Raw genomic sequence first — 57671 nt, 5'->3', positions numbered from 1 at the left:
TTAGAGTCTTTATCATCAAGCAAAGATTCTATTTTAATCTTTGCATGGGCAAGCTCAGCTTCTTCACTTGCATCAATAGCATTAAAGATCAAATTTTGCAAAACTAAAGAAAGTAAAGCCTTATCAGCATTAATTTGCAAAGAAAAAAAATCAAACTCAAAGTCTATTTCACTTGAAAAATTATACGAATTCACAGCTTGCTCACATTCATCTTTAAGCTCTAAAAGATCAAATTTTTCTTTATTTATATGCACGCCCTTTGTAAAAAGCAAGGTCGAATTAACTATGCGTTCGACTCTTGCTATAGCTTTTTGCATTTCAAGAACGATATGCTTATTTTTAAGTTCTGTTCTTGAAAAAAGTGTTGAGGCAAGCAAAGATACTGAACCTATAGGATTTCTTATTTCATGTGCTAGGTGTGCAGCAACGCTTCCCATGCTTGCAAGCCTTTCATTTCTTTTTTCATCGCTTATATCAGTGGCTGAAATGATGATTTTATCATCTTTAAAGGTATTTTTGATAATATAAAATTTTCCCTCAAATTCAAGTTCATAATGAGGCTTCGTTGTATCGATTTTGCTGAGTAAAGCCTCATTTTCTAAGGCTTGGTGATTTTGTAAGAAAATTTGTTTATCCTTGTGTAAAACCCAAAGTGCCGTTGGCAAAACCTCGATAATCTCGCTTATAGTTTTTCTTAGTGAAGCATAGCTTTCATTAAGCTGTTTGTATTCATTTTCGATAACATAGGTTTGTTCTATCAAGGACTTAAGCCCAAGCTCAAGCTCTTCTTTTTCTTTGGAATCTAGTCTTTGCAACATCTTTTTATCCATTTTTATACCCCTATAAGTTCTTTAAAATCCTCTAAATCAAACAAAAGCAAATTGCGTTCTTGATTTTTTAAAATTTCTTGAGAAAAGCCAAATTTTGAAAAAATCACATAAAAATCAGGCTTTATAAAAAGTGATTTCGCCTTATTTTGCAAGAGATTAAAGACATTTTTACAAATTTTTCTATTAAGCTTTACCTCGCCAACAAAGCATAAATTTACATCTTCATAGTATAAATCAAGCTCTATGTCCTTATTCCAAAAGCTACTCACACCTTTTATATCGAGCTTAAATTCTAAAAATTCCCTACAAAGTTCTTCAAAGCAAAAGCTTTGATAGTTATCAAAATCCTTTTTTATAAGCTCTATCACTTCATCATAGCATTGATTTTTGATAAGATTTTCATTTGGCTTTAAAAAACGAAAGAAAAAACGGCTAAATTGAGTGTTAAAAAGGAGCTTATCTTGAATGGTATAATGCCTTAAATCCTTTTTTACCTTTTGATTTTTAAGCAAAAGAGGCTTTTCTTCCTTGCTTTTTTCTAGGCTTAAGATACCTTTTTGAAGTAAATTTTTAATGATAGCATTTGCTTTAAAGTGTGAAATTTTGCGGTTTATAGAATAGCGTTTTCTCGTATTTTTAGCTAAAAGATATAAGGCAAAGCTTGTATCTTTATCAAAATCAAATCCCTTATTTAACTCCTCATAAGAAGGCAACAAAAGCTCTTTAATGCTTAAAAACAAATCCCCCTTAAGCTCTAAATCAAGTCCATCAAAAACACTATAAAAATCAACAAGCTCTTCAAGGCTAAGGTGGCTGTATTTTTTTGCAAATTTAGCAAAGCTCAAATGTGATATTTTTCCTTTTCTTAAAAATAAAATTGTATAATTTTATCTAAATTTGGATTAAGGTTTGTTTTTGGATATACAAAATTTAAAAAAAGACATTATTTTAAAAAAAGGGCTTTATTATTTTGACTTTGCAGCAAGTGCTTTGGCACTTAAAAGCGTCGAAAAAGAAATAAAAAAAGTGCTTTTAACCTATGCAAATACACATTCAGATAGTTCAAGCTCTTCTTTTAAAACCCAACAACACTACGAAAATGCTAGATTATCTATAAAAAAAAGTTTGGGCTTGAATGAGGATTTTGCTTTGATTGCTTGTGGAACAGGATCAAGTGGGGCGATCAAGAAATTTCAAGAACTTTTAGGTATCTTTGCTCCTCCAAGACTTAGGGAAAAGTATTGTTCAAATTTAGACATGAAAAATTTACCTCTTGTTATCATAGGTCCTTATGAACATCATTCTAATGAGCTTTCCTTTAGAGAGGGGCTTTGTGAGTGCGTGCGTATCCCTTTAGATGAGCAAGGAGAGCTTGATTTTAAGTATTTAGAAAGTATCCTAAAAGCAAATTCCAAAAGACAAATCATCGCTTCTATATCCCTTGCTTCAAATGTTACAGGTATTTTAACGGACTTTGAAAGGCTTTCAAAACTTGTGCGAAAATATAAGGGCATAGTCGCCTTTGACGCCTCAAGCTTTGCTCCTTATAAAAATGTGCCTTGCAAGTTTTATGATGCATTGTTTATCAGCTCTCATAAATTTATAGGTGGGGTTGGAGGAAGTGGGCTTTTAGCTGTAAAAAAAGAACTTTGCGGATCAAAGCCAAGTTTTGCAGCTGGTGGAACTGTGGGTTATGTGAGCAGAAGTAGCGTGCATTATCTCTTAAATGAAGAAAATCTTGAAGAAGCTGGCACGCCGGGCATTTTACAGCTCATTCGTGCGAGTCTAGCCTTTAAGATACGAGATGAAATAGGGCTTAAATTTATAGAAGAAAAAGAAGAAGAACTTAAGGAGTATTTTTTCAAGCAAAGTGCAAAGATCAAAGACTTAAATTTATATGCTTCAAATTTAACAAAGCGTTTGCCTATCTTTTCCTTTAACATACAAGGAATTTCCCCCTTTGATCTTGCCTTTGTGTTGAGTGATAAATTTGGCATTCAAAGTAGAGCAGGTTGTGCTTGTGCTGGACCTTATGGGCATGATCTTTTAGGGCTTAAAGATGATGAAAACTTAAGCTTTAAACCCGGCTGGTTAAGACTTAGCTTTCATTATACTCACGAAAAAGCAGACATAGACTTTGTGATAAAATCAATCAACGAAAGCATTAAAAAACTTAAAGCCTAGTCGTCAAATTCTCTTTTAAACACCATACCATTAAAATCAATGGAAAGTTCCATGTTGTTAGAAAGCTTGATTTTGTAGTAATTAATCTTTCTTTTTACCTCAGTAAGAAAGGCTTGGGGGTATTCTGTTTTAACTATGTTGGCTATATTTGCAGGAAGAATTGAAAAACTTAAGGGAGTGTATGAGGCTTCTATATCTTTCCAAGTACCATCTAAATAGCATTCTATTTCAGTTCCATCACTAAGATAAATGTCATAAGTGTTTTTATCTCTTTGGACAAGTCCTATTTGTCTATCTGGAAAATGCTGGACTAAAAAATCCTTTATATTTTGTGGTAAAGCATCAGGAGATACGATAAAATCAGAAAATGCAAGCTCTAAAAGTAAAAAAATACAAATAAAAATTTTTTTCAAAAGCTTTTCCTTTGTTTTTATGATCTAATTTTACTTTTTTTATGTGAATTGAAAATGAAATTTAGCTTTTATTGATTATAATATTAAAAATATAACAAAAGGCAATCCTTGATCAGTGCTACTCTCATTGCTATAAATTTAACCATTTTTATACTTCTTCGTGATGAAGCAAAGGTTGTTTTTGGTTTAAATGTTTTATTTTTTGAGGGCTACTATTGGCAAGTTTTAAGCTCTATGTTTTTGCATAGTGGCTGGACACATGTGATCTTAAACATGCTTGTTTTATTTCAGTTTGGAACGATCTTAGAAAAATACTTAGGCTCTTTTCGTTTTTGCATACTTTATTTATGTGGTGGGCTTGCTTGCTCGCTTTTGAGTGCTTTTTATATTTATTTTGAGGCTCTTTATTTTGGTAGAATTTATAATACCGTTGGTGCAAGTGGAGCAATCTGCGTTTTGATGGGCTTTTACGCCTTTGTAGATAAAAGCTCTACAAAGGGGCTTATTGTCGCACTTTTGCTCATCAGTTTTGTGCCTATATTTATGGGAGTAAATATCGCTTGGTATTCTCATATTTTTGGTTTTATTTGTGGATATATGTGTGCGAAATTTAAACTCCTTAAAGGAAAAATAAGATGAAAAAAATTTATATTGTAAGGCATGCTAAGGCTCAAAAGAATGGCTTTGAAAGTGATTTTGATAGGGATTTAAACTCCAAAGGCAAAGAAGATATACAAACAATGTTTTCAAGACTTCAAAAATACGATCTAAAACCTGATTTTTTCCTTGCAAGTCCTGCATTAAGAACAGCAAAAACAGCTAAGAAATTTGCCCTTTTGTATGGCTTTGATGAGGATAAAATTTCTTTTGATCAAAGACTTTATGAGATAAGTGCTTTAGAGCTTTTTGAAATTTTAAAAAGCTTAGATGATACGATTAATGAGCTTTTCATTGTAGGGCATAATCCTTGTATGCTAGAGCTTTGTGAGCTTTTAAGTGAAATTTGTCTTCAGAGCTTTCCAACTTGTTCTGTTCTTGGACTTGAGCTTAATATCACAAGCTTTAAAGAACTACAAACCCATAATGCAAAACTACTTTTCTTTGAAAATTTAAAAGAAAAAAGATCATAATTTTAAAATTTACACTAAATAAAAAAATTTATACTAAATTAATCTTGAATTGAGTATAATTGCGAGAATTTGTCATAAAATTATGTCAAATTAAATCAAGTGGTTTTTTAAGAACCGAAAAAAGAAAGGTAAAAGAATGAAAAAAGTAGTTTTTTCAGTTTTTGCGGTTTTTGCTGCACTTATCATCAGTGCTTGTTCTGGTGGAGATAGCACAGCAAAACAAGAAGCAAATGCAAGTAGTGAGCAAACAACTCAGAGTTTGCCACAAGAAGATAGCAACGCAACTAGCTCTGCACTTGACAAGATCAAGGAAAATGGAGTGATTAGGATAGGCGTTTTCAGCGACAAGCCTCCTTTTGGTTTTGTTGATACAAATGGTGTTAATCAAGGCTATGATGTGTATTTTGCAAAACGCCTTGCACAAGAACTTTTAGGCGATGAAAATAAAATTCAATTCGTCCTTGTTGAAGCAGCAAATAGGGTTGAGTTTTTAAAATCAGATAAGGTTGATGTGATCCTAGCAAATTTCACTCAAACACCTGAAAGAGCTGAGCAAGTGGATTTTACTCTGCCTTATATGAAAGTAGCTTTGGGTGTTGCAGTAAAAAGTGATTTAGAAGTAAATGGAGTTGATGATCTTAAGGATAAGACTTTGATCTTAAACAAAGGAACAACTGCTGATGCATATTTTACAGCAAATTACCCTGAGATCAAAACTTTAAAATTTGATCAAAACACAGAAGCTTTTGCTGCCTTGCTTGATGGAAGAGGGGAAGCCTTAGCTCATGATAATACCTTGCTTTTTGCTTGGACTAAAGAAAATCCAAATTTTAAAGTTGCCATTAAGGAACTTGGAAATCAAGATGTTATCGCTGCTGCTGTAGCTAAGGGTAATGATGAACTTAAAAATTTCATCAACGATCTTATCACAAAGCTTGGCGATGAGCAATTTTTCCACAAAGCTTATGATGAAACATTAAAAACTTATTTCACTGAAGATATCAACGCTGATGATGTTGTGATTGAGGGTGGAAAACTCTAAATTTCAAGGACATTTAAGTCCTTGAACCTATAAAAAGATCTTTTATGAAAACAAAAGCAATTAAAAATACCATATTTGCCTCTTTGGGAGGGATTTTAGAATTTTATGATTTTGTGCTTTTTGTTTTTTTTACCTCTGTATTTGCTCAAGTTTTTTTTCCTCCTGATGATGCCTTTTGGGCGAATGTTGGAGTTTGGACAAGTTTTGGTGCAGGTTATTTAGCTCGTCCTTTTGGAGCTATGGTTTTTGCACATTTTGGCGATGTTAAGGGCAGGAAAAATGTTTTTTACATTTCTATGCTGATGATGATCTTGCCAAGCTTTGCCTTAGCTTTTTTACCTAGTTATGAAAGTATAGGACTTTTTGCTACTATTTCACTTTTTTTGATACGCATTGTGCAAGGCTTAGCCGTAGGTGCTGAAATAAGTGGTGCATGGGTTTTTGTAAGTGAATTTGTAAGCGAAAAATACAAAAGTCTAGCATTAGGATTTATCTCAGCAACTCTAACCTTTGGCTTACTTTTAGCAGGACTTGTGTCTTTGTGGATCAATGTAAATTTTAGCACAGAGGAGATAAAAGACTATGCTTTTAGATTGCCTTTTATTTTAGGAGGAGTTTTTGGGATTTTGGCTTGTTTTTTACGAACAAAGCTTAATGAAACACCGGAATTTGAAAGACTAAAGAAAAATCAAGAATTACTTAAATTTCCTCTTATCGAGGCTTTAAAAACACATAAGCTTCCCATGCTTGTTTGTGTTTTAATGAGCTTTATCTTATCAAGTGGCTTAGCTACACTTACTATCATACCAAAGCATTTTGATATGTTTATGGGAGATGAGGTGCAAAAGCTTTTGTATTCAAATTTTGCTATTGTGGCTGTGATTTTAGGAAGTTTTATACAAGGAGCTTTGGCAAGTTTTTTTGGGAATTTTAAAATTTGCATTATTTTTAGCATACTTTTTGCTTGCTTTGGCTTTGCTTTGAGTTTATATGATGAAAATTTTTTACTATACTATCTTTTGGCATGCTTTATGCAAGGAATCATAAGCTTTGCTCCTATTTTCATGACGGCTGTTTTTAAAAGTTCTTTGAGATTTAGCGGACTTTCTTTTGCTTATAATGTTTCTTATGCTCTTATCGTTTATATCACGCCTTTTGTTATCGATCAAATTTATGATCATTATCTTGGGTATTATTTTATACTTGTGGCTTTGGCGAGTTTATTTTGCGTATTTTTGGTAAAAAAAATTCAAGAAAGGGTTTAGTTTTCTTGAATTTATGATTTTATTGATGTGCTTTGATAACTTCTTCAACGATTTGTGTCATTTTTTCAACTGAGCTAAGCTCGCATCTTTCATCAGTAGAATGAGGATTGTAGATATTTGGACCTATAGAAGCACAAAGTAGTTTTTGTTTCTTTTCTATGATACCACACTCAAGCCCCGCATGAACGGCTAGGATTTTAGGCTCTTTAATGTGCTTTGCTAAAATTTCAAATACCTTATCACTAAATTCATTTCTTTGTCCCTCCCAAGGCGGATAAAAATTATAAGAACTTACCTCAAAGCCAAAATTTTCAAAAAACACCTTTGTTTCAAATTCTAAACTTTCAAGCTCTTCTAGGACATTTGATCTTGCAAAAAGTTCAAAGATGATCTTTTCATCTTGCATTTTTACTATAGAAAGATTTATACTACTTTGCACTATGCTAAGATCCTTGCTATAAGCTCTAACTCCTTGTGCAAAGGCATTTATGGCAGCTAAAACTTTGTCGCTTTGCTGGCAAATTTTTACCTTTTTTTCTCCAAGAAAAGTGCATTTGATATGTTTATTTTCTTTTGGGGGATTTTCAAAACAAACAAGAACTTTTGCAAATTTGGCTATGGAGTTTATCCTTTCTCCTGCGTTAAATTCTATGATCTTGCCCTTGTTTTTGCTGATAAATTTAGCCATTTCTTTGATAGAGCTTTTAACATTGTTGATAATGTCTATACCAGAATGCCCACCTTTAAAACCCTGTGCTTCAAGCTCATAAACTTGTGCTTCAAGCTCCTTAGTTTCGTATCTAAGCTCAGCCTTTAAATCAACCCCACCAGCACAGCCGATAATCACCTCATTTTCATCTTCATGATCTAAATTTAAAAGCCTAGAAGCCTTAAGCTTTAGCTCTAAGCCATTTGCCCCAAGTAAGCCCACTTCTTCATCATTGGTAAACAAGCATTCAAGATGATCAAATTGCTTCATCATTTGCATCATCAAGGCTACACCCATGCCATTATCAGCACCTATACTTGAGTTTTTACCTTTTAAAAAGCCATCTTCTTCAAAAAGTTCTATCTTAGGAGCATCGCCCATACAAACCATGTCATAATGACTTTGTAGGCAAATTTTTGGATTTCCTTTTGAGCATAGGATATTTCCTGCTTTATCGGTTTGAACTTCGTAATTTTGTGCTTTTGCATAATCTATCAAAAAATCCTTCATTAAAGCCGTATCAAAACTACAATGAGGGATTTGGCTTAGTTTTTTAAAGTGTTTGATAACTTCCATGATTTTTCCTTTCATAAAAGCAAAATTATCGCATAATAAATTTAAAATTTTGCTTTTGAGTTTTAAATTTATGATTAAATTAAACAAAACTTAAAAAGCTTTTTGGTAAAATCCTTGCAAATTTTAAATCAAGAAAGTAAAATAGTGGCTAAAAATACCATAACAGAAGCTTCTATCTACGAAGCTCAGGGGCTTAAAAGTGAGGCTTTGGAAATTTATAAAAATATCTTAAAAGATGATCCTAATAACCAAAATGCCATTGATGCGGTAAGAAGACTTAGTGGTTTGCGTTCCAAACATAAGGATCTTAACACTCAAATGCTCGATTTTTTTATCAATATGAAAAGTTTTGAAGAGATAAACGAATTTAAAAGGTGGTTGATAAAGATATGAATTTAGAAGACTTAGCAAAAAAAGCAATCGATGAAGTGCATACCCAAATAGAACAAAACAAACAAGAACCCCAAAAAAAAGACGATAAAGAAGAACTTGAAGAAAAAATCGCCTCAGCTAAAACTCACGATGAGCAACTTATCGATTCAAACGAGGCTGAAGTGATTGATTTTATGCCTTATGAGGAAAAAATAGAACAAGAGGCTCAAGATGAGGCTGTTCCTGAAAAAGAATTTTTACTTACAAGCACAAACGAAGCTAAGATCGTAAAAGAAGAGCCTAATGAAATCGAAGAAGCTAAGATGAGTTTTAATGATGAACTTTTCTTAAAAAACATTAGAGAAAGAATTTTGGTTCTTTTTGAGGGTTTAAATAGCGTGGATAAAGAGGATTTGCCTGCAAGACTTGAGCTGAGTATAAATTTTTTAGAGTTTTTACTTGCAAATATCGAAGATAAGCTTAAAGATTGATCCAAGGCTTTTGTTTATAGCTGAGTATTTAAAGCCTTTTACAAAGAGGGTTTATCTTGTTGGCGGCAGCGTAAGGGATAGTCTTTTAAATTTAGAACTTAGCGATTTTGATATAGAAATTTATGATTTAGATCCAAGGCTTTTTGATAAGCTTATGCAAAAGCTTGGAGCAAATGGGGTTGGAAAAAGCTTTTTTGTTTATAAATACAAAAACTATGATTTAGCCCTAGCACGATATGAAAACAAAATTTCTCATGGTCATAAGGGCTTTGAGGTTCAAATTTGTAATGACGAAAAGTCAGGAGCAAAAAGAAGAGATTTTACTATCAATGCTTTGATGATGAACATTTATGATGGTCGTGTTTTGGACTTTTATGAGGGCTTAAAGGATTTAGAGCATAAAATCTTGCGTCATATTGATGAAAAGAGCTTTAAAGAAGATAGCCTTAGAGTTTTAAGGGCTGTGCATTTTGTGGCAAGATTTGATTTAGCAGTTTCTTTAGAAACGCTAGAGCTTATGAAAACCATGGATATTAGTGATTTAAGTCTTGATAGGATCAATGCTGAGCTTTATAAATTTTTCAAAGCTTCAAATTTAAAGCTTGGCTTTGAGTTGCTTCAAGAACTTGGCTTAGAGGAAAAAATTTTTCATTTTTATAATGAAGATAAAAAAAGAAACGAAAAATTTAAAGTCCTACTTGATCGATCAAGGGTATTTATCAAAGATGAGGGCTTGTTTTTGTATCTTTACTTAAATTTTTTTAATCTTGATAAAAAGATATTTTTTCAAAAAACCAAGCTTAAAAAAGAGCTTTTCATCAAGGCAAATGAAGCCTTTTTTGAAGATGAGATGAGTGATTTTGACTTATTAAAAATCGCTCTTGATAAGCCTTTGAAAGAATGGCTTGGGCTTTTTGATGAAAAAAGAGTTCAAAGGGCTAAAAATTTAGGCTTTTATGATAAGAAATTTATTGTTCAAATTTCTACACAAAAGCTGATAGAGCAGGGCTTTAGTGGTAAGATTTTAGGAGAAAAAATACAAGCTTTGAAAGAAGAAGCGATCAAAACATATCTTAAAAATTTAGAGGAAAAAAGATGAAAACGCACATCTTAAAAATTGCTTGCAATGATGAAAAAGGTTTGATCTATAAAATTTCAAACATTATCTTTAAACAAGGCATTAATATCATCAAAAATGATGAATTTGTGGGCGAGGATAAATTCTTTTTTCGTGCAAGTTTGCAAGGAGACTTTAATGAAAGGGAGTTTTTATCTTCTTTAAAAGATGAGTTATCAAAGGATTCTTTTATAGAGCTTTGTGAAAAACGCAAAAAAAATATCGTGATTTTTGCCACTAAAGAAACGCATTGTTTGGGGGATTTGTTGATTAGGCATTATAGCAATGCACTTGAGGCTGATATCAAAGCCGTAGTGTCAAATCATGATGAACTTGAAGATTTGGTGCGTAAATTTAAGATCAATTATCATGCTATAAAATGTGATGAACTAAGCAAAGAAGAGCATGAAAAAAAGGTTCTTGAGTGCTTAGAGCAATACGAGCTTGATTATTTGGTTTTGGCTAAATATATGAGAATTTTGACCCCAAATTTTGTTCAAGCTTTTGAGGGAAAGATTATTAATATTCATCATTCATTTTTGCCTGCATTCATAGGAGCAAACCCTTACAAACAAGCTTATGAAAGAGGGGTAAAGATCATCGGCGCAACGGCTCATTTTGTTAATAACAATCTTGATGAAGGACCTATCATCACTCAAGATACTATCAGCGTAAGTCATGAGTATTCTTGGCAGGATATGAAAGCAGCGGGACAAAATGTAGAAAAAAATGTTTTATCAAAGGCTTTGGACTTAGTTTTTGATGATAGAATTTTTATCTATAAAAACAAAACCATAGTTTTTTAAGGCTTTGTGATGAAAATTTTACAAGCTTTAAAGGCTTATTCTGCCGTTTTTGTCATCACTTGTGCTTGTTTTATCTTTAACAGCACGGAATTTATGCCCATTGGCATTTTAAGTCTCATCGCACAGGATTTTGGTGTAAGTGAAGCAGCTGTAGGGCTTGTGATAACTTTTTATGCTTGGGTTGTAGCCTTAGCCTCGCTTCCTTTAATGCTTCTAAGCTCAAAAATAGAGCTAAAAAAACTTATGTTAAGCATACTAGCCTTATTTATCCTTGCTCACATTATAAGCTCTTTGGCAAATTCCTTTGGTTTGCTCATTTTTTCAAGGCTTTTGGTGGCAACGGCTCATGCGATTTTTTGGTCTATTGTTTCTGTTATGGCGGTAAGATCAGCTCCAAAAGGAGGCGAAGCCATAGCTCTTTCTTTAGTGCTTACCGGAACTGCTGTGGCGATGATTTTGGGGCTTCCTTTGGGGCGAGTGATTGGGATATATTTGGGTTGGAGAATGACCTTTTTAAGCATTGGAATTTTAGGGCTTATCACTTGGATTTTGCTTTATAAAATCTCTCCTAAACTGCCAAGCCAGTCAAATCTTTCCTTGCAAACCCTGCCTTCCTTGCTTGAAAATAAAATTTTTATCAATCTTTGCTTGCTCACGCTTTTTTTAATCAGCGCTCATTTTACAGCCTACAGCTATATAGAGCCTTTTTTAGCACAAAGCTTTAGTGAGGCAAGTATCACTTGGATTTTGGTGCTTTTTGGAGCGATGGGCTTTTGGCTGGTTTTTTATTTTCTAAATTTTTTGCTCAAAATGTTAGGCTTTTTGTGAGTTTTGCTGTTTTTGGCTTGAGTTTGTGCTTGGTTTTACTTTTCCCATTTTCAAGCGTAAATTCTTTTTTGATCATTATTTTGTGTGCTTTTTGGGGGCTTAGTATTGCTCTTTTTGGACTTGTTTGTCAAAGTCTCATCATCAAAGCAGTTCCAAATGCCACGACAATAGCCATGAGCATTTACTCAGGCACTTATAATGTAGGCATTGGAACGGGTGCTTTTGTGGGTGGCTTTGTTTATGCTGATTTAGGGATTTCTTATATAGGCTTTATAGGGGCGTTTATCGCCGTTTTTGCTTGTTTGCTTTATATAAAAGTTGGGACTAAAACTCTTTTTTAAGCTCCTTAATCCTCCTTAAAAGCCATAAATATTTTAAAGGCTTTTTATGCGCTTGCATAAAGGCTTCGCCTAAGCGATAAGTAAGATGTCTTTTCAGTGCAAGTGCATTTTCATAATCTGCGTAATCTTGCAATCTTGTTAAATAAAGCTCAGGATTGATACGACACATGGCTTTATAGAATTTTTCATAATTTTTATGATCTTTAATAATCTTTCTTGCTTTAAAATAAAATTTAAGATAGCTTATAAATCCTTGCCTTATGCTCATCATTTCTTCGCCGATTTTGTATTCAAGGGAGTTTTTAAAGATAAAAACAGCTCCTGTTTTTTCTCTTTTTAAATTTGGATTGTTTTCAAAACTCTTTTCTATCCTTTCATTGAGCCTTAAATAAAGCGTATTAAATTCTTTTTCTTGCATAAAAAATGCAAGCTCTTTAAGTTCATCTTTAAAAAACGGAGTTTGAAAGGCATTTTTCCACCAAAGAGTGCGAAAATTTGTGATTTTGATTTCTTTGCTTTCAAATACGCTATTCCAAGGCTTAGAGCAACCCAAAAAATGCACAATCTTAGCATTTTGTTTTAATGCTTCAAATTCTTTCCTACTCATATTCATAAAAGCTTGTTCATTTTCATCGACAAAATTGCCGTATTTTTCATTTTCAGCGTGGGGATAGAGGTTGAAATTTAAGGGCAAAAAAAGAGCCTTTTCTTTGCAGCATATATTTAAAGCTGCTTGATCGGGTAGTTCTGGTTTATAAGTTTTGATATACTCAAGAGCCTTTTCTTGGATATGAAATTTTTGATATAATTTAGCATTAAAAAGCACAAAGCCCGTGTTAAACCATTTACTTTTTTGGGTGTAATTACTCGCCACAGCTACAATATAATCTTGCAAATTTAAGGTAAAAAGCTCTCTTAAATCAGTATTTACATACATATCAAGATCAAGTGCTAAGGCTTTTTGTGCTTCATTTGGTAAAAAATCTACAAAATCAAGTATAAAATTTGCTATAAAATTTCCCTTATAAGCAAAGCTATCTTGGTATTTTTTATCATTAAGAAAATGAATTTCAAGCCTGCAAGGATATATATTGTTTAAATTTTCACAAAGTTTTTCAAGTTTTTCCTTGCTTTGAGAGCTTATCTTATCGCTTAAAATATGAAAGATATAAGCTTCATCACAAGATGAGTGAATGTAAGAAATATCTTTTTGAAAGGGTAAAAGCTCTTTGCTTATATTTTGACTATCAAAAAAGTCCTTAAATTTAAGCGTCGTCTTTGTTTTTGTGATGATATTATATATCATCACGGCTGCAAATTTAACATAGGCTTCATTTGCACAAAAGAAGATATGAAACATACTTTCATAAACTCCTTAGCTATTTTTTGGATATTCTATAAAGCATATTGCCTATGATTTGTATGATTTGGACAAGAACAAGCAAAACAATCACAGTTTCTATCATGATATCTGTTTTAAAGCGTTCATACCCATATCTAATAGCCACATCGCCAAGCCCACCACCTCCAACTGTGCCAGCCATAGCAGAAAAGCCGATCACAACGATAAGAGTTAGGGTAAGTCCATTTATAAGGCTTGGTAAGCACTCTACAAACATCACACGAAAGATGATTTGAAGCTTACTAGCCCCATAAGATCTGGCTGCTTCTATTATGCTTTTATCAACTTCTTTTAAGGACGCTTCTATCATCTTGGCTAAAAAAGGAGCTATGCCAAGGGTTAGTGGGACTATGGTCGCTGTCGTTCCTATGCTTGTGCCTGTTATTAGGCGAGTTAGTGGCATTAGGGCTATTATAAGTATGATGAAAGGAAAAGAACGCACTATATTTACAAAAAAATCAAGCACAGCGTATGCTGTTTTATTTTCACAAAGTCCTTCTTTATCCCACACACAAAGTAAAACTCCGGGAACTATAGCCAAAACAAAGCCAAGCAAAGTTGAAACAAGGCTCATATATAAGGTCTCTATCAAGGCAGGTAGTAAAATATTATCAAAATTATTAATTAAATCGCTCATGCTAACTCCCATAAAACGCCACTTTTATCGATATACTCAAGCACCTTATCTTTGTGGTTCTCGTTTATGTTAATAACTAAATTTCCTAAGGCTATGTCATTTAGCTTTTCTATCTTGCCCCAGACTATGTTAAAATCTATATTTAATTCTCTTGCCATAGAAGTAATCACACTATTTTGCGCTACTTCTTTTGGAAAATAAAGCTTGATATTAAGCCCATTTTGAGGCAAAAAGTCATTTTCTCCTAAAAACTCTTGCATTTTAGCATTTGGCTTTAAGAAAAGCTCTTGAATTTCCCCGCTTCCTATGATCTTGCCAGCCTCAAGCAAGATAGCTTTTTTGGCTATTTCTTTAACCACTTCCATTTGATGAGTTACTAGAACTACTGTGATATTAAGCTCTTTATTGATTTGCTTGATAAGTTCAAGTATATTTTTAGTGGTGTTTGGATCAAGTGCTGAAGTAGCCTCATCGCTAAGTAAAATTTGAGGATTGAGAGTTAAAGCCCTTGCAATAGCCACTCTTTGCTTTTGTCCCCCACTTAGCTCGCTTGGATAAGATCTTGCCTTTGTGCTAAGACCCACAAGCTCTAAAAGCTCGTTAACTTTTTTTGAAATTTCACTCTTACTAAAAGAGTGCATTTGTAGGGGCATAGCTACATTTTCAAAGACGGTTTTTCTTGACATCAAAGCAAAATGCTGAAAGATCATGCCTATTTGCTTTCTTAAAGCCCTTAAATCCTTATCTTTTTTAGCAAGTTCTTTAATTTCCTTATCAAAGACTTTTAAAGAGCCTGATTGATAATCCTCAAGAGCGTTTATACAACGAAGTAGGGTGGATTTTCCAGCCCCACTATGTCCAACGATGGCAAAAATTTCGCCCTTTTTTACCTCAAGGCTGACCTCGTCTATGACAAGATCCTTGCCGTAGTATTTTTTAAGCTTATCTATCTTAATCATCTTAGCCTCTGTAATTCTTCTTCTATTTTTTCAAGCTGGATCTTTAAATTTGCTAAATTTTGCTCATTTTGAGCTAAAACTTCTTTTGGAGCATTTTTGATAAAATTTTCATTTTTTAGCATATTTTCAAGCTTATCTTTTTCTTTTCCTAGCTTTATCTTTCTTGCCTCAAGCCTTTTTATGATAGCACTAAGATCAACGCCCTCAAGTGGTATAAAGACCTTTAAATTTTCACTCACATCAGAGCTAGCCTTGTCTATATTTATTTGAGTGAATTCAAGTTCTTCGCATTTTGCAAGAGCCTTTATAAAATGCTTGTATTCTTTGATAAGCTCTTCATCGCCTCTTTCATTAAATTTAACAAAGGCCTTAGCAATCTTACTTGTGCCAAGATCTAGCAAGGCCTTAGCCCTTCTAATACTTACTATGCTTTCTATGATGAGACTAAAACGCTTTTCAGCTTTTTCATCTCTTTGGCTAAATTTAGGATACTTGCTTATCATTAAAGAATCGCTATTTTCAAGGCTGGTTGAGCTTAATTTATGATATAAATACTCGCTAATAAAGGGCATAAAAGGATTTAAAAGTCTTAAAGCCTCTTTAAAAATGCTTCCAAGCTCTTTTATACAAGCTTTTTCAGCTTTACAAAGTTCGATGCCTAAGTCACAAAACTCGTCCCAAAAAAAGCGGTAAATCGTATTTGAAGCATCGTTAAAGCGGTAGTTTTTTAAATGCTCTCTTACGTTAAAAACGCAAAGATTGAAACGAGAAAAAAGATACTTGCCAAGCTCGCTTTTAAGCTCTATTTGATCTAAATCCTCAAATTTAGGCTCATTTAAAAGTAAAAATTCGCAAGCATTATAAAGCTTATTAGTGAAATTTCTAACTTGTATAAGCTTATCACGGCTTAGCTTAATATCTCTTCCTTGAACGGCTAAAAGAGCAAGACTAAAACGCAAGATATCAGCACTAAATTCTTCTATGCTCTCATTTGGATCGATGACATTTCCAAGACTCTTGCTCATTTTTTGACCAAGCTCATCTTTTACCAAAGCGTGTAAATAAACCTCTTTAAAGGGAAGTTCATTCAAGGCTTTCGTGCTTTGAAAGAGCATTCTAGCCACCCAAAAAAAGAGTATATCAAAGCCTGTTATGAGTAAAGAATTTGGATAAAAATGCTTCAAATCATCTTTTTGCCAAAGCTTACCCTCGCCAAATTTTTCATTACCCCAGCCAAGAGTACTCATAGCCCAAAGCCCTGAGCTAAACCAAGTATCAAGCACATCTTCTTCTTGCCTTAAGTTCGAAGATCCACATTTTTCGCATTTTAAAGGGGGATTTTGGCTGGCAATTTCATTTCCACATTCACAATAATAAACAGGGATTTGATGACCCCACCAAAGCTGTCTTGAAATGCACCAGTCCTTTAAATCCCTCATCCAAGCATTGAAAGAATTGATCCAGTGAGGTGGAAAAAAGCTCATTTGTCCTAAATTTACCCTCTCAATGCTTTCTTTTGCTATCTCACTTTTGACAAAAAACTGCTTTGAGATATAAGGCTCGACTACATTTTTACAGCGATAGCAAAGCCCTATTTGGTTATTATAATCTTCTATTTTTTCAACAAAGCCCATTTTTTCAAGCTCTTTTACTATCAAGTCCCTTGCTTCTAGCCTTTCAAGTCCTTGAAAGTTCAAACAATGCTCATTTAAAATGCCCTTTTCATCAAAGATCTTTACAAAATCAAGCCTATGTCTTAGCCCAACCTCATAATCATTCATATCATGAGCTGGGGTTACTTTAACAAGACCTGTTCCAAATTCCATATCAACAGCCTCATCAGCAATGATTTCAAGCTCTTTATTCACCAAGGGTAAAAGAAGCTTTTCTCCAAGCAGGTCTTTGTATCTTTCATCTTTTGGATTGATCATCACAGCACTATCTCCAAAAAAGGTTTCAGGACGGGTGGTAGCTACTACTATATAATCTTTTCCTTCTTTTAAATTTCCAAGTTCTCCACCCTTAAAGCCGCTTTTTTTCAAAAAATATCTTAGATGATAAAGCTTGCCCTTATTTTCTTGATGCTCAACTTCTATATCACTTAAGGCTCCATCTTTAGTGCACCAATTAATCATCCTATCGCCTCTATAAATAAGCCCCTCATTATAAAGGCTCACAAAGGCTTTTTTAACCGCATTTGCAAGACCCTCATCCATAGTAAAGCGAAGCCTAGACCAAGCGGGGCTTATGCCTAAGGTTCTCATTTGATTTAAGATCTTGCCTCCGCTTTGTTCTTTCCATTTCCAAACTCTTTTGATAAATTCCTCACGCCCAAGCTCTTCTTTTTTGATACCCTCTTTTAAAAGCTCTTTTTCAACCACATTTTGAGTGGCTATTCCAGCGTGATCAAGCCCTGGTTGATAAAGGCATTTAAAGCCGTCCATTCTTTTATAGCGGGTGTAAATATCTTGCAAGCTAAAGGTTAGGGCATGTCCTATGTGAAGTACTCCTGTTACATTAGGAGGTGGCATCATTATGCAAAAGAATTTATTTTCTTCTTGGATCTTTTTATTACCATCTACTTCAAAATAGCCTCTTTGCTCGCATATCTCATAATATTTTTTTTCTATACTTTTATCATACATAAAACTAACCTTAAATTTAGTTTATAGTTGTTATTTCCAACCTTCAATATAATTTTTGAGCTTTCTACCTACTTTTGGGTGCTTAAGCTTTTTGATTGCTGAACTTTCAATTTGCCTTACTCTTTCTCTTGTTACATTAAGTTCCTTGCCGATTTCTTCTAAGGTTCTATCGCTTTCATCGTCCATAAGACCAAAACGCATTCTTATCACAGCTTTTTCTCTGTCGTTAAGTTGATCTAAAACTTCATCAATTTGTTCTTTAAGATCGTTTTTTAGGATATGATCCATAGGAGAAAGAGAAGCTCTATCTTCGACAAAGTCACCAAATTTGCCATCATCTTCATTGCCAATAGGTGCTTCAAGAGAAATAGGCTCTTTTGTGATTTTGATGACTTGTTTAACCTTATCTACACTTAAACCAACCTCTTTGGCAATGATTTGCACATCGGGTTCTTTGCCATTTTTTTGGGAGTATTCACGAATAATTTTATTGATTTGATTGATCGTTTCTATCATGTGAATAGGTATGCGAATAGTCCTTGCTTGATCAGCAATTGCCCTTGAAATAGCCTGTCTTATCCACCAAGTGGCATAGGTTGAAAATTTATAACCTCTTTTATACTCAAATTTATCAACAGCTTTCATAAGCCCTATATTGCCCTCTTGGATAAGATCTAAAAAAGGCAAACCGCGGTTAGTGTAGCGTTTAGCAATGCTTACAACAAGTCTTAAATTTGACTTTGCCATTCTGTTTTTAGCTTCATCGGAGATTTTTTTACCTCTTTTGATTTGTTCTAAAATCTCTTTTAATCTCTCCTTATCAAGATCAAAGCTTTTCTTACTTGCTTCTTTGGTTTGAAAAAGCTTTTTTATCTCCATATAAGTGCTGACCATAGTTGTTTCTAAAGCCATTTCGGTTATTTCTTCTTTACTAAGCTGAGTGATTTTTTCAAGTATGCTTGCATGACGACTTTTAAGTTCATCAGAAAACATAGGTAAGCGGTATTCAAGTCTTTTAAGCTCTTTATCAAATTCATCATCACTTTTTAAGGCTGTTTCCATTGATTTAACAATTTCGCTGATAAGTTTTGAAGTAGGACCAAGATCCATAAGTTTTTCTTTGAGTATATTTTTCTTAAAAGCTATACCAAGCTTATTTAAAAGTTCATTGCCTTCTATTTCTTTAAAATTTTGTGTGGTTTTAAGCCATTCTTTTTTTGCCTTTTCAAGAGCCTTAAATTTTTCCACCACCTTAAGAGTTCTTTCATCTTCTTTTTTATTGTTAACCTTTTTAGCTTTTTTTTCTAGTTTTATATTATTTTTATTTTCTGAATTTTCCTCATCTTCTCCATCAAATTCTAAATCCTCATCTTCTCCATCAAATTCTAAATCCTCATCAGTGCTATCATCATTTTTATCTTCATCTTCAAAGCTTTTAAAAAGCTCTTTTACTCGTCTTTCTCGGTTAATCAAAGGTTCGCGATAATCTAATATAAAATCAATCAAATACGGCACAGAGCAAAAAGCATCGATGATAATATCTTCTCCAAGTTCGATTTTTTTGGAAATTTCTATTTCTTCATCTTTATTTAAAAGTAAAATTTGTCCCATTTCTCTAAGATACATACGAACAGGAGAATCGCTTCTACTCCACTCGAGCAAGTCATTATCTCCAGCCAAGTCAAATTCATTTTCTAAACTTAGATCCTGAAGTTTTTTCTTTTCTTCTTGGAGTTTTTTAGCATCTTCTATATTTTGCATTTTAGCTATCTCGGCTGAAGAAAAAATCTTGACCTTATATTTTTTACATAAAGAATCGATTTTTTTTGCGGTATTTATACCCGGTGTTTTTGGTAAAAATTTAACTAATTTTTCATAAGTAATATAATCTTTCGCATTACTTTGAAAATACTCTTCAAGTTCTTTTTCTGTTTTTTTGCTTGTGAATTCAGGCATGGCATTCCTTTTAAGAGTTTTTCTGTTTGAAAAGTAGCAGGTCTAAGATTTTATCTTTTTTTATATTAAAAATTTATTAAATTAATGAAAATTAGTCTATAATTTTATAGGTAAAAAAAGTTGGAACGCTTTATGCTTAATCTTGCTGAAATATTGAAATTATAGGTGAAAAACATGCAAAATGGATATTATCAAGCCACTGGTGGCATGGTTACGCAATTTAATCGCTTAGATGTGATCACGAATAACCTAGCTAATGTCAATACAAGTGGCTATAAAAAAGATGATGTTGTCATTGCTGATTTTAAAAGGATTTTTAGAGAAGTTCAAGATGAACTACCTATACAAAATCATACAAGAGATGCTTCAAGATTTGTTAATACAACGATTGACCGTGTGCCTCAAATCAGTCAAACTTACACTGATTTTAGTACAGGTTCTTTAAAGCATACAAATAATTCTTTAGATATGGCAATGGTTAGAGAAGATACCTTTTATCTTGTTAAGACAAATAACGGCGAGGTAAGACTGAGTAAAGATGGAAATTTTCAACTTGATAGCGATGGCTTTTTGGTTAATAAACAAGGTTATAGGGTCTTAAGTAGTAATTATTTTAACAATCCTGATACAGACGGCATAAGGATTAATCCAAATTCAGTCTTTGTTAATGCAGATAAAAATGGAAATATTAGCGTTGATAATGTTCCAAATGCAAGACTTTTTATTGCTCAGGTTGATGATTTAAGAGCCTTAGAAAAAGATGGGGATAATGTTTATAGGATAGATGATTTAACAAGAATTCGCGATCTTGAAAACTCAAATTCAGTTAGACAGGGTTATTCTCAAGGTTCAAATGTTAATTTGGTTCTTGAAATGACAGGACTTATAGAAGCAAATCGCATGGTTGAAATGTATCAAAAGGTGATGAGTTCTCATATGGACGATCTTAATCAAGAAGCTATTTCTAAGCTTGCAAGTACAAATTAAATAAAGGATAAAAAATGATTCGATCACTTCACACTGCAGCGACAGGTATGATCGCTCAGCAAACTCAAATCGATGTAACCTCAAACAATATCGCTAATGTGAATACAGCAGGTTTTAAAAAATCAAGGGCTGAATTTGCTGATTTGTTTTATCAAACCATGAAATATGCAGGAACTTCAACTTCAGCCACAACACTTTCTCCATCAGGTATAGAAGTAGGGCTTGGGGTTAGAGCTACAGCTACGACAAAGATTTTTTCTACCGGTTCTTTTAAAAGCACGAGTACAGACGGCTTTGATATGGCTATTGAGGGTAATGGCTTTTTTCAAATTCAACTTCCTGATGGCACTACAGGCTATACGAGAAATGGACAATTTACCCTTGATGCAGATGGCAATGTTGTAACAAGCGAGGGTTATTTACTTATACCTCAAATCACTGTTCCAGAAGGTTCTCAATATCCTAGTGTTGCTAAAGACGGCACTGTTTCTGTTATGCTAGCAGGCGAAACAGAACAAACACAGATCGGTCAAATCGAGCTTGCAAATTTCATTAATCCAGCAGGGCTTCATTCAATGGGGGAAAATCTCTATCTTGAAACAGGTTCAAGTGGTGCTCCTGTTGTGGGTATCCCTAATGAAAATGGCATGGGAGCTATTAGACATGGTTTTGTCGAGATGTCAAATGTCCAACTTGTTGAAGAAATGACTGATCTTATAACAGGACAAAGAGCGTATGAAGCTGGTTCAAAGGCGATTACAACAAGTGATGAAATGCTTTCAATAGTTAATCAACTCAAGCGATAAACAACCTGAAGCCAAATAGGCTTTAGGTTCTTAAAAAATTTATCTCTTTTTTATAAAAATACCCTATAATTACAAAAAATTTTATCCAAGACATAATGATGAACGAACTCATTTTACTGGGCTTTTTATGCCTTTTTGCTTTGATAGTTTGTATTTTGTGGTTTAAAAATAAGCAACTCATTCAAATTTTAACGCAAAATAAAGAACTACTTTTTAAACTCAACCTAGAACTTGATACAACAAAAACTTTTTTAGAACAAGAAAAAGAACGATTAAATACCTTAAAAAAAGATCATGAAAGCATGATTAAAAATTTAGAAGAAAAACACCAAAAAGAAAAGAAAGAATTAAAATTAGAAAATCAAAATACTTTAGAAAAAGTAGAGCAGAATTATCAAGAAAATTTGCAATTTCAAGAAAAAAAATATCAAGAACTCTTAGAAAAAACAGAAGAAAAAATGAAGTTAAATTTAAAAGAGCAAAATGAGAAAATTTTAAATCAAAATAAACTTATGCTCAATGAAGATAGCAAGAAAATTTTAGATGAAATTTTTAAGCCTATCAAGGAAAAGGTCGAGGAGTACTCTAAAAATTTATTGCAAAATGAAAGTGTTTTAAAAACAAATATAGAAAATGTTTTTAAATATAGTCAAAATATGAGTGAAAATGCTGAAAAATTAAGCAAAATTTTAAAAGGAGAAAAAAAGCTTCGTGGAAATTTTGCAGAACTTCAACTTAAAAGCGTCTTAGAGCATAGTGGCTTGATAGAAAATGAACAATACCAAATGCAAGCACATTTTAAGGACGAAGATAAAAGTTTTTACCCTGATGCTGTTGTGTATTTGGATAAAGATAAGTGCATTGTTATTGATTCTAAATTTTCCTTACCTAATGACTTTGAAATTCATGAAAATAGCATAGATGAAAGAATTTGTCTTCAGCTTGCTAACAATCTTAAAGCTAGGATAGATGAGCTTTCTAGGAAGCCTTATCAGAAATTTTCTTCTTTTACTTATGAATACACCTTGCTTTTTATACCTTATAGCAATATCTTAGACCTTGCCTTAAGCGCTGATAATACGCTTTATCAATACGCCTATTCTAAAAATATTTATCTTACAACCCCTCACACGCTTTTTATGGCTTTAAAAACGATAAATATCACTTGGACTCATATACAAAGCGATGATAGAGTGCAAAAAGCTTTCGAGGAATTGGGTAAATTTTTTGATAAATTTGTGGGTTTTTGTGATGATTTTGAATCCTTTAAAAAAAGCTTAAACTCTTTAAATTCTAGCTTTGAAAAAATGCAAACAAAGCTTATTAAAGGAAGTGGAAATTTAGCTTCTAGATTTCAAAACCTCAAAGAACTTGGAGCAAAAACTTCCAAAAGTATTCAACTTCATTTCGAGCAAAATGATTTGGCAAAACTTGAGGAGATAAAGGAAAATATTTCTTCCTTAGAGCTTAAAAGTCCAAAAGATTAATATTTTAAACTTTTTTATTAAGATTAAAAGCCTTATTTTGCTTATATTTAAACAAAATTTCAGCTAATTTTCATTAAAATGCAAGGTTTATTTTACATTAATGAAAGGAATTACTGTGCCAACCATAAATCAATTGGTTAGAAAAGAGCGCAAAAAAGTTTTAGAAAAGTCTAAATCTCCAGCGCTTAAAAATTGTCCTCAAAGAAGGGGAGTTTGCACCAGAGTTTATACAACAACTCCTAAAAAACCAAACTCAGCCTTAAGAAAAGTTGCCAAAGTAAGACTTACTAGTGGCTTTGAAGTCATCAGCTATATAGGCGGTGAGGGCCATAATCTCCAAGAACACAGCATTGTTTTAGTGCGTGGAGGTAGGGTTAAAGACTTACCGGGTGTGAAGTATCACATAGTGCGTGGTGCTTTAGATACAGCAGGTGTTGCAAAAAGAACAGTTTCTCGTTCTAAATACGGTGCTAAAAAACCTAAAGCAGGTACTGCGAAGTAAATTCGCAAAACAGACAAATCCTAGATTTGATTTTGTTTGAGTAAAATTTAAAATTTGAAGGAAAAATAATGAGAAGAAGAAAAGCTCCGGTAAGAGAAGTCTTGCCTGATCCGATTTATGGTAACAAAGTAATCACAAAATTCATTAATTCTTTGATGTATGATGGCAAAAAAAGCACAGCTACAAGCATTATGTATGGTGCTTTAGAAGCTATTGACAAAAAAAATGGCGAAAAAAAAGGCATTGATATCTTTAATGATGCGATTGAAAATATCAAACCTTTGCTTGAGGTAAAGTCTCGCCGTGTAGGTGGGGCTACTTATCAAGTGCCTGTTGAGGTTCGTCCTGCTAGACAGCAAGCTTTGGCTATTCGCTGGATCATTTCTTTTGCAAGAAAAAGAAGCGAAAGAACTATGATAGATAAGCTCGCAGGCGAATTGCTTGACGCTGCAAATTCAAAAGGTGCTTCCTTTAAGAAAAAAGAAGATACTTATAAAATGGCTGAAGCAAATAAAGCATTTGCTCATTATCGCTGGTAAGAAGGAGCTAAGATGTCAAGAAGTACTCCTTTAAAAAGGGTTAGAAATATCGGTATCGCAGCTCACATCGACGCTGGTAAAACAACTACGAGTGAGAGAATTTTATTTTTCACCGGAATGAGCCATAAGATAGGCGAGGTGCATGATGGTGCTGCTACTATGGACTGGATGGAGCAGGAAAAAGAAAGAGGTATTACCATAACTTCAGCTGCTACAACTTGTTTTTGGAAAGATCATCAAATCAATCTTATAGACACCCCAGGGCATGTGGATTTTACAATCGAAGTAGAAAGATCTATGCGTGTTTTAGATGGTGCTGTGGCTGTTTTTTGCTCTGTTGGTGGGGTTCAACCACAAAGTGAGACCGTTTGGAGACAAGCAAATAAATACGGCGTTCCAAGGATAGTTTTTGTTAATAAAATGGATAGAATCGGTGCAAATTTCTTTAGTGTCGAGGATCAAATTCGCAACCGCCTTAAAGCAAATCCTGTGCCTTTACAAATTCCTATTGGTGCTGAGGATAATTTCAAAGGTGTGATCGATCTTATCACTATGAAAGCTTTGGTGTGGGAAGATGAGAGCAAGCCGACTGATTATGTTGAAAAAGAACTTCCAGCCGAGCTTAAAGAAAAGGCTGAAGAATACCGCACAAAGCTTATCGAAGCCGTTTCTGAAACTAGCGATGAGCTTATGGAAAAATATTTAGGCGGAGAAGAGCTTAGCATAGAAGAAATTAGAGCAGGCATTAAAGCAGGTTGCTTAAGCCTTAGTATGATCCCTATGCTTTGTGGAACAGCTTTTAAAAACAAAGGTGTTCAGCCTTTGCTTGATGCAGTTATTGCGTATTTACCAGCTCCTGATGAGGTAGCTGACATTAAAGGCGAGTATGAAGATGGCAAGGAAGCTTCTGTAAAATCGACTGATGAAGGCGAATTTGCCGGACTTGCATTTAAAATCATGACCGATCCATTCGTAGGACAACTTACCTTCGTTCGTGTTTATAGAGGAAGCTTAGAAAGTGGTTCTTATGCTTATAATTCAACGAAAGATAAAAAAGAAAGAATAGGTCGTCTTTTAAAAATGCACTCAAACAAAAGGGAAGAGATTAAAGTCCTTTATGCTGGAGAAATCGGTGCTGTAGTGGGTCTTAAGGACACTTTAACAGGGGATACCTTAGCAAGTGAAAAAGATAGGGTGATTTTGGAAAGAATGGATTTTCCTGATCCTGTTATTAGCGTTGCGGTTGAGCCTAAAACTAAGGCTGATCAAGAGAAAATGTCCATTGCGCTAAATAAACTAGCCCAAGAAGATCCAAGCTTTAGAGTAAGCACAGATGAGGAAAGCGGACAAACTATCATCTCAGGTATGGGCGAACTTCACTTAGAAATCATCGTAGATAGAATGCTTCGTGAATTTAAGGTTGAAGCTGAAGTAGGGCAACCTCAAGTTGCTTACCGCGAAACCATAAGAAAAAGCGTTGAGCAAGAATACAAATACGCTAAGCAATCAGGCGGACGCGGTCAATACGGACATGTGTTCTTGAGACTTGAGCCTTTGGAGCCTGGTTCTGGTTATGAGTTTGTAAATGACATTAAAGGTGGGGTTGTGCCAAAAGAGTATGTCCCAGCTGTAGATAAAGGCATACAAGAAGCCTTGCAAAATGGTGTTTTGGCTGGTTATCCTGTAGAAGATGTAAAGGTTACTCTTTATGATGGAAGCTATCATGAGGTTGATTCTTCTGAAATGGCCTTTAAACTTGCTGCTTCTATGGGCTTTAAAGAAGGTGCTAGAAAGGCTGGGGCTGTAATACTTGAGCCTATGATGAAGGTTGAGGTTGAAACTCCTGAGGATTATATGGGCGATGTGATAGGTGATCTTAATAAAAGACGCGGACAGGTTAATTCAATGGACGAAAGAGGCGGAAATAAAATCATCACAGCATTTTGTCCTTTGGCTGAGATGTTTGGTTATTCAACAGATCTTAGAAGCCAAACTCAGGGGCGTGCGACTTATTCTATGGAATTTGATCATTATGATGAAGTTCCTAAAAATGTGAGTGAAGAAATCATCAAAAAACGCAACGGCTAATTAAGCCAAATTTACGGCGAGGAAATTTCCTCGCCAAATTGCTGTCCTCGTAGCTCAGCAGGATAGAGCGCAAAATTCCTAATTTTGAGGCCGTGAGTTCGAATCTCGCCGTGGACACCATTTATTATTTTATTTTTTTATCTTTCGTGTAAATTTCATAAAATTTAAGTTTCTTTGAAAACTGAAAATAAATCTTAAAAAAATCCCTTTTCAATTTAAAATAAATTTAATATTAAAAGCTATAATCTCCACGATGAAAAAGCTTATATTATTTATACTTTTGATATTTTTGTTTGCTTGTTCTAAAAAACAGGAGCAAATACAACAACGCACTTGGAAAAATTATGATAAAAATATCAGCAAAATGACAAAGTCCTTTAAAGATGAGGCTGATTTTCAAGATATGCTTAATGCTTCTTTGGCTGGACTTTTAGAAAGAGGTAATAGCGAGGATAAAACTATAAGTTATGTGGATTATGCTTCTCAAAATTTAAAGATAGAAAATATCAATCTCCTTTTTGAAGATGAAAAAAGTTCCTTAATGTTTCAAAAAGAGATTTTTATCAATAATAATTTTGTAAATTACTCAGGTGGGCTTGTAAATCGTCTTGAGCTTGGAAAAGGTTTTATTTTTGGCGTAAATGGATTTTTAGATAAATATGAAGAAAGAGAGATTTCAAGCTATGGCGGAGAGCTTGGTTTTGGCGAGTTTTTTAAAGCCTATACAAATACTTATTATATAGAAGAGGAAAACAAAGGAAACACTCAAGTAGGAATGTCCTTTGTCTTGCCAAAATACAAAGCTTTGGGGCTTGATCTTAGTGTGGATAAAGAAAAGACAAATTATACGCTTCATTATGCACCCTATAAGGTCTTTAACATAGCTTTAAGTAAGAAAAAATTTAATGATCCGCTTGCCAAAGACTTAGACTATATCTTTTTAGGCTTTGAGTTTAACTACTATAAGAGTATTTTTAAGCAACTTCATAAAAGTGATTATTTTGAAGAGGTTAATCGCTACGATTTTCTTAAACGAAAGTATTATTGAGCTTTAAGTAGGGCGTTGATTTGTGTGATAAAATCAAGAGGATCGACTTGAGTTCCATTTACAAAAAAACCAAAATGCAAATGTGCTCCAGTAACTCTGCCACTTGCTCCACTTAATCCTATAACTTGTCCTTTTTTTACCTTATCTCCGGGTTTGACCTCAAGCTTACTAAGATGATAATACTGAGTAAAAATTTTATATCCATGATCGATAATGATACTTTTGCCAGCATAGTATCTATCCTTTGCTAAAGAAACTATACCATCATTTGCAGCAAGTATAGGTGTGCCTGTGCTTGCCCTAAAATCAGTCCCACCATGATAGCTTGAAAGTGTGCCATTAAAAAGCCTTGCGTTGCCAAAAGCACTTGTGATGACTGAATTTAAGGGTTGGATAAATTCTTCAAAAAATAGTTTTTCTTTCGTATATCTTGCATATACGGCATTAGCTTCATCAAGTTCGGTTTTGATCCTTTGTAAAACTTCTTTTGGAGGAGAAATTTTGTTTTTAGCTACTTGTAAATTTTCTTTAGGATAATCTCCTTCCAAGCCCTTAATGTCATAGTTTAAAATTTTATCCGTATAAATGATCTTAAGTTTGGCTTTTTTTAAAGGTTTTTTATAAGGCGAAGTAAGGATAAATAAAACTTCGTTTGGTTTTGTTGGGTGGGGAAAGAAATTTTGTTTTTTGTCATTAAGCCTGATTTCTTTAAGATTTATACTATCAAAGCTTAAAACTAAGGCTTTACCCTTGATAATGCTTAGTTCTTCAGCATAAAGCAAATAAAAAGAAAAAATAAAAAAGATAATAAATTTTTTCATAGGCTTAACTCTTTAATATCAGCGACTTTTAAGAAGGCTTGATAAATTTGAAAGATCAAGGCTTGACGATTTTTCTTTAGTTTTTCATCTTTGTCATTGATCATAACCTTATCAAAAAATGAGTCAATTTGAGGCTTTAAGGCAAATAAGCCTTGTAAAAGATCAAAGGCTTTAGCATTTAGATCGCATTGCATAAAAGCTTTAAAAAGGGCTTTTTCTTCATCTTGAACAAAAAGTTTTTCATCGACCTTATCATGAGTGATTGAAGCGATATTTGCAAGTCTTTTAAAGGTGGCAAAATCTTGCATAAAATCAGCCTTTTTGCTAAGCTTTATCAAGGCTTTTATACTATCATCTAAGAATATAAGATCATAATTTTTAGAAAAAAGTGCTGATTTGACAAAAGAAGCATTGACTTCATAAAGAGGATACAATCTTTCCAAAATAAAATCAAGCAATATTTGAGTATCAAATTTTTTATAAAGCTTCGAACTTTCATCTAAAAGTGCTTTAAGATCAAAATGAATACCTAAATTTAGTATGATCTTAATCACACCATTTGCAGCACGCCTTAAAGCATAGGGATCTTTTGTTCCACTAGGGATTTTTCCTATGCTAAAAAGTCCTAGCAAGGTATCTAGTTTTGTAGCTAGGGCTACTATACTTGAAAACTGAGAACTTGGAAGTGCGCTTTTGTCTGAATTTGGCAAATACTGCTCTTTGATAGCAAGGCAAATTTCATCTTTAAAACCCTCTGCCTTAGCATAGTAAGCTCCCATGATCCCTTGTAAATTTGTAAATTCATACACCATTTGCGTGCATAAATCAGCCTTGGCATACTCAAGAGCTGTCAAAATATCATCTATGCAGTTGATTTGATAAATTTTACAAAGTAGGGTAGCGATTTGCTTTTCTCTATCAACCTTATCTCTCATCGTGCCTAAGCCATCTAGATACTGCATTTTAGAAATTTTACTAGGATTTAGCTTTTCCTTAAGATCGTTTTGGTAAAAAAACATTGCATCACTAAGTCTAGCCCTTAATACTCTTTCATTTCCAGCGATGATTTGTGTGTTATCTTTACATATAGCATTGCTTACAACCACGAAATGATTGCTAAGTTTTTGTTCATTAAATACAGCAAAATAGCGTTGATTTTCACGCATAGAAGTAATGATTACTTCGCTTGGAATTTCCAAAAATTCTTTTTCAAAACTTCCCAAAAGAGCATTTGGATACTCAGTAATAGCCACAACTTCATCTAAAAGCTCTTCATCATCTCCTATAATAAGAGAATTTTTTGAGCAAAGTTGTTTAAAATCATCAAGGATCTTAGCTCTTCTTTTTTGAGGATCAAGGATAACAAAGTTTTTTTCTAAGAGTTCAAAATACTCTGAAGCTATCTTAAATTCCAAAGCTTCATAGCTTACGCTTCTATGAACAAAGGTTTTTTTAGCGCTTTTCACTCCATAAGCACTAAATTCAACCAAGTCTTCGCCTAAAATACAAACTATACTTCTTATAGCACGGATAAACTCAAATTCTCCATTTCCCCAACGCATAGTTTTTCCAAAATTTAAGCTTTGCAGCCATTCTTCTATCATCTTAGGTAAAACTTCACTACTTTTTAAGCCTTGAATTTTACTTTGATGATATAAAACCTCCTTGCCCTTGATTTCTTTAAATTGAAGTTCATTTTCTGTGATACCAGCTTTTTGTAAAAAACTTTTTGCAGCAGGGCTTAATTTTCCGTCCTTAAAGGCTATTTCTTTAGGAGCGCCGATATGTTCAACCATGCTATCTTCTTGCTTTTCTTTGAAATTTTCATGAAAAAGCACAAGTCTTCTTGGAGTGTAAAAAAATTCAAATTCGCTTTGCAAGTGATATTTTTCTAAAAGCTCTTTCCATTTAGGTTTGATATGTTTTAGTTCTTTAAGCAAGGGTAGGGCAGGTAGCTCTTCTACGCCAATTTCTATAAGTAGGGTATTTTGCATAGTCTCTTCTTTGTAAATTTAGTTTCTAGGCTTGTATTTTAGCTATTTTTCTTTAAAAAAATCCTAAATTTAAGCATCTAAAACCAAATCAAGCTTTTTAATCAACTCTTTATAGTCTCTAAATTCATCTTCTAAAGCTTCTTTTTGTCCCCATTTTGCGTGAAAATAAGGCACTTTAGCATTAAAAGCTGCTAATCTATCTTTTTGGCTATCTCCTACAAAAATAGTTTTTTTAAACCTAGCTTCATCTTTGATCAAAGTGATCATCATGGGATTTGGCTTTGGTTCTATGCCTAAGCTCACACCTAAAATTTTATCAAAAAAATGCACAATGTCATGTTTTTTGAGAATTTCAAGTAAAGAACTTTGTGGGGCATTTGTGGCTATAGCAAGATAGCAATTTTTTCTTTTAAGATAAGCAAGGGTTTCTTTTATGCCCTCATACAAAATAACGCTTTGTTGATAGTGTTTAATGAAGTATTTTTCAAAACCATCTTTAAAGCTACTTTGTTCAAAATCATCTATATCATAAAGGATCTTAGCCCAGTCTTTACCCGGAGTATTGATGGTTTGCATGATAAAATCATGTTCTAAGCTTTTTAAATTTAAATCTTTTCTTATTTCATTTACCGCTTCGCATATGGCATTAGCACTATTAATAAGCGTTCCGTCCATATCAAAAATCACATTGATCATTCATAGTCCTTGTGTAAATTTTTATGTTTTTCTTTTTTATAACTTTGGCTTTTTTTGAGCTTGTCTAGGGCATTGACCTTATTTAAAAGCTCTTCTTTGCTAAAAGAAAAGCTAAGGCAGTCATTAACGAAATTTAAAAGTTCCTTTGTGTAGCTTGAATTAAGCTCAGTAGCAGGTATTTTATCAAAATTTTGTGCATTTTTTAAGAGTCTTTGCTTGAAAAGCTCTTCATCAAAATCCTCTCTTTTTAAAGCATTTCTAGCTGTGCTTGTAAATTTTTCTAGGCTTCTTAGATAGCGAATGCGGTTAAATTTCTCGTCGTTTTTCAAATCAAACCTTGCGTTCTATATTGTCTTGAAGTCTAAAATTTAGGGATTCTTGTATCAAGTCTCTTGCCACAGCTCTTTCTGCTTTGATGATTTTGATATTATCATCAGCATCTAAAAATAAAATTTTGCTCAAGTCCCCAGTGCTTACAACGACTGTTTTTATAGGCTTCTTGCAATTAGCTAAAACTTGATAAAGCATTTCAAGCTTGGCTTCATTGCTTACTGTGATGATGGCTACTGAGCATTCTTCTATATTGGCTATTTTTAGCGTTTCTTCTTGGGCTGCATTTGCAAAAACGACATTTTCGCCCCTACTGATACCAAGTTCAACAAGCCTTAAATCACTTTCTAAAACCATATAAGGAATACCGCTTTTTTTGATTTTTTGCACAACTTCTTGTCCTAAACGACCATATCCAAAGATGACGAAATGATTTTTTAAATTTTGGTTTTTGCTTGGAGTATTTAGATTTTCATTTTTATCGTATTCTTCAACGGCATTGGCTATTTTTTTGATATTATTTAAGATAAAAGGCGTTAAAACCATAGTGATGATAGCCGTGATGATAAGAATTTGAGCCGTTTTCGAATCGATCAAATTTCTTGCTTGCAAAAGAGAAAAGATAGCAAGGGCAAATTCTCCGATCTGACAGATACTAAAGGCTGTTTTCAAAGCCACTCTTTTTTTAGTGTATAAGATGAGTAAGCCATAAATCACGGCGATTTTGATTACTAAAATGCAAAAAACTAGGAAAATGACAATAGACCAGTTTTCAAAGACAATTTTAAAATCAATTTGCATACCCACACTGATAAAAAATACACCCAAAAGCAAGTCTCTAAAAGGTGTGAGATCAGCTTCTATTTTGTATTTATATCTTGTTTCGCTAATCAAAGCTCCAGCTAAAAATGCCCCCAAAGAATACGAAAAGCCTAATTTATGAGCTAAAAAGCTAGAGCCAATGACGATGAAAAGTATGGTTGTGATAAAAATTTCTTGAGAAGAAGCTTTGATCACAAAGCGAAAAAGCCTATCAAGCAAGTATTTTCCTATCAAAAATAATAGCACAAGCAAGATCACAACACTTACTAAGGTGGCGACAATTAAATTTGTGATGTCATTGTTTGGAGAGGAAAAAATATCCACCATTAAAAGTAGCGGAATGACGGCTATATCTTGAAAGAGCAAGATCCCTAAAGCCTTGCGTCCGTAGTTTTCGTTAATTTCCCCATTATCATTTAAAATTTTAAGAACAACAGCGGTTGAAGAAAGTGCAAGCGCAAAGCCAACGATGATAGCTGATTTTTGTTCTAAATCAAGCAAACCCACCACGATCAAAGCACAGGCTATACCACAAGTAAGCATTTGCAAAGAGCCATTTAAAAACACTTCTTCTTTCATCGCAATGAGATGCTTAAAAGAAAACTCAAGCCCTATGGTAAACATCAAGAACACAATGCCAAATTCGGCTATATGGCTAAGTTCTTCACTCCCGCTAATGCCATAAAAAGAAGAAATCACAATGCCTGTGATAATATAGCCTATAATACTTGGAATTTCAACTTTTTTTAAAATCACATTTAAAACTATAGCACTTGCCATAGCGATAAGAAAAGCTTGTAAATAAAAGTCCAATTTTAAACCCTAATCTTTATCTTCATAAAATATCAAATCAAAACTTTTTTTATGTTTGACAACAGCTTTTGAATTATTATTTGTAGCTTTATTAAGCTCTAAACGCAGATCTTCAACTAATTTTTCAAACTCAAGAATTTGATTTTTAAGTTTTAAAATCACATCAACGCCGGCTAAATTTACACCCATATCACGAGTAAGCCTCAAGATAAGCTTGATTTGATCAATATCTTTTTGAGAATAAAGTCTTATCTTGCCATCGGTTCTGCTTGGTTCTACAAGTCCTTCTCTTTCGTATTGTCGTAAGGTTTGAGGGTGAATGTTTAAAACCTTAGCAACGATAGAAATGAGATAAACCGGTTCATCATAATTGTGTTGCATAATCTTCCTTTCAATCTTTTGGCAATTTTTCTTCCAAAGCCTTAAGCAAATCTTTGTCCATGGTCTGAGTATTTGGTAAAATCACATTTAAAATCAAATACATATCGCCATAATATCCGCTTTTTCTATTTTGAACCCCATAGCCTTTGAGGCGAATTTTTTGTCCATTTTTTGAATTTGGTGCAAGTTTTATGCTCACTTCTTTTCTTGGGGTTTTTATGCTAAGTTTATCTGTACCAAAAAGAGCTGTTCTTAAAGAAATATCAACCTTTTTGATCAAATCATCATCATCTCTTTCGTATTCATTACTTTCTTCAAGCTCTACTTGCAAGATCAAATCGCCCCTTTGTGTGCCTAGTTGCTTGCCTTTGTTGCGAACCCTTAGCTTTTCTCCACTTTTTAGCCCATAAGGGATTTTTATCTTGATAGTTTCTCCTTGATAGGTAAAACTATGTTCGCCTCCTAAAATTCCAAGTTCAAAAGGAATTTTTATTCTAGCATTAACATCTAAATCCTCACCTCCAAAACCCTGAGAAAATCCTCCAAAATTTCCAAAACCTGAGGACTTAAATCCCTTGGAGCTAAAACCTCCAAAGCCTCCAGCTCCTCCAAAAATGCTATTTAAAATATCATTAATATCAGCTCCATTTGTGCTTCTTGAAAAATCCCCAAAACTTTGCCCACCAAACATAGAATCGCCATATTGATCATATTGTGCTTTTTTCTTTGGATCGCTTAAAATTTCATAAGCAGCGTTGATTTCTTTAAATTTTTCTTCTGCACCTTTTTCTTTGTTGATATCAGGGTGATATTTGCGTGCAAGACGGCGATAAGCCTTTTTGATCTCATCAGCACTTGCGTTTTTGTTTATATCTAAAGTTTCATACAAGCTATTATTACTCATTAAATTGCCTTAAATTATTATTTTTGAAGAGTAATTATAGCATAAACTTTAGTCTAAGTCAATCAAGTTTTATAAGTTTTTTAATTTAACTTGCATTCATTTACAATCGAGTAAATTATAAAATTTATACTACAAATAAACAATTTTAAAAGGACTAATAAATGAAAATGATACCCTTATCTCTGATTTTAAGTACTTGTTTATTTGCAACAAATATTAATTTCAAAGAAGCAGAGCAAGATATTCAACGAGCTGATCCAACAAGCAACAAAGAATTCGTATTTTCCTATCATGATGCGATTAAAGAGGCTAAAAAATCTGTTGTCAATATCTCAACTTCTAAGACTATCACGAGAAATTCCCCTTCTTTAGATGATTTTTTTAATGATCCTTATTTTAGACATTTTTTTGGCTTTCCTGATCAAAGAGGAGGACAAGGCAATAAAGAAATTGTTAGTTCCTTAGGTTCTGGAGTAATCATTTCAAACGATGGTTATATTATCACAAATAATCATGTTATAGAAAATACTGATAGCATTATCGTAAATTTGCCAGATGATGATACGGAATATAAGGCTAAGATTATAGGAAATGATCCAAAAACAGACTTAGCTGTGATCAAGATAGAAGCTAAGAATCTTTCCTCGATTTCTTTTGCAGACTCAAATCAGCTCTTAGAAGGAGATGTTGTTTTTGCTATAGGTAATCCCTTTGGAGTTGGATCAAGTATAACAAGTGGTATAGTCTCAGCACTTAATAAAGATAACATAGGTTTAAATCAATATGAAAATTTTATCCAAACTGATGCTTCTATAAATCCGGGAAATTCAGGTGGGGCTTTGGTTGATAGTAGAGGTGCTTTAGTTGGTATTAACTCGGCTATACTTTCAAGAAGTGGAGGAAATAACGGCATAGGTTTTGCTATACCTTCAAACATGGCAAAAAATATAGCAAAAAGACTGATAGAAAAAGGTAAGATCGAAAGAGGATTTTTAGGAGTTACAATCACTTCTTTACAAGGTGATACAAAAAAAGCTTACAAAAACGAGCAAGGAGCTTTGATCACAAATGTAGAAAAAGGCTCATCAGCTGATAGTGCTGGCTTGAAAAGAGGGGATTTGATCCTTAAAATCAACGATAAAAATATCAAAAATTCAAATGATTTGAAAAATTATATTGGAAGCCTTGAACCCGGACAAAATATAGTAGTGATTTACGAAAGAGACGGGGTAAGTAAAAGTGTAAGTTTTGTTTTAAAGGGAGATCAAGAAGTAGTAAGTTCTGCTGGGCTTATAGATGGTTTAGAACTTAAGGACTTAGATTCTAATTTAAAATCAAAACTTCCTAATGATATACATGGAGTTTTAGTTAGCGGAGTAAAAGAAAATACAAAAGCAGCTCAAAGTGGTTTTGAAGTAGGGGACATCATCATAGCTGTAGAACAAAACGAAATAAAAGATTTACAACATCTCAGTGAAATTTTAAAACAAAGTCGCACCAAGAATTTTACAAAAATTTGGGTTTATAGAAAGGGCTATGCTCAACTTTTAATCCTAAAATAATTAAACAACGAAAAGAAAATAAATGCTTCTTTTCGTTGATATTTTTGTGTTAGAATTATTTAAATTTGCATAAATTAAGGAAAGAATAATGGTAAATATCTTAATGATAGAAGATGATTTGGAACTTGCTGAGATCATCAGTGAATATTTACAAAAATTTGACATGAAGGTTGATATTGCTCATGAGCCTTATATAGGGCTTTCAAAGCTTGCTTTAAAAGAATATAACTTAATCATACTTGATCTTTCCTTACCCGGACTTGATGGACTTGAGGTGTGCGAAGAAATTCGCAAAAAATACGATACGCCTATTATTATTTCAAGTGCAAGACATGATATTAGCGATAAGGTAAATGCTTTAGAACTTGGCGCTGATGATTATCTTCCAAAACCTTACAATCCTCAAGAATTACAAGCTCGCATTAAAAGCCATTTAAGAAGGATTAATACCACAAAAAAAGCTCTTACTGAAAGTGTTAAAGATTTAGTTTATGATCAATATAAACATATCATCACCATGAAAGGAAAAGAGATTAATCTTACAAATGCTGAATTTGACATTTTAAGCTATTTGATCAAAAAAGAAGGTGGTGTGGTTAGTCGCGAAGAGCTTGTGTATAACTGCTCTTCTATTAGCGAGGATAGTTCAAATAAAAGCATAGATGTCATCATCTCAAGAATTCGTCAAAAAATGGGCGATGATCCTAAAACTCCAAAATATATTCATTCGATCAGAGGTATAGGCTATAAGCTTACTCAATGAATAAATCATCTATTTTTTACACCATAACCTTTATTTTTATTTTAGCTATTGTTACGGTAGTATCTGTTTTTTTGTGGATCATAGAGGTTGATCAGCAAAATTATACCAAGGTTTTAAATGATAAGTATTCTTTGATTGCCAATGCAAGACTTTTGTATTTTAACAATGTCATTGATGAAGAAGAATTTAATGAACAAACTAAAAATTATAAAATGACTCTTGTTACAAAACCTCATGAAATCAGGACAATTTTATTTAAAGGAGATGTGTTAGCTAGGGCACAAACCACAGCAGGACTTATAGAAATCATTTCTTTTAATAGAGAAATTTATCTAAAGATAGTTCATCAAGGCATTTTATATCTTTATAACGATGCAGACTATGAGGGCTATCGTTATTTTATCATCAAGGCTATTGCAGCTGGCGTGATATTGATCTTTATCTTACTTTATGCTTTTATCATTAAAAAACTTCGTCCGCTTACTTCTCTAAAAAAGCAAATTGATAAATTTGCTCAAAATAAACTTGATGAAATAGAAGATGTAAGCAGCGGAAGTGATGAAATTTCACAGGTTGCAAATGCTTTTTTTGTGGCTATCACTCAAATTCAAAAAATGAATCAATCAAGGCAGTTTTTTATAAGAAATATCATGCATGAGCTTAAAACTCCTATCACAAAGGGACTCATTACTCTTGAAATGCTTGAAGATAATAAATACAAAGAAAGACTTATAAGCATTTTTAACCGTCTTGAGGTTTTGATCAATGAATTTGCTGCTATTGAGCAAATTGCTTCAGGATCAGCCTTTGTTAATCGTAAAAAATACAATATCCTAGATATCTTAGATGAAGCTAAAGAGATAGCCATGAATGATGATAAAAATTTAGATATTGACAGCGAGAGCTTTTTTGTCAATGTTGATTTTAAACTTTTTACAACAGCGATTAAAAATATGATAGATAATGGACTTAAATACTCACAAAATGGCTTCATTCAAATCGAGCTTAATAAAAATACAATTTGCTTTAAAAATCAAGGTAAAGAACTAGAAAAACCCCTAGAATACTATACTCAAGCATTTACAAAGGGAGCAAAGCAAAAAGATAGCTTTGGACTAGGGCTTTATATTGTTGATACTATCTTAAAAGCTCATCAAATGAAACTTGGATATGAGTATAAAGATGGGGTCAATCATTTTTATTTCCGTAATCTAGAAAACATTTTAGCAAAAGAATAAAAAAATTATGTGTATATTTTTTTCAAAAAGAAAGCCCAATAAAAACCGGCAAAAATAAAAATTCCTCCGAGTAAAGCCGTGATTAATTTTAAGCTCAAGCCAAAATCAAAAAGCATACCTATCATAATGGATACAAAAGCACTCAAGCAAAGATAAGCCATATCAGTATAAGCAATAACGCGTCCATAAAAGGCTTTATCGCAATTTTTTTGTATCATCGTATAAGTAAAAGACCAAAGCGTTGAAGTGCAAAATCCAGCTGCTAAAAGCCCCAAAAAAGAAAAATAAAAATTAAACTGAGTTAAAGCCCAAGCGATGATACCAAAACCCTGTCCTAAATATACATAGAAAAGCTGTTTTTCTCCAACAATTTTGCTTAGCACAATAGGACCTACGATCAAAGAACAAGCCCTTACAGCATTTAAAAAGCCTATAACCAAGGCTGTGCTTAAAATTTCTTTATACTCATGTTTTGCTAAGAGTGCCACAAGACTTTCATAGGCAGTAAGTCCAACAAAAGCATGCAAAAAGATGAGATGTAAAATATTTTTATCACGATAAACATAAAACAATCCCTCTTTAATCATCTTTAATAAACTTCCATTACCAATGATATGAAAATGCCCTAATTTAAGATTTAAAAGCATAATAATGCCTATAAAAATAAGACAACAATCAAATAAAAAAGCGTATTTTGTCCCAAAAAAATTGATAAAAACCCCAGCACTTGCCATTCCTATAGTATAAGAAAATGCCCAAATGATACTATGAATTTCGTTTGCTAGTTTTAAATCTTGTGCATTTAAAATTTTAGCAAGCAAGCTCATTTCGGCTTGAAAATAAATACTTGCCACACAAAGCCTTGAAAAAATGAGGATAAATAAAAGCCAAAGCATGCTTAAATTTGTTACAAAAATGAGTAAAAAAATCGAAATAAGCTCCACGCAAGCCATACTTAAAAGAAGTTTTTTAGGAGAATTTCTTTCTACTATGACACCATTAAGTGGAGCTAAAATGATGCCTGGTAAAAAAGCTAAGGTTGCACTTGTAGCAATAGCCCAGATTGGTGCATTTAAATCAATCAAAAGAGTATATACTCCTGTTTGCGAAAACCAAGCACCAAAATAAACGATAAATTGCACTGAACTTAAAATAAGAATATTTTTATTATTTTTAAGTAATTTAAGATGATTCATGCTAAAAACTATAACATAAAATCAGTATGATAAGCCTATAAATTTTGTTTTATTAGTATAAAAATTTAAAATATTCACAAATAGGCAAAAATAAATGCTATAATTTGAGTTTTATTTTGCTAAGGAAAATGCGATGAGCGTGATAAATAAAATTGATTTAAATAAAAGATTAGATAAAAAAGAAGCCTTAAATTTACTTCAAAATGCTGATTTATATGAACTTGGAGAGCTAGCTTATGCTAAAAAGCTTGCCTTGCACCCTGAAAAAATCACTACCTTTGTGGTGGATAGAAATATCAATTATACTAATGTTTGTTGTATTGATTGCGATTTTTGTGCCTTTTATCGCCACGCTTCTCAAGATGATGCTTATGTTTTGAGTTTTGAAGAAATCGGCAAAAAAATAGAAGAGCTTGAAGCTATAGGTGGCACACAAATTCTTTTTCAAGGTGGCGTTCATCCTAAACTTAAGATAGAATGGTATGAAGAACTTGTGGAATGGATTGCCAAGCATTATCCTAAGATAACCGTGCATGGTTTTTCTGCTGTTGAAATTGCTTATATTTCTAAAATCTCTAAAATTTCCATAAAAGAAGTTTTGCAAAGACTGCAGGCAAAGGGGCTTTTTTCCATACCCGGAGCAGGGGCTGAAGTGCTTAGCGATAGAGTTCGTGATGAAATAGCACCTAATAAATGCGACACAGCCACTTGGCTTGAAGTGCATAGAGAAGCACACAAAATCGGCATGAAAAGCACGGCTACGATGATGTTTGGCACGGTAGAAACTGATGAAGAGCTGATCGATCATTTTGAGCATTTAAGAAAGCTTCAAGATGAAACCGGAGGCTTTAGAGCCTTTATTTTGTGGAGCTTTCAAAGCGAAAACACCAAGCTTAAAGCAAAGCACCCTGAGATCATGAAACAAAGCTCAAACAAATATCTAAGACTCTTAGCCCTTGCCAGACTTTATCTTGATAATTTTAAAAATTTGCAAAGCTCATGGGTAACGCAAGGCTCACACATAGGACAGCTCGCACTCAAATTTGGGGCAAATGATTTGGGTTCAACCATGATGGAAGAAAATGTTGTCTCAGCCGCAGGAGCAAGCTATAAGATGAATCAAGATGAGATGATAAGACTTATAAAAAGCCTTGGAGAAAAGCCAGCCAAGCGTAACACGGCTTATGAAATTTTAGAAAAATTTTATTAAGGATTAAACACCATTTTCAACACAAAGATCTTAAATATAAATTTTTATGTTAATTTAAGTTTTAAATTATAATTTTCCTCATAGAAATTTAGGTATTTTTTTACATAAAATTATGCTTTAAAATCTAGCAAAATTTAAAATATTTTTTTAAAAAAGTAGGGTAGAAATTTATAATAAAATAGGGCAGAGTTACAACTATTTTTCCTTAAAAAATTATTAAATTATACCGATATGAAATTTAGATTTTTCCTCATTTATTTAAAAAACTATGAAATATACTTTATTTTATATAAAAATATTTTATCATTATTATAAAAAAATGATAAAATATAAATATTAATTTATTATAAAATATATTTATATATCAAATGCCATTGCTCACAAATAAAAATTTTTCATGATCAAAATATAAAAAATATTCTAAAAATTTTATGGATAAATATTTTTACTCCAAAAGGTAAAATGCTTTAAATTACTATAAAATAATGATTAAATGATTTTTGAAAAGAGGGCTTTAGTTAAAATATAAAAAAGTTTGAAAATTATAGTTTTCAATACAAAATAATAAAAAAGCAATGATTTTACTTTTTATATGTAAATTATACATATTAATTAAGTTTATATTTATATTTTTATTAGTATATAATGTATTTTAATTTTAAGGATTGCTCTACTTCAAATTTAGTCCTAGAACTTTAAAATTTATCTCGTCCTTACTAAAATACTTTTTTATAAATTTAAAAGTTTTTACAGCCTTTTAAAAAATTTATTACATAAAATGTATGATTATTTTTTAAGTTAAATTTAATATTTATATCTTATTTATATCTTGAAAATAATTTATGTAAATTTAATTTTAAACTTCTCTGCCCTGCTCTTATTTTTATCAAATTTAAGTATAATTTCAATTTATGTTCTTACAAAAGCTTATAATTCAAGGAATGAAATGAAATACCCATTAGATTGTGAGGAAAATTTTGAAAAATCCTTTTTATTTTGGCTAGGAAAATATCTTAAATTTAAGCTAAGTTCCCTGTCAAATAAAGAATTAAAAGACCCTCAAGCCTTAGCAAGCGTAAATTTTTTACTCACAAAAGGCATAAGTAACATAGAAGAGCTTGATAGCCTTGCTAAAAAAGCTAGAAATGCTGGATTAAGTGGGGTAAATACTTATTTTAATCCCCTTAAAAAGCTCTTTGAACACTTGTGTTTTTATAGGCTTTATTCCTTAAAGCAAATTGATGAGGCTTTGATCATTGAGATCTTAGCAAGTATCACAGGCTCTTTATCCGATGCGAGTAAGAAAAACTACCGCATAGCAATGATGAATTTTTTTGACTTTTTGGATAAACAAAATGAAGAAGACGGCAAGGCTCATATCTATGATATTACTCTTAAAAATTGGGCAGGCATAGCAGGAGCAAAAGGAACTAAGCTTCCTGAGTTTATGAGTGAAGAAGAAATTATCAAATTTCTTGAAGCTGTGGAAAATGCGGATTTTAAAAACAATACCATACGCAACAAGCTTATCATCAAAATCATCATTTTTACAGGAATTCGTGTAAGTGAAGCAATTAACATTAAACTTAAAGATATCAGCGAAGATGGAGATTTATTTGTTATTAGAATTCGTGCAAAAGGCAATAAATACAGAGTGGTGATGATCAAAAAAGAACTTATAGAATCTTTACTAAGAAATTTACCTATAAATTACGCAAGCAAAGAAGGTTTGGTATTTACAAATAAAAAAGGCACTCCCCTAACCCAAGCTTATATTTCTCGTATCGTGGAGCAAATTTTATTTAAAGCAGGTATTCGTAAGCAAAAAAATGGCGCTCACATGCTAAGACATACCTTTGCTACCCTACTTTATAAAAAACAAAAAGATTTGGTTTTAGTTCAAGAAGCCTTGGGACATGCAAGTTTAAATACTTCAAGAATTTATACACATTTTGATAGTGAAAAGCTCAAACTTGCCGCTCAAGTTGCTAAAGATGTGAGCGATAAATCCTAAAAATGCAAAAAACTTTAAATTTAAAGGCTTAAAATACTTTAAAAAAGGTATAATTAAACATTTATTATAAGGAAAATTATGACTTATTTAAAGATTGCAGGAGCTTGCAAGTTAAATGGGCAAGTAAGCATTAGCGGGGCTAAAAATGCGGCTTTGCCTTTGATCGTTTCTAGTATTTTGGCTAAAAATGAGGTGCAAATTTCAAATATCCCAAATGTTGCCGACATTAAAACGCTTTTTGTTTTGCTTGAAAATTTGGGTGCAAACTATGAATTTAAGGATAATTTTGCACGCATTGATACAAGAAATTTAAGTAAAACCAAGGCTGTTTATGACATAGTGCGTAAAATGCGTGCTTCTATACTTGTTTTAGGTCCTTTACTTTCGCGTTTTGGCTCGTGTGAAGTAAGCCTTCCGGGAGGCTGTGCCATAGGACAAAGACCTATTGATTTGCACCTTTTAGCCCTTGAAAAAATGGGTGCAAAGATAGAGATAAAACAAGGCTATGTCGTAGCTAGTGGCAGGCTCAAAGGCACTGATGTGCTTTTTGACAAGATCACGGTTACTGGTAGTGAAAATATCATCATGGCAGCAGCCCTAGCCAAAGGGAAAACAAGGCTTTTAAATGTCGCTAAAGAGCCTGAAGTGGTGCAACTTTGTGAGGTTTTGAAAGAAGCTGGGCTTGAGATCAGTGGCATTGGAAGCTCTGAGCTTGAAATTTATGGCACAGATTCAGAGCTTTTAAATTTCAAAGAATTTAGCGTGATCCCTGATAGGATCGAAGCTGGAACTTATCTTTGTGCTGGAGCAATCACAAATTCTAAAATCACGCTTAAAAAGGTTAATCCTTCTCATCTAAGTGCTGTTTTATCAAAGCTTGAGCAAATGGGCTTTGGTTTTGAAAGCAAAGAAGATACGCTTACGATTTTGCCTGCAAAAGAGATCAAACCTGTGGAGATTTTAACAAGCGAGTATCCTGGCTTTCCAACCGATATGCAAGCACAGTTCATGGCTTTAGCTCTTAAAGCAAATGGCACGAGTATTATTGATGAAAGGCTTTTTGAAAACCGCTTTATGCATGTAAGCGAGCTTTTGAGAATGGGAGCTGATATTAGGCTAAATGGGCATATCGCCACTATCGTTGGAGGAAGCGAATTAAACGGTGCTGATGTGATGGCTACTGATTTGAGGGCTAGCTCTGCTCTTGTTTTGGCTGCCTTGGCTGCAAAGGGCGAAAGCAATGTGCATAGAATTTATCATCTGGATAGAGGTTATGAGAATTTAGAAAGTAAATTTAAGGGCTTGGGTGCTGATATAAAAAGGCTTAAAGAAGAATGAAAGATATTTTTGAAACACTAAAAGAACTTGAAACGAAAATTGATCCACTCAAAGGCTATGAGCTGGTAAGCCTTGAAAATGCCAATAAACGCATTTTGGCTGAAGATATAAGGGCTTTAAGGGCGTCTCCAAGCTTTGATAACTCAGCACTTGATGGCTATGCTTTTAGCTATGCTGATAAAAATGAGGCTTTAAGCGTGAAAGAAACGATATTTGCCGGCGATAAAAGAAGCCTTACCCTTGGTAAAAACGAGGCTTTTAAGATCATGACAGGGGCGATGATACCAAAAAATGCAGATACAATTTTACCCTTAGAAGATGAGAAATTCCAAGATGAAAAACTGCTTATAAATGCTGATATAAAGCAGTTTAATGCTATTCGTTTAAGAGGGGAAGAATTTAAAGAAGGAGAAATTCTTTTCAAAAAAGCAGAATGCTTAAATCCTGCCAAAATAGCCCTTTTAGCCTCCCAAGGAATTTATAAAATAAAGCTTGCTAAAAGGCTAAATATAGGCATTTTTTCAAGTGGCAATGAACTTTATGAGCCTTGGCAACACGCTGATGAGTTTAGCATTTATAATGCTAACGCTCAGGCTTTAAACGCCCTACTTTCTAGCGAAAATGTCTCTTATCTTGGTATCATAAAAGATGAGTTTGAGCTTGTAAAGCAAGGCTTTGAAGATAATCAATTTAATCTTTTGATAAGTAGCGGTGGTGCTAGCGTTGGCGAGGCTGATTTTATGGAAAAAGCTTTGCTTGAGCTTGGTTTTGGGGCTGTTTTTAGGGGTGTTAAGGCTAAATTTGTAAAGCCAACCAAGCTTTATAAAAAGGGTGAAAAACTCGTGCTTTTGTGTCCTGGAAATCCTATGTCTGCTTTTTTGTCCTGCTTTATTTTTGCAAGAAAGCTTTTAAATTTGCTTCGTGGAAATTTTAGCGAAGGGCTTAAATTTAAGGCTATATTAAAAGATGATTTGAAGCTAAAAAGTGGAAGAAATAACCTCATTTTAGGGAATTTGCAAGATAATTTTTTTATCCCCTTTAACGAGGGCAAATACAGCTCAGCCATGCTCACTCCGCTTGCTCAAAGTGCTTTTTTGTTCATCAGCGATAAAGAAATAAACGAGTATAAGGCTGGCGATGAGATCAGTATTTTTTATCTCAATGCTTGATTTTTAAAAACGCAAATTTAAAAAATCTTGCTTTATTTTAAATGATTTTTCCATGCCTTTAAGGCTTCTTCTAGTTTAAGCTCGTATTGCTTGAAATTTGTGTTATCAAGCACAAAATGAGCTTTTGGCTCATCAAATTTTATATCCACTCCAACGACATTTTTTATTTCACCCTTTAAGGCTGCTGAGTAAAGCCCTTTTTTATCTCTTTTGATAAGCTCATCAAAATCACATTTTACATAAATTTCAAAATAATTTTTAAGATTTTTTCTATTAAAACTATAAATTTCATCAAACATAGAAATGGCACTTACGATGACTATCATACCTTGATCACTTAAAAATTTGGCAAATTTAGCTCTTTTGTAAGAAATTTCCAAGCGTCCTTTTTTATCGTATTCAAAATGCCCTAAAAGCTCTCTTAACTCATCTCCGTCTAAATAAATCACATTTTCAAACTCAGCCCTTAATTTTTCGCAAATTTTTTCAGCCAAAAAGCTTTTACCACTTCCTGCAAGCCCTGTTAGCCAAATCACACTACCATTTTTATAACGCATTTTAATCCTCAAAATTTTCAAATGACTTATTATTTTTGTTTTTAACAAATCTTAGCCAATATCCTGCTAGCATCGATGATAATAGCGTGGTAAGGATTAGGGTGGTAAAGAAATTTACATTTATGATTTGATAATAAAAAGCCACGCTTGCTAAGACTATGCCAGGACCTCCTCTAGCATTCATAGTGATAGCAAAATTAATTCTAGCTAAATTTGACATTTTAAGGCAAAGTAAGGCACTAAAAGCACCAAAAAACTCAAACACACAAGCTAATACACAAAAACACACAAAAGGCACAAAAGAAAACTCATGTATAATGTCAAGCTGAATGCCAATTAGAGCAAAATATATCGGTATAAAATATGAAAATGAAAATTCATTCACAGCAGAAACTTTTTCTTTTAAGCTCTCGTAATTTGTCAGAATGTTTTTGATTAAAAATCCTATCAAAAATGCTGAATACATAGGATTTATATGCAGTGTGTTTAAAAAAGCTATAGCTAAAAATAACAATACAAAAGCAAGTGTTAAAAAATCAATAGAGTTAAGATTAAAGCGGATTTTGTTTACTAAATTTGCAAAAAGCTTTACGCAAATAAATAATACGATAGTAATAAAGGCTGTTAAGAGATTGTCATACAAGCTGATACTTGTGCTTGTGGTGGCATTTATAGCGACATTTAAAAGTATCCATAAAAATAAATCTTGTATAGTAGAAGTGGTTAAAACCACACTTGCAAATCGAGTTTTGATAACTCCTATATCAAAAAATATTTTTGAAATCACAGGTATGGAAGTTACGGCTATGGCTATTAAAAATACCAAAGAAAATGATAGATAATTGCCCTTTTGTCCTATATAAATATCATGAAAATAATCTATAAAGAAAAAACCTAAAAAAGCCGGGATAAAAGTAGCACCGACAAATAAGGCTGTAATAATCTTTAAATTTTGCTTCGCAAAGCTAATTTGTGTATTAAAACCTGCCATAAACATAAGAAAAATAAGTCCTAATTGATAAAATACATTTAAAATTTTACTCTCTTCATTAAAAGCATTAAAAATACTACCTATAAAATCAGGAGCGATAAAATAAAATCCGCTAGAACCAAGCACAAAGCCACCTAAAATTTCACCTATAACTTTTGGAGTTTTTAAAGCTTCAAAAATCTTGCCAAACACAAAGGCTGATAAAAGTAATATAGCTAATGCTAGAAAAAGGCTTGTTAAATGGTCTGGGCTTAAGGTTTGTAATTTCATATTTTATTCCTTTTTAAAAATTTAGATTTAATTCATTTTCTTATTTAAAATTATTTGGTAATACTATTGCTAGATATACTTTTATCACTCAAGATAAATTTTTTCATTTTCTATTTCTTCTTTTATTTTGTTTAATATTTCCACACATTCTTTTACATATTTTCCCACAGCACTTTCTTCGCTTAGTTGAATTCCATATACGCCACTTTTTGATATACGATATAAATCATCTATTTCAGCTATTGTTGGGATTGGCTTTTCTTCCATATTTTTTAACACCTGTGTTGCTAGAAAAGTCTTTTTACCACTATGATTTGCCATTTTGATAATATAATCTTGAAATCTTGGTATCTTTTCTATGCCTATTTCTGTGCTTAAATCACCTCTATCGATAAGTATAAATTCAACCAAATCAAAAATGGATTTTAAATTTTCTACCGCACTAAGTGTTTCAATCTTTGAAATAATCTTTATCTTAGGATTTAAAAGCTTTTTTAATTCCATTATATCATTAGCCCTTCTTACAAAAGAAGCTCCCACAAAGCTTAAATCATATTCATTAGCAAGATTAATCAAAGCCTTATCTTTATCAAATAAAAAAGGAAGATTTTCACTCACACTTCTTATGTGCATGCCTTTGTTATTTAAGAGCACTCCATCGCTTTTTGAAGTAAAAACTATACTATCATCAAGAACAACTTTAACTATAAATAAAAAAGTTCTATCATTTGCAAAAACTTGCATATTTGGCTTTACAAGCTTATAAAAATCCACATAATTAAACTCATCATGTTTCAAGCAAAATTCTTTATCCTTTTGCACTTTTATAGGTGCTTTTAAATTTGCTGTGCGGATTTTATTGCCGGGCAAGTCAAGCAAAATATCAATATTTTCATTTTGACTTTTAAGATTTTTGATATTTGCTTCAATTTCTTTTAAATCGCCGTGTGCGCCGTTTATACGATATATAAAATTATCTTTATGAATTTCATTTATTTTTATTTTATTACCTAAGCTAGGTCCTGTTGTTAAAATGTATTTTTGCATATTATTCCTTTATAAAAATGTTTTCTTTGCAAATTATTTCGCTTATAAATTCTTTCATAGTATCAACATATACTATAAGACCATTCATTTCCGAATGAATATGGTTATCTTTGTAAATATAGCTTATCTCGGGTTTTTCTTTGTTATCGCTATAGTGAAAATCTATTTTTGGGACCAAATTTTCCATTTTAGCATGAAGATTAAATTTCTTCATATTAGGGGGCCTATGAATACATGAAGGATGGTTTAAGGCATGTTGAAGCTTTTCTATAGGATCCCTTGATACAAATATGAAAGGAATTTTTTTCTGCAAAAGACAAGCAAATTTAAGCCATTGATGTTTATCTCTCCGCGAATGACCAATTAGGGCTATTTTTTTACTATCATCTTCTAAATAAAGCTTATAAAAATTTAAGATAAGAGTTTAAATCTCTGGCACAACATTCTTCAATATCACATTCTTTCATAAACATAGGAAAGGCAACGAGTGCACTAGAGCCTAGGAGCATTCTTTTATAAACCAAGCTTTTAGGCAAAGGCAAATTCATATCCCATGCTATTTCAGCTGGTATGTTTTTGTATGATAAGCCTTGTTTTTTGTAAAGATCTGAAATTGAGTTCTCATTTATGTTTTCGTTTAAATTTGAACCTAAGCTTAAATTTTTATTTTCATTTGAATTCTCCTCTAAATTTACATTTTTTAAGTCTTTACTTTCAAACTCTTCATTTAAGATATCTGGATCAAACAAAGGAGGATAAGGGTGTTTTGTATCAAGATATTTTTCTTTAAATTTCTTAGAACTTAGCCAAGTATAAATTAGGCTTAAATTTTTAAAGATATAAGCTTGAACCGATAAAGGAATTTCGCCACCTCTATAAACATAAGCTTGGATTAATTTTAAAGTGTCTTCCAAGTATAAAAATCTTTGTTTTAATTCCCTAGTTTTACTAATATCTAAAAAATCAATCAAAAAACTTAGATCTATATTTAATTTTTTGAAAAAATCCTTCGAATTTAAAATTGATTTATGAAATTCTTTTATATATTTAACCTCCTTAAAGAATTTTAAATATCCACCTTTATACCAAGTTTTATCAGCTTTTATTAGACTAAGTCCAAGCAAATAAGAAAGATGAAATTTAACTATTTGGCTTCATTATAATCATAACAAGTTTTTAAATCAGGATATTTTAATGAGGGAAATACTGAAACAATTTTTTGATAAAGTTTTAGTTCTTTTTTATGAGTTTGTTTAGCTAAAAATAGTTTTAGAGGAAGGATTAAATACGCAATCCCCCCCCCCCTAGCCTCTTTATCAGTTTTTATAAGTATAGGGCCTAGTTTATAAGCTAGATGGTTTTTGATCCTAGATACAGCTGAGTGAGAATTTTCTAAAGACATTTCATAGTTCCTCTTTGAAAAATTTAAAAAGCTTTGTATGAGTTATCATTATATTTTTATGATTTGCTTCATATGCTTACTTATAAAAAAAGTTTATTATATCAAAAAAAACAAATTTGGAATTTAGATTTTTTTTAAAAAATTAACTTTAAGTGAAAAATTTTTGGAAAATTTTATTCTTAAAGAAAAAATAATAAATAACCTTGTCTGTATGATAGATGATTTGTTTTGTGGTTTGGATAGTGGATTTTTGAATTAACGATAGTTTATTGCTTGACAAAAATCTTTGTTTTGTATATAATTTTGCTTCTTAACTGCGGGAATAGCTCAGGGGTAGAGCACAACCTTGCCAAGGTTGGGGTCGCGAGTTCGAATCTCGTTTCCCGCTCCATTTTGCTTTTTTGATCACGATTTTTATCAACCTAAGACCCTAACATGCTTTAATTTAATTTTTTAGGATACCAAGCGTAATGATAAATTTTTAAACCTACCCTTAAAATAATACTAACAAGGCATAAATTTTTAAAAAATAAATTTAAAAGCTAAGCCTAAATTTAAAGCTTAAATTTATTCTAAAGCTTCTATATCACTTTCTATATGATGTATGTAATTTTCATCATTTTGTAAGGTATTAACAAGTCGCCCTATTCTCTCCCAGCGTATATTTTGATTTTCGTCCCAAGAAAAATACACAAACCAAGGAGAACCAACTATGAGTTTATAAGGCACAGAACCCCAAAATCTACTATCATTTGAATGATCTCTATTGTCACCCATCATAAAATACTCATCTTCAGGCACTTTGTAATAATAAGCATTTCCTCCGCTAGCACTCAAACCACCTAAACCCTCTATATATCTTGGTTGCATGGCAAATTGTCCTATTTGAAGATAATGAAGATAGGTTTGCTCAGTATCTACTCTTTCATCAAAATGAATACCCTTTTGCTCAAAAGGCTCTTTGACATAAATTTCATTGTCGATATAAACAAGCTTTTCTTTAAAATGCTCTTTCATATACTCATCGCCCTCAGCCATACGCACAAATAAGTTTTTATTGATAACAATAACCTCATCTCCTGCCTTAGCCACACATCGTTTAACAAAATGAATAGAAGGGTTTAAAGGATTTCTAAAAACGACTATATCCCCTCGTTGTGGTCCTTGTCCTTTGATAAGGTGTCCATCTTCATCAAAATCCGGCAAAACGGGCATTTCAATCCAAGGGATATGAGGGGTTGGAATTCCATAACTAAATTTTTTTACAAATAAAAAATCTCCCACCAAAAGAGTATTTTTCATAGAACCTGATGGTATAACAAAGCCTTGAACAAAGAAAAAAATCACAAGCAAAACGATGATAATAGTTCCTGTCCAACCCTGCGAAAAATGATGAAGTTTTTTAAAAATTTGCATATTTTCCCTTTTTAAAAGTCTGTTTTTAGTCTATTTCGTGCTGATTTTATGGTATTACTTAAAAGCATGGCTATGGTCATAGGACCAACTCCGCCCGGAACAGGGCTAATAAAACTTGCCTTTTTGCTTACATTTTCAAAATCCACATCGCCTGTGATTTTGCCATTATCTAAGCGGTTTATCCCAACATCAACAACGATAACACCTTCTTTGACCATATCTTCTTTAAGTAAATTTACACAACCTGCAGCAACGATGATCAAATCAGCATTTTTTGTATAAAGACTCAAATCTTTCGTGCGGATATGGCAAATACTTACACTTGCACCCTCATTTAAAAGTAAGGTAGCCATAGGACGACCGACTATATTTGAAGCACCGATTACGACAGCATCTAAGCCACTTAGCTTTATATCATAGCTTTTTAAAAGATGAATGATCCCTGCTGGAGTGCAAGGTAAAAAAGCACCTTGGATATTTAAATTTAAACACCCTACATTAAAGGGGTGAAAGCCGTCAATATCTTTGTTGCTATCAATGCTTTGAAGAATAATGTCTTTGTTGATATGTTTGGGCAAGGGAAGTTGAACTAAGATACCATCTACACTATCATCATAGTTAAGCGTGTTGATCAGAGCTAAAAGCTCATTTTGTGTGGTATTTTTATCAAGCTTATAAAGAATTGATTTGATCCCTATTTCTTCGCAAGCTTTGGTTTTGTTATTTACATAAATTTCGCTTGCAGGATCTTCTCCTACTAAAATCACAGCCAAGCAAGCTTCAATGCCATTTTTTTTCAGTTCTTTATTTTGTTCTTGAAGTTTAGTTTTAAGAGCAGAACCTACTTCCTTTCCATCTAATAACTTCATAAATTTCCTTATCATTTAATGCCATTTTAAAATAAAAATTGTATCATAATAAAACTTCTTTTTTATTAAAGGTGGGATTTGAAATTAAGATTTTTATTTTTTTTAAGTTTTAGCTTAGCTTTTGGTGATGATTTTATTACCTTAAAAGAATACGCAAAAATGCTTTATGAAAATCCAAGGGGTATAAGCTGTAAAGAATGTCATGGAGATAATGGAAAAGAACAAATTTTAGGATATTATACCCAAAAAGATAAGCAAGTGCCTTTTGTGGTGCCTGATATAAGAAAACTCAGCTTTAAAGAATTTGAAGCTTCCTTAAAAGAGGTAAAAGATAGCAAAAGTATCATGCCTACTTATTCTTTAACTACAAATGAAATCATTGCCCTTTATAATTACATAAAAGAGATAAACAAGGAGTAAAAATGAAAACAAATAAAGAAGCTTTTAAAGAAGCTTTTAAGATCATAGCAGGCGGAGTTGATTCTCCTGTTCGTGCTTTTAATGCAGTGGGTGGAAATCCCCCTTTTATACAAAGTGGCTCAGGCTATTTGATCAAAGATATAGAAGATAATGAATATATCGATTTTGTTCAAAGCTGGGGTCCTTTGCTTTTTGGACATTGTGATGAGGATATACAAAAAGCTTGCAAAACAGCCCTAAAAAAAGGAGCAAGCTTTGGAGCTCCAACTCTAGCAGAAAGTGAGCTTGCAAAACTTATCTTATCTTTGTTTCCTCATCTTGATAAAATTCGTTTTGTAAGTAGTGGGACAGAAGCTACTATGAGTGCAATTCGTTTAGCTCGTGGTTTTACGGCTAGGGATAAAATTCTTAAATTTGAGGGTTGCTATCATGGACATAGTGATTCTTTGCTTGTAAGTGCTGGAAGTGGTGCAGCAACTTTTAATTCCCCTAGCTCTCTTGGAGTATTAAGTGAGGTTGCTAAAAATACCCTAGTTGCAGAATACAACAATATCTCGAGCGTAAAAGAACTTTTCAATGCCCATAAAGAAAGCATAGCCTGCGTTATCATAGAGCCAATAGCTGGAAACATGGGTTTTGTTCCAGCAAAACAAGAATTTTTAGATGAGCTTGCAAAACTTTGCAAACAAAATGGCACTTTGCTTATCTTTGATGAAGTGATGAGTGGTTTTAGGGCTTCTTTAAAAGGATCTTTTGAGATCAACCACATAAAAGCTGATATCATAACCTTTGGCAAGGTTATAGGTGGAGGTATGCCTGCTGCTGCATTTGCCTCAAGAGCTGAAATCATGGATATGTTAAGCCCTTTGGGTGGCGTTTATCAAGCAGGAACACTAAGTGGAAATCCTTTAGCAATGGCTGCTGGTATAGCAAGCATTAAAAAGGCGAAAAAAGATAAAGATCTTTACAAAAGACTAGATAAACTCGCCCTACTTTTAACCTCGGGTCTTAAAGAAGTGGCAAAAGCTCACAATATACCTTTGCAAGCAAATCATATAGGCTCTATGTTTGGATACTTTTTTAATGAACACGAGGTTTTAAACTACAAAGATGCAAGCAAAAGTGATCTTAAGCTTTTTGCCCGCTTTCATCAAAACATGCTTAAAAAAGGCGTATATCTTGCTTGTTCTCAGTTTGAAACAGGTTTTATTTGCGATAAGATGAATGAAAAGCTTATTCATAAGGTTGTTAATATCGCTGATGAAAGCTTTAAGAAGCTATGAACAAAAGACAAAAGATCATTAAAAGTGGCGTAGAAGCTGCTGATAGTTTAAGTCTTGGAATTTCCATAGTAGTAGCCGTACTTATAGGTGTAGGTATAGGCTACTTGCTTAAAAAATACACAGGATTTGGCTTTTTGTTTTGGGTAGGGGTTTTTATAGGCGTAGCTGCAGCTATTTTAAATATCTACAAAGCTTACAAATCCCAACTTAAAGCCTATGAAGAATACAAAGATGATATCCGCTATAAAAATCCTAAATTTCAAGATGACGATGATGAGTGATGCTAAGTTTAGAACATAAAAAGGCTTTTTTTATCATTTTATTTGTGATCAATTTCTTATTTTTGTATTTTGCTTTTTATATGAGGGGTTTTAGTCTTAGTGTATTTTTAAGCTTTGAATTTGCATTTTTAGGTGTTTTTATCATCATTTTGCTTTCTTTTTTATCTTATCATAAAAAAATCACTCTTTTAGCTAAGCAAGTCGTAATCATCAAAAAGCCTTTAGCTATTTTCCAAAAAAAAGTATTAAATTTTCCAAAAAATCTTAAATTTAGCGATATAAATGACGATTTTGAGACTAAGAAAAAGCTTAATTTTAGAAATTTCGTTTTATTTTTTAGTTTTTTTAAAATGCTTGCTTATGTATTTTTTGTCTTGGGTTTTTTGTTTTTACAAAAACAAGAGCTTTTGGTTATCTTTGCTTTTATAGTGGGGATTTTTGGAGTGCCGTTTGCAGTTTTGCTTTTTGCATTATCGGTTTTTGTTTTAGGCTTATATAAAAAATGAATATAAAAAGAACGCTAAGATCGCTAACCGCCTTATTTGTAGGTATGTCTTTTTTGTTTGCTGGAAATGCCCTTGTGGTAAGTTCTATCAGCATTATTTTAAAAGATATGCAAGCTAGTGAAAGCACTATAGGGCTTATCAATGCTTGTTTTTTTCTAGGAGGACTTATAAGCACCTTAAGTGCGCAAAAAATCATAGCCAAGCTAGGACATATCAAGGCTTTTGGATTTTTCTCCGCTCTTTTTGGAACTTGCATTATCTTGCATATAGTTAATAACAATCTTTATTTTTGGTCTTTGCTTCGGTTTATACTTGGTTTTTGTTATTATTCTTTGCTTTTAGTTATAGAATCTTGGCTCAATGAAAAGGCAAAAAATGAAATCCGCTCAAGAGTGCTTAGCTTTTATGAGATCGTTTTTAATATCTCCTTTGGACTTGGAATTTTAATCATTGCTCTGAAACTTGACAATATCATGATTTTTATCATTGCTGCGAGTTTGATATTTTTTTCTTCCTTGCCTTTGAAATTTATCCGTATCAAAAGACCGGTTTTGCCTCAAATTCAGCCCATATCCCTACCTAAAATTTTTGATATAGCCCCTCTTGCAACGCTTACAAGCTTCATAGGCGGAATGCTCATGAATGGCTTTTTTTCAATGGGAGCTTTGTATATCTTGCTTCAAGGATATGATGAAAAAGCAGCTTCTTATTTTATGTTTTTTGCTCTTTTTGGAGGATTTTTAGGACAAGGCATTATGGGGGTTATTTCCGATAAAATCGGGCGTAAATTTGCCATTATCTTTGCTTCTTTGACGGCACTTTTTGTGATGATTATCTTTTTATGTTTTGAGGTAAATTTATATGTGCAATACGCTTTGGCTGTGCTTTTGGGTATGGGAATTTTTTGTCTTTATGCTCTATCCTTAGCCAGAGCAAATGATATGCTTGAAGATAAAAGTAAGATCGTAGAGCTTGGCAGAGGAGTGCTTTTTTGTTATTCTTTAGGCTCTTTATTTTCGCCTATACTTTTAGGATTACTTATGCAAAATTTAGGGGCTATGGGTTTTGCTTTATTTTATGCTATTTGTCTTACTTTTTTAATTTTATTTGCTATAAATAAGCCAAATGTCTTTAAAAAACGAAGATTTAAAGAAAATTTACGCAATTTGGTGGCGGTAGATGATTAACACTCAAATTAGCAATAACGCAAGCTCAAATTTAAACAAAGCAGATCTAAAACTTGATAATAAAGAAAATCAAAAAGATACTAAAACAAGTTTAAAAGAGACAAAAGAACTTACTCAAAGTCTTAAAAACAATCTTGGGCTTTCTCAAACAAAAGAACTTCCCCAAGCCTTAAGTTTTGATGATACGAAGCTTAATTTACAGCTCAAACAACTTGTTAATAAGCTTCTTGATCAAATCACAAGCAAAAATAATCCCAACCCAAATATCCTCAAACAAGGCGATAAGCTCAATTTTGCTTTAAATTTTGGTCATGAGCTTAAATTTTTAAGCAAAGAAATGAGTAAAGATAGCATTTTTTCCGAAGTTTTAAGCAAACTAGAGCAAATTTTAAAGCCTGCAAGTGCTATGAAAAATAGTGCCGATCTTACCCCCTTGCTCAAAAACTCCGGTGTATTTTTTGAATCTAAGCTTAAAAATGCTTTAAATCCAGAAAATTTACCCAAAAGCTTTCATATGCTTTTAAACACTATAAAAACCATTAGTTCGCCTAAAATCACTAATGAAATCATCGCTCTAGCAAATAAAGAACTTGATCCAAAGGCAAGTTTAAACGAACTTAAAAATATATTAAACACTCAACAAAAAGAAAATTCTACTCTTCTTAAAGATAGTGGCTTTAAAACCTTGCTTGATCTAAGTGCTAAGCTTGAAAATTTCAAAAAATACATTAGTAAAAATCCCAGCATAGCCCAAGAAAAGATAGCAAAGATAGCTGATAAAATTCTTGATAGTCTTAATAAACTCGAACAAGGCTTTAAGCAAGAACTAAGTAAGCCTGAAAATTTAATGCTTAAGGATACTAAAATTTTAAAAGACTTAAGGCAAAGTTTTGATAAACTAAAATCAACGCTTAAAAATATACTCGAACACAAACCCACCTCCTTTGAGACAAATAAAAATGTCATAAGTAAAGAAGAGCCAAAGCAAACAGAAAAAGGACACATAAAAGATCAAAATCAAATCCCAGATAAAAAAGATCAAATCAATACAAAAGATGAAAAAAAACCACAAATCAAAGGCGAAGAAAACAAAAAAACTTTAGAAAATCTAAAATCAGAAAATCCAAAAAATGAAAGCTTAAAACAAGAGTCAAATACACAACAAGAACTTAAAAACCAAGACATAAAAGATGAACACATAAACACCAAAGAAGAGCTAAACTCTAAAGAAGTGCTTAAAAATCCCAAAGAAGATACTAAAGCAAATTCTACCCCAAAACAAACAGAGTTAAAAGAAGAGCTAAAAGCACCAGCAACAAACCAAGAGCAAGAAAGCATTGAAAATACACCTTTACAAGAAGAAAATCATGTGCAAGAAGAAAAGCTTGAGCAAGGCAAAGATCAAAATAAGAGCTTAAAAGAAGAGACTATAAAGGAAAATTCTTCTAAAACAAATACCACTCAAACTAAAGAGCCTTTAAAAGAAAATATCAAGGAAGATATAGCAAATAACGCTCAAAAAAAGAGCGTTCAAGAAACTTCAAATGAAGTTAAAAATACAGCTCAAGAAAGACCTGCAAACAATGTTAATACAAATTTAGGAGAGATAAAAACACCTCAAAACTCACAAAATTTGGTTAAAAATCTCATCTTTAGCACCGAAAAGTTACAAATGCAGGATTTAGAAAATTTAAACAAGGCTATTAATGAACTTAGCAGAAAGATAAATCAAGGCTTAAAGCAACTTGATGCTAATGCAAATACCGCTAAAACAAATCTTGCTGATATAAAAAATTTAAATCACAGACTTGAAAACGCTATAAAAGATCTTGCCCAAATCACACCCAAAGATGAGGCGCAAATTGCCAAAGAGATAAAAAATGATATCAAATCAACGCTTTTGCAAATTTCAAATTTAGCCAAAGAAAGTGGCAATGAAAGCGTTGCGACAACGGCAAATCGCCTGCTTACCCAAATAGAGCTTAATCAACTCATGTCCCTAGCAAATGATTCTATTAACACCTCCTTACCTCTTGAATGGGAAGATTTAAATGAATCAAAAATTATATTTAGAAGAGGCAAAAAGGATAAGTATTTTGCTAGGATCAAGCTAAATTTTGCAAGTCTTGGCGAACTTGATGTCCTTCTTGCCCTAAATAATGATAAATATTTAGATATCAATATCATGGCTGAAAACAAAGAATTTAGAAAAAGGATTTATGAAAATGCACATGAGCTGAAAAGAAATATCAATAAAGTAGGACTTTTAAACTCAAATTTTTTCGTGGGCGATATCATAAGATCTCAATTTGACAATACAAGCTCTGGCAGAAGTTATGATTTTGAAATGGGTATAGATAAAAAGGCTTAAAATGGCTAAGACAAAATCCATAAGAAAAGCAGTTGCATTAGGATACAACAAAGAACTAGCAAATGCTCCAAAAGTCCTTGCCACAGGTAAGGGTGAGCAAGCTTCAAAGCTTATTTGCTTAGCTAAAGAACATGGCGTGCCGATCAAAGAAGATGAAGATCTAGTAGAAATCCTAAGTAAGCTTGATCTTGGAGATGAAATCCCGCCAAATATGTATAAGGCTGTGGCTGAAGTTTTTGCTTTTATCTATCAAATGGCAAATAAAAAATAGCTTAGATTACACTAAGATCTTGTCTCTCATATAATTAAATTCACGAGTTTTTTTGTTTTTTATAGGACTATCATAAAAATTTAATGCTTAATAATTAAAACCCTTATATTTAGTAAAATCAAAAAGCTTAAAAATTTTATCCTAAAGATAAAATGTTACTTTTTTATACATATAATTTGATCATTAATACATTTTTACAAATACTTAAAAACACCTATATGTAGTATTTTAAGAGAAGTATGTATAAAATTTTCATAAAAAATATTAAATTTGTATTAAAATTTAAGAGTTAAATTCCCAAAACCCCAAAAAGCCTTTTCAAAGGAATTTTTTGTGTCCGTTTCTACTTGTTTTTAATCATTTCTTAAAAACATTTGTAGCATTGTATA

Annotated in this window: 55 protein-coding genes, 2 tRNA genes and 1 pseudogene (1 of these 58 running past the window's edge); 34 read left to right on the top strand and 24 right to left on the bottom strand. The window is 32.7% G+C overall.

Annotated features, from left to right (window positions below):
• Together DMB92_RS03310 and DMB92_RS03305 are read right to left on the bottom strand one after the other, a co-directional pair.
• Positions 1-830: the 5' portion of a sensor histidine kinase gene (locus tag DMB92_RS03310; RefSeq protein ID WP_142681639.1), read on the bottom strand. It extends 199 nt beyond the left edge of the window; 830 of the gene's 1029 nt are visible here — the first part of the coding sequence; it begins with the start codon at positions 828-830; the stop codon falls past the left edge of the window.
• 2 nt (positions 831-832) lie between these two features.
• Positions 833-1570 carry a DUF234 domain-containing protein gene (locus tag DMB92_RS03305; RefSeq protein ID WP_142681800.1) on the bottom strand — a complete coding sequence of 246 codons (738 nt, stop codon included), beginning with the start codon at positions 1568-1570 and terminating at the stop codon, positions 833-835.
• A gap of 175 nt (positions 1571-1745) precedes the next feature.
• Between DMB92_RS03305 and DMB92_RS03300 the strand changes: the two genes are divergently transcribed.
• A complete protein-coding gene (locus tag DMB92_RS03300) occupies positions 1746-3014 on the top strand; it encodes an aminotransferase class V-fold PLP-dependent enzyme (RefSeq protein WP_142681638.1) in 1269 nt (422 codons plus the stop codon).
• Here the strand turns inward: DMB92_RS03300 and DMB92_RS03295 are convergent.
• Positions 3011-3427, bottom strand: a complete 417-nt coding sequence (locus DMB92_RS03295; RefSeq protein ID WP_142681637.1) for a PepSY-like domain-containing protein — start codon at positions 3425-3427, stop codon at positions 3011-3013. The genes DMB92_RS03300 and DMB92_RS03295 overlap by 4 nt on opposite strands.
• 126 nt (positions 3428-3553) lie before the next feature.
• On the opposite strand from DMB92_RS03295, the gene DMB92_RS03290 reads away from it, so the two are divergent.
• From DMB92_RS03290 to DMB92_RS03275, 4 genes are all read left to right on the top strand, one after another.
• Complete coding sequence (locus DMB92_RS03290) at positions 3554-4066, top strand: rhomboid family intramembrane serine protease (RefSeq protein WP_409513386.1); 513 nt, start codon at positions 3554-3556, stop codon at positions 4064-4066.
• Positions 4063-4557 carry a SixA phosphatase family protein gene (locus DMB92_RS03285; RefSeq protein WP_142681635.1) on the top strand — a complete coding sequence of 165 codons (495 nt, stop codon included), beginning with the start codon at positions 4063-4065 and terminating at the stop codon, positions 4555-4557. The genes DMB92_RS03290 and DMB92_RS03285 overlap by 4 nt, the downstream gene beginning before the upstream one ends.
• 136 nt (positions 4558-4693) lie before the next feature.
• The gene (locus DMB92_RS03280) at positions 4694-5599 is read left to right on the top strand and encodes a cysteine ABC transporter substrate-binding protein (protein WP_142681634.1); all 906 of its coding nucleotides are present in this window, start codon (positions 4694-4696) and stop codon (positions 5597-5599) included.
• 44 nt (positions 5600-5643) lie between these two features.
• Entirely contained in the window at positions 5644-6864 is a 1221-nt protein-coding gene (locus tag DMB92_RS03275; RefSeq protein ID WP_142681633.1) for an MFS transporter, read from the top strand.
• A 19-nt stretch (positions 6865-6883) separates the two neighbouring features.
• On the opposite strand, the gene DMB92_RS03270 is transcribed toward DMB92_RS03275, so the two are convergent.
• Positions 6884-8152, bottom strand: a complete 1269-nt coding sequence (locus tag DMB92_RS03270; protein ID WP_142681799.1) for a M20/M25/M40 family metallo-hydrolase — start codon at positions 8150-8152, stop codon at positions 6884-6886.
• Between the two features lie 141 nt (positions 8153-8293).
• Here DMB92_RS03270 and DMB92_RS03265 point away from each other — a divergent pair, with 141 nt between their 5' ends.
• Genes DMB92_RS03265 through DMB92_RS09350 form a run of 6 tightly spaced genes read left to right on the top strand, consistent with a single transcriptional unit; the run spans position 8294 to position 12104 of the window.
• Positions 8294-8542 (top strand): tetratricopeptide repeat protein, encoded by a 249-nt coding sequence (locus tag DMB92_RS03265; protein ID WP_142681798.1) that lies wholly within the window; start codon positions 8294-8296, stop codon positions 8540-8542.
• Positions 8539-9012, top strand: a complete 474-nt coding sequence (locus tag DMB92_RS03260) for a CiaD-like domain-containing protein (RefSeq protein WP_142681632.1) — start codon at positions 8539-8541, stop codon at positions 9010-9012. The genes DMB92_RS03265 and DMB92_RS03260 overlap by 4 nt, the downstream gene beginning before the upstream one ends.
• Positions 8981-10111, top strand: a complete 1131-nt coding sequence (locus DMB92_RS03255) for a CCA tRNA nucleotidyltransferase (protein WP_142681631.1) — start codon at positions 8981-8983, stop codon at positions 10109-10111. Before DMB92_RS03260 ends, DMB92_RS03255 begins: the two co-directional genes overlap by 32 nt.
• Positions 10108-10935 carry a formyltetrahydrofolate deformylase gene (gene purU / locus DMB92_RS03250; protein WP_142681630.1) on the top strand — a complete coding sequence of 276 codons (828 nt, stop codon included), beginning with the start codon at positions 10108-10110 and terminating at the stop codon, positions 10933-10935. Before DMB92_RS03255 ends, purU begins: the two co-directional genes overlap by 4 nt.
• Before the next feature lie 9 nt (positions 10936-10944).
• Entirely contained in the window at positions 10945-11763 is an 819-nt protein-coding gene (locus DMB92_RS03245) for an MFS transporter (RefSeq protein WP_260604737.1), read from the top strand.
• A complete protein-coding gene (locus DMB92_RS09350) occupies positions 11760-12104 on the top strand; it encodes an MFS transporter (protein ID WP_260604736.1) in 345 nt (114 codons plus the stop codon). Before DMB92_RS03245 ends, DMB92_RS09350 begins: the two co-directional genes overlap by 4 nt.
• Here the strand turns inward: DMB92_RS09350 and DMB92_RS03240 are convergent.
• The 5 genes and pseudogenes from DMB92_RS03240 to rpoD all read right to left on the bottom strand — a co-directional run bounded on the left by DMB92_RS03240 (position 12088) and on the right by rpoD (position 19703).
• The gene (locus DMB92_RS03240; protein ID WP_142681629.1) at positions 12088-13464 is read right to left on the bottom strand and encodes a glycosyltransferase; all 1377 of its coding nucleotides are present in this window, start codon (positions 13462-13464) and stop codon (positions 12088-12090) included. The two genes, DMB92_RS09350 and DMB92_RS03240, sit on opposite strands and share 17 nt — an antisense overlap.
• 25 nt (positions 13465-13489) lie before the next feature.
• Positions 13490-14125, bottom strand: a pseudogene (locus DMB92_RS03235) (methionine ABC transporter permease); the annotation flags it as partial.
• A 14-nt stretch (positions 14126-14139) separates the two neighbouring features.
• Complete coding sequence (locus DMB92_RS03230) at positions 14140-15102, bottom strand: methionine ABC transporter ATP-binding protein (RefSeq protein ID WP_142681627.1); 963 nt, start codon at positions 15100-15102, stop codon at positions 14140-14142.
• Positions 15099-17747: a valine--tRNA ligase gene (locus DMB92_RS03225; RefSeq protein WP_142681626.1), complete on the bottom strand. Its 2649-nt coding sequence runs from the start codon at positions 17745-17747 to the stop codon at positions 15099-15101. Before DMB92_RS03225 ends, DMB92_RS03230 begins: the two co-directional genes overlap by 4 nt.
• A 30-nt stretch (positions 17748-17777) precedes the next feature.
• On the bottom strand, positions 17778-19703 hold the full coding sequence (gene rpoD, locus DMB92_RS03220; protein WP_142681625.1) for an RNA polymerase sigma factor RpoD: 1926 nt from the start codon (positions 19701-19703) through the stop codon (positions 17778-17780).
• A gap of 174 nt (positions 19704-19877) precedes the next feature.
• Between rpoD and DMB92_RS03215 the strand changes: the two genes are divergently transcribed.
• The 8 genes from DMB92_RS03215 (at position 19878) to DMB92_RS03180 (ending at position 27160) form a co-directional block, all read left to right on the top strand.
• Positions 19878-20690, top strand: a complete 813-nt coding sequence (locus DMB92_RS03215) for a flagellar hook-basal body protein (RefSeq protein ID WP_142681624.1) — start codon at positions 19878-19880, stop codon at positions 20688-20690.
• A gap of 14 nt (positions 20691-20704) precedes the next feature.
• Entirely contained in the window at positions 20705-21496 is a 792-nt protein-coding gene (gene flgG, locus DMB92_RS03210) for a flagellar basal-body rod protein FlgG (protein ID WP_142681623.1), read from the top strand.
• 98 nt (positions 21497-21594) lie between these two features.
• The gene (gene rmuC / locus DMB92_RS03205) at positions 21595-22983 is read left to right on the top strand and encodes a DNA recombination protein RmuC (protein ID WP_142681622.1); all 1389 of its coding nucleotides are present in this window, start codon (positions 21595-21597) and stop codon (positions 22981-22983) included.
• Between the two features lie 115 nt (positions 22984-23098).
• The gene (gene rpsL / locus DMB92_RS03200) at positions 23099-23485 is read left to right on the top strand and encodes a 30S ribosomal protein S12 (protein WP_142681797.1); all 387 of its coding nucleotides are present in this window, start codon (positions 23099-23101) and stop codon (positions 23483-23485) included.
• Between the two features lie 68 nt (positions 23486-23553).
• Complete coding sequence (gene rpsG, locus DMB92_RS03195; protein ID WP_142681621.1) at positions 23554-24024, top strand: 30S ribosomal protein S7; 471 nt, start codon at positions 23554-23556, stop codon at positions 24022-24024.
• A gap of 12 nt (positions 24025-24036) precedes the next feature.
• Entirely contained in the window at positions 24037-26112 is a 2076-nt protein-coding gene (fusA, locus tag DMB92_RS03190; RefSeq protein WP_142681620.1) for an elongation factor G, read from the top strand.
• A 43-nt stretch (positions 26113-26155) separates the two neighbouring features.
• Positions 26156-26232, top strand: a tRNA-Arg gene (locus DMB92_RS03185).
• A gap of 133 nt (positions 26233-26365) precedes the next feature.
• Positions 26366-27160 (top strand): hypothetical protein, encoded by a 795-nt coding sequence (locus DMB92_RS03180; RefSeq protein WP_142681619.1) that lies wholly within the window; start codon positions 26366-26368, stop codon positions 27158-27160.
• On the opposite strand, the gene DMB92_RS03175 is transcribed toward DMB92_RS03180, so the two are convergent.
• The 7 genes from DMB92_RS03175 to DMB92_RS03145 form a co-directional block, all read right to left on the bottom strand.
• A complete protein-coding gene (locus DMB92_RS03175; protein WP_142681618.1) occupies positions 27154-27981 on the bottom strand; it encodes a M23 family metallopeptidase in 828 nt (275 codons plus the stop codon). The two genes, DMB92_RS03180 and DMB92_RS03175, sit on opposite strands and share 7 nt — an antisense overlap.
• Complete coding sequence (glyS, locus tag DMB92_RS03170; protein WP_142681617.1) at positions 27978-29975, bottom strand: glycine--tRNA ligase subunit beta; 1998 nt, start codon at positions 29973-29975, stop codon at positions 27978-27980. The genes DMB92_RS03175 and glyS overlap by 4 nt, the downstream gene beginning before the upstream one ends.
• 69 nt (positions 29976-30044) lie before the next feature.
• Positions 30045-30671, bottom strand: a complete 627-nt coding sequence (locus DMB92_RS03165; protein WP_142681616.1) for an HAD family hydrolase — start codon at positions 30669-30671, stop codon at positions 30045-30047.
• Positions 30668-31000 (bottom strand): hypothetical protein, encoded by a 333-nt coding sequence (locus DMB92_RS03160; protein ID WP_142681615.1) that lies wholly within the window; start codon positions 30998-31000, stop codon positions 30668-30670. Before DMB92_RS03160 ends, DMB92_RS03165 begins: the two co-directional genes overlap by 4 nt.
• Before the next feature lies 1 nt (position 31001).
• A complete protein-coding gene (locus DMB92_RS03155; protein ID WP_142681614.1) occupies positions 31002-32636 on the bottom strand; it encodes a cation:proton antiporter in 1635 nt (544 codons plus the stop codon).
• A gap of 9 nt (positions 32637-32645) precedes the next feature.
• Positions 32646-33017: a heat shock protein transcriptional repressor HspR gene (locus DMB92_RS03150; protein WP_142681613.1), complete on the bottom strand. Its 372-nt coding sequence runs from the start codon at positions 33015-33017 to the stop codon at positions 32646-32648.
• Positions 33018-33027: 10 nt separating this feature from the next.
• Positions 33028-33921 carry a DnaJ C-terminal domain-containing protein gene (locus DMB92_RS03145; protein WP_142681612.1) on the bottom strand — a complete coding sequence of 298 codons (894 nt, stop codon included), beginning with the start codon at positions 33919-33921 and terminating at the stop codon, positions 33028-33030.
• 161 nt (positions 33922-34082) lie between these two features.
• Between DMB92_RS03145 and DMB92_RS03140 the strand changes: the two genes are divergently transcribed.
• The 3 genes from DMB92_RS03140 (at position 34083) to DMB92_RS03130 (ending at position 37484) form a co-directional block, all read left to right on the top strand.
• Positions 34083-35483, top strand: a complete 1401-nt coding sequence (locus DMB92_RS03140; protein ID WP_142681611.1) for a DegQ family serine endoprotease — start codon at positions 34083-34085, stop codon at positions 35481-35483.
• Positions 35484-35571: 88 nt separating this feature from the next.
• Positions 35572-36246, top strand: a complete 675-nt coding sequence (locus DMB92_RS03135) for a response regulator transcription factor (RefSeq protein ID WP_142681610.1) — start codon at positions 35572-35574, stop codon at positions 36244-36246.
• Entirely contained in the window at positions 36243-37484 is a 1242-nt protein-coding gene (locus DMB92_RS03130; RefSeq protein ID WP_142681609.1) for an ArsS family sensor histidine kinase, read from the top strand. Before DMB92_RS03135 ends, DMB92_RS03130 begins: the two co-directional genes overlap by 4 nt.
• 5 nt (positions 37485-37489) lie before the next feature.
• On the opposite strand, the gene DMB92_RS03125 is transcribed toward DMB92_RS03130, so the two are convergent.
• Entirely contained in the window at positions 37490-38680 is a 1191-nt protein-coding gene (locus DMB92_RS03125) for an MFS transporter (RefSeq protein ID WP_142681608.1), read from the bottom strand.
• 133 nt (positions 38681-38813) lie between these two features.
• On the opposite strand from DMB92_RS03125, the gene DMB92_RS03120 reads away from it, so the two are divergent.
• The 4 genes from DMB92_RS03120 to DMB92_RS03105 all read left to right on the top strand — a co-directional run bounded on the left by DMB92_RS03120 (position 38814) and on the right by DMB92_RS03105 (position 44411).
• The gene (locus tag DMB92_RS03120) at positions 38814-39890 is read left to right on the top strand and encodes a dehypoxanthine futalosine cyclase (RefSeq protein ID WP_142681607.1); all 1077 of its coding nucleotides are present in this window, start codon (positions 38814-38816) and stop codon (positions 39888-39890) included.
• A gap of 946 nt (positions 39891-40836) precedes the next feature.
• Positions 40837-41904, top strand: coding sequence for a tyrosine-type recombinase/integrase (locus tag DMB92_RS03115; RefSeq protein WP_142681606.1), 1068 nt, complete (start codon positions 40837-40839; stop codon positions 41902-41904).
• A 78-nt stretch (positions 41905-41982) separates the two neighbouring features.
• Positions 41983-43242 carry a UDP-N-acetylglucosamine 1-carboxyvinyltransferase gene (murA, locus tag DMB92_RS03110; protein WP_142681605.1) on the top strand — a complete coding sequence of 420 codons (1260 nt, stop codon included), beginning with the start codon at positions 41983-41985 and terminating at the stop codon, positions 43240-43242.
• Complete coding sequence (locus tag DMB92_RS03105; protein WP_142681604.1) at positions 43239-44411, top strand: molybdopterin molybdotransferase MoeA; 1173 nt, start codon at positions 43239-43241, stop codon at positions 44409-44411. Before murA ends, DMB92_RS03105 begins: the two co-directional genes overlap by 4 nt.
• Positions 44412-44443: 32 nt before the next feature.
• Here DMB92_RS03105 and DMB92_RS03100 read toward each other — a convergent pair whose 3' ends face one another.
• From DMB92_RS03100 to DMB92_RS03080, 5 genes are all read right to left on the bottom strand, one after another.
• Positions 44444-44968, bottom strand: coding sequence for an adenylyl-sulfate kinase (locus DMB92_RS03100; protein ID WP_142681603.1), 525 nt, complete (start codon positions 44966-44968; stop codon positions 44444-44446).
• Position 44969: 1 nt separating this feature from the next.
• Positions 44970-46229: a cation:proton antiporter gene (locus DMB92_RS03095; protein ID WP_142681602.1), complete on the bottom strand. Its 1260-nt coding sequence runs from the start codon at positions 46227-46229 to the stop codon at positions 44970-44972.
• Between the two features lie 84 nt (positions 46230-46313).
• On the bottom strand, positions 46314-47276 hold the full coding sequence (locus tag DMB92_RS03090; protein ID WP_142681601.1) for a pyruvate kinase: 963 nt from the start codon (positions 47274-47276) through the stop codon (positions 46314-46316).
• Between the two features lie 401 nt (positions 47277-47677).
• Positions 47678-48190 carry a hypothetical protein gene (locus DMB92_RS03085; RefSeq protein WP_142681600.1) on the bottom strand — a complete coding sequence of 171 codons (513 nt, stop codon included), beginning with the start codon at positions 48188-48190 and terminating at the stop codon, positions 47678-47680.
• A gap of 230 nt (positions 48191-48420) precedes the next feature.
• The gene (locus tag DMB92_RS03080; protein WP_142681599.1) at positions 48421-48678 is read right to left on the bottom strand and encodes a hypothetical protein; all 258 of its coding nucleotides are present in this window, start codon (positions 48676-48678) and stop codon (positions 48421-48423) included.
• A gap of 316 nt (positions 48679-48994) precedes the next feature.
• Here DMB92_RS03080 and DMB92_RS03075 point away from each other — a divergent pair.
• Positions 48995-49069, top strand: a tRNA-Gly gene (locus DMB92_RS03075).
• Between the two features lie 176 nt (positions 49070-49245).
• Here the strand turns inward: DMB92_RS03075 and lepB are convergent.
• Both lepB and folD read right to left on the bottom strand, forming a co-directional pair.
• A complete protein-coding gene (gene lepB, locus DMB92_RS03070; protein ID WP_142681598.1) occupies positions 49246-50094 on the bottom strand; it encodes a signal peptidase I in 849 nt (282 codons plus the stop codon).
• An 11-nt stretch (positions 50095-50105) separates the two neighbouring features.
• On the bottom strand, positions 50106-50963 hold the full coding sequence (folD, locus tag DMB92_RS03065) for a bifunctional methylenetetrahydrofolate dehydrogenase/methenyltetrahydrofolate cyclohydrolase FolD (protein WP_142681597.1): 858 nt from the start codon (positions 50961-50963) through the stop codon (positions 50106-50108).
• Positions 50964-51041: 78 nt separating this feature from the next.
• On the opposite strand from folD, the gene DMB92_RS03060 reads away from it, so the two are divergent.
• Genes DMB92_RS03060 through DMB92_RS03030 form a run of 7 tightly spaced genes read left to right on the top strand, consistent with a single transcriptional unit; the run spans position 51042 to position 57282 of the window.
• Complete coding sequence (locus DMB92_RS03060) at positions 51042-51383, top strand: hypothetical protein (protein ID WP_142681596.1); 342 nt, start codon at positions 51042-51044, stop codon at positions 51381-51383.
• Between the two features lie 2 nt (positions 51384-51385).
• Positions 51386-52666, top strand: a complete 1281-nt coding sequence (gene hemL / locus DMB92_RS03055; RefSeq protein WP_142681595.1) for a glutamate-1-semialdehyde 2,1-aminomutase — start codon at positions 51386-51388, stop codon at positions 52664-52666.
• Complete coding sequence (locus DMB92_RS03050) at positions 52663-52947, top strand: AtpZ/AtpI family protein (RefSeq protein WP_142681594.1); 285 nt, start codon at positions 52663-52665, stop codon at positions 52945-52947. Before hemL ends, DMB92_RS03050 begins: the two co-directional genes overlap by 4 nt.
• A complete protein-coding gene (locus DMB92_RS03045) occupies positions 52947-53453 on the top strand; it encodes a hypothetical protein (RefSeq protein ID WP_142681593.1) in 507 nt (168 codons plus the stop codon). Before DMB92_RS03050 ends, DMB92_RS03045 begins: the two co-directional genes overlap by 1 nt.
• Positions 53450-54640: an MFS transporter gene (locus DMB92_RS03040; RefSeq protein WP_142681592.1), complete on the top strand. Its 1191-nt coding sequence runs from the start codon at positions 53450-53452 to the stop codon at positions 54638-54640. Before DMB92_RS03045 ends, DMB92_RS03040 begins: the two co-directional genes overlap by 4 nt.
• A complete protein-coding gene (locus DMB92_RS03035; protein ID WP_142681591.1) occupies positions 54633-57011 on the top strand; it encodes a flagellar hook-length control protein FliK in 2379 nt (792 codons plus the stop codon). The genes DMB92_RS03040 and DMB92_RS03035 overlap by 8 nt, the downstream gene beginning before the upstream one ends.
• Before the next feature lies 1 nt (position 57012).
• On the top strand, positions 57013-57282 hold the full coding sequence (locus DMB92_RS03030; protein ID WP_142681590.1) for a FlhB-like flagellar biosynthesis protein: 270 nt from the start codon (positions 57013-57015) through the stop codon (positions 57280-57282).
• The last annotated feature ends 389 nt before the right edge of the window (positions 57283-57671 follow it).

It is taken from the genome of Campylobacter sp. MIT 99-7217, from assembly GCF_006864365.1.
Taxonomy (GTDB): Bacteria; Campylobacterota; Campylobacteria; order Campylobacterales; family Campylobacteraceae; genus Campylobacter_D.
Note: the sequence above shows the minus strand (reverse complement) of the source record. Positions and strands in the feature narration are given on the sequence as shown.

What these genes read in the sequence shown, in the direction of transcription:
- DMB92_RS03140 (WP_142681611.1), top strand. Translation starts at nt 34,083, where the DNA reads ATGAAAATGATACCCTTATCTCTGATTTTAAGTACTTGTTTATTTGCA.
- DMB92_RS03135 (WP_142681610.1), top strand. Translation starts at nt 35,572, where the DNA reads ATGGTAAATATCTTAATGATAGAAGATGATTTGGAACTTGCTGAGATC.
- folD (WP_142681597.1), bottom strand. Translation starts at nt 50,963, where the DNA reads ATGAAGTTATTAGATGGAAAGGAAGTAGGTTCTGCTCTTAAAACTAAA.
- DMB92_RS03180 (WP_142681619.1), top strand. Translation starts at nt 26,366, where the DNA reads ATGAAAAAGCTTATATTATTTATACTTTTGATATTTTTGTTTGCTTGT.
- fusA (WP_142681620.1), top strand. Translation starts at nt 24,037, where the DNA reads ATGTCAAGAAGTACTCCTTTAAAAAGGGTTAGAAATATCGGTATCGCA.
- DMB92_RS03245 (WP_260604737.1), top strand. Translation starts at nt 10,945, where the DNA reads ATGAAAATTTTACAAGCTTTAAAGGCTTATTCTGCCGTTTTTGTCATC.
- DMB92_RS03240 (WP_142681629.1), bottom strand. Translation starts at nt 13,464, where the DNA reads ATGTTTCATATCTTCTTTTGTGCAAATGAAGCCTATGTTAAATTTGCA.
- DMB92_RS03115 (WP_142681606.1), top strand. Translation starts at nt 40,837, where the DNA reads ATGAAATACCCATTAGATTGTGAGGAAAATTTTGAAAAATCCTTTTTA.
- DMB92_RS03050 (WP_142681594.1), top strand. Translation starts at nt 52,663, where the DNA reads ATGAACAAAAGACAAAAGATCATTAAAAGTGGCGTAGAAGCTGCTGAT.
- DMB92_RS03040 (WP_142681592.1), top strand. Translation starts at nt 53,450, where the DNA reads ATGAATATAAAAAGAACGCTAAGATCGCTAACCGCCTTATTTGTAGGT.
- DMB92_RS03280 (WP_142681634.1), top strand. Translation starts at nt 4,694, where the DNA reads ATGAAAAAAGTAGTTTTTTCAGTTTTTGCGGTTTTTGCTGCACTTATC.
- DMB92_RS03150 (WP_142681613.1), bottom strand. Translation starts at nt 33,017, where the DNA reads ATGCAACACAATTATGATGAACCGGTTTATCTCATTTCTATCGTTGCT.
- DMB92_RS03100 (WP_142681603.1), bottom strand. Translation starts at nt 44,968, where the DNA reads ATGCGTTATAAAAATGGTAGTGTGATTTGGCTAACAGGGCTTGCAGGA.
- DMB92_RS03230 (WP_142681627.1), bottom strand. Translation starts at nt 15,102, where the DNA reads ATGATTAAGATAGATAAGCTTAAAAAATACTACGGCAAGGATCTTGTC.
- glyS (WP_142681617.1), bottom strand. Translation starts at nt 29,975, where the DNA reads ATGCAAAATACCCTACTTATAGAAATTGGCGTAGAAGAGCTACCTGCC.
- DMB92_RS03030 (WP_142681590.1), top strand. Translation starts at nt 57,013, where the DNA reads ATGGCTAAGACAAAATCCATAAGAAAAGCAGTTGCATTAGGATACAAC.
- DMB92_RS03095 (WP_142681602.1), bottom strand. Translation starts at nt 46,229, where the DNA reads ATGAAATTACAAACCTTAAGCCCAGACCATTTAACAAGCCTTTTTCTA.
- DMB92_RS03035 (WP_142681591.1), top strand. Translation starts at nt 54,633, where the DNA reads ATGATTAACACTCAAATTAGCAATAACGCAAGCTCAAATTTAAACAAA.
- DMB92_RS03120 (WP_142681607.1), top strand. Translation starts at nt 38,814, where the DNA reads ATGAGCGTGATAAATAAAATTGATTTAAATAAAAGATTAGATAAAAAA.
- DMB92_RS03215 (WP_142681624.1), top strand. Translation starts at nt 19,878, where the DNA reads ATGCAAAATGGATATTATCAAGCCACTGGTGGCATGGTTACGCAATTT.
- DMB92_RS03090 (WP_142681601.1), bottom strand. Translation starts at nt 47,276, where the DNA reads ATGCAAAAATACATTTTAACAACAGGACCTAGCTTAGGTAATAAAATA.
- DMB92_RS03105 (WP_142681604.1), top strand. Translation starts at nt 43,239, where the DNA reads ATGAAAGATATTTTTGAAACACTAAAAGAACTTGAAACGAAAATTGAT.
- DMB92_RS03130 (WP_142681609.1), top strand. Translation starts at nt 36,243, where the DNA reads ATGAATAAATCATCTATTTTTTACACCATAACCTTTATTTTTATTTTA.
- DMB92_RS03225 (WP_142681626.1), bottom strand. Translation starts at nt 17,747, where the DNA reads ATGTATGATAAAAGTATAGAAAAAAAATATTATGAGATATGCGAGCAA.
- flgG (WP_142681623.1), top strand. Translation starts at nt 20,705, where the DNA reads ATGATTCGATCACTTCACACTGCAGCGACAGGTATGATCGCTCAGCAA.
- DMB92_RS03275 (WP_142681633.1), top strand. Translation starts at nt 5,644, where the DNA reads ATGAAAACAAAAGCAATTAAAAATACCATATTTGCCTCTTTGGGAGGG.
- rpoD (WP_142681625.1), bottom strand. Translation starts at nt 19,703, where the DNA reads ATGCCTGAATTCACAAGCAAAAAAACAGAAAAAGAACTTGAAGAGTAT.
- rmuC (WP_142681622.1), top strand. Translation starts at nt 21,595, where the DNA reads ATGAACGAACTCATTTTACTGGGCTTTTTATGCCTTTTTGCTTTGATA.
- DMB92_RS03285 (WP_142681635.1), top strand. Translation starts at nt 4,063, where the DNA reads ATGAAAAAAATTTATATTGTAAGGCATGCTAAGGCTCAAAAGAATGGC.
- DMB92_RS03080 (WP_142681599.1), bottom strand. Translation starts at nt 48,678, where the DNA reads ATGTCTTTAGAAAATTCTCACTCAGCTGTATCTAGGATCAAAAACCAT.
- rpsG (WP_142681621.1), top strand. Translation starts at nt 23,554, where the DNA reads ATGAGAAGAAGAAAAGCTCCGGTAAGAGAAGTCTTGCCTGATCCGATT.
- DMB92_RS03175 (WP_142681618.1), bottom strand. Translation starts at nt 27,981, where the DNA reads ATGAAAAAATTTATTATCTTTTTTATTTTTTCTTTTTATTTGCTTTAT.
- DMB92_RS03125 (WP_142681608.1), bottom strand. Translation starts at nt 38,680, where the DNA reads ATGAATCATCTTAAATTACTTAAAAATAATAAAAATATTCTTATTTTA.
- murA (WP_142681605.1), top strand. Translation starts at nt 41,983, where the DNA reads ATGACTTATTTAAAGATTGCAGGAGCTTGCAAGTTAAATGGGCAAGTA.
- hemL (WP_142681595.1), top strand. Translation starts at nt 51,386, where the DNA reads ATGAAAACAAATAAAGAAGCTTTTAAAGAAGCTTTTAAGATCATAGCA.
- DMB92_RS03260 (WP_142681632.1), top strand. Translation starts at nt 8,539, where the DNA reads ATGAATTTAGAAGACTTAGCAAAAAAAGCAATCGATGAAGTGCATACC.
- DMB92_RS03045 (WP_142681593.1), top strand. Translation starts at nt 52,947, where the DNA reads ATGCTAAGTTTAGAACATAAAAAGGCTTTTTTTATCATTTTATTTGTG.
- purU (WP_142681630.1), top strand. Translation starts at nt 10,108, where the DNA reads ATGAAAACGCACATCTTAAAAATTGCTTGCAATGATGAAAAAGGTTTG.
- lepB (WP_142681598.1), bottom strand. Translation starts at nt 50,094, where the DNA reads ATGCAAATTTTTAAAAAACTTCATCATTTTTCGCAGGGTTGGACAGGA.
- DMB92_RS03145 (WP_142681612.1), bottom strand. Translation starts at nt 33,921, where the DNA reads ATGAGTAATAATAGCTTGTATGAAACTTTAGATATAAACAAAAACGCA.
- DMB92_RS03165 (WP_142681616.1), bottom strand. Translation starts at nt 30,671, where the DNA reads ATGATCAATGTGATTTTTGATATGGACGGAACGCTTATTAATAGTGCT.